The 54,019-nt window shown below is 71.1% G+C and carries 59 protein-coding genes and 1 pseudogene (1 of these 60 cut by a window edge); 28 read left to right on the plus strand and 32 right to left on the minus strand.

The window, feature by feature from the left end:
• Window positions 1–166 precede the first annotated feature (166 nt).
• Window positions 167–1,294 (plus strand): 8-amino-7-oxononanoate synthase, encoded by a 1,128-nt coding sequence (locus BEK98_RS38525; protein WP_094221420.1) that lies wholly within the window; start codon window positions 167–169, stop codon window positions 1,292–1,294.
• A gap of 90 nt (window positions 1,295–1,384) precedes the next feature.
• Here BEK98_RS38525 and BEK98_RS38530 read toward each other — a convergent pair whose 3' ends face one another.
• Window positions 1,385–1,609, minus strand: a complete 225-nt coding sequence (locus BEK98_RS38530) for a DUF397 domain-containing protein (protein WP_094221421.1) — start codon at window positions 1,607–1,609, stop codon at window positions 1,385–1,387.
• A 9-nt stretch (window positions 1,610–1,618) separates the two neighbouring features.
• On the minus strand, window positions 1,619–2,479 hold the full coding sequence (locus BEK98_RS38535; protein WP_094221422.1) for a helix-turn-helix domain-containing protein: 861 nt from the start codon (window positions 2,477–2,479) through the stop codon (window positions 1,619–1,621).
• Window positions 2,480–2,691: 212 nt separating this feature from the next.
• Between BEK98_RS38535 and BEK98_RS38540 the strand changes: the two genes are divergently transcribed.
• Entirely contained in the window at window positions 2,692–3,144 is a 453-nt protein-coding gene (locus tag BEK98_RS38540; RefSeq protein WP_094221423.1) for an ATP-binding protein, read from the plus strand.
• Between the two features lie 186 nt (window positions 3,145–3,330).
• Here the strand turns inward: BEK98_RS38540 and BEK98_RS38545 are convergent, their stop codons facing one another.
• Window positions 3,331–4,269, minus strand: a complete 939-nt coding sequence (locus tag BEK98_RS38545) for a LysR family transcriptional regulator (protein WP_094221424.1) — start codon at window positions 4,267–4,269, stop codon at window positions 3,331–3,333.
• Window positions 4,270–4,352: 83 nt separating this feature from the next.
• Between BEK98_RS38545 and BEK98_RS38550 the strand changes: the two genes are divergently transcribed.
• Window positions 4,353–4,970 carry a LysE family translocator gene (locus BEK98_RS38550; RefSeq protein WP_094221425.1) on the plus strand — a complete coding sequence of 206 codons (618 nt, stop codon included), beginning with the start codon at window positions 4,353–4,355 and terminating at the stop codon, window positions 4,968–4,970.
• 7 nt (window positions 4,971–4,977) lie between these two features.
• Here BEK98_RS38550 and BEK98_RS38555 read toward each other — a convergent pair whose 3' ends face one another.
• The 3 genes from BEK98_RS38555 to BEK98_RS38565 form a co-directional block, all read right to left on the minus strand.
• On the minus strand, window positions 4,978–5,451 hold the full coding sequence (locus tag BEK98_RS38555) for a C40 family peptidase (protein ID WP_094221426.1): 474 nt from the start codon (window positions 5,449–5,451) through the stop codon (window positions 4,978–4,980).
• A gap of 569 nt (window positions 5,452–6,020) precedes the next feature.
• Window positions 6,021–6,329, minus strand: a complete 309-nt coding sequence (locus BEK98_RS38560) for a hypothetical protein (RefSeq protein WP_094221427.1) — start codon at window positions 6,327–6,329, stop codon at window positions 6,021–6,023.
• Window positions 6,330–6,337: 8 nt separating this feature from the next.
• Window positions 6,338–6,973 (minus strand): ATP-dependent Clp protease proteolytic subunit, encoded by a 636-nt coding sequence (locus BEK98_RS38565; protein ID WP_094221428.1) that lies wholly within the window; start codon window positions 6,971–6,973, stop codon window positions 6,338–6,340.
• Between the two features lie 85 nt (window positions 6,974–7,058).
• On the opposite strand from BEK98_RS38565, the gene BEK98_RS38570 reads away from it, so the two are divergent.
• The 8 genes from BEK98_RS38570 to BEK98_RS38605 all read left to right on the plus strand — a co-directional run bounded on the left by BEK98_RS38570 (window position 7,059) and on the right by BEK98_RS38605 (window position 13,836).
• On the plus strand, window positions 7,059–7,346 hold the full coding sequence (locus tag BEK98_RS38570; protein WP_094221429.1) for a type II toxin-antitoxin system Phd/YefM family antitoxin: 288 nt from the start codon (window positions 7,059–7,061) through the stop codon (window positions 7,344–7,346).
• A gap of 221 nt (window positions 7,347–7,567) precedes the next feature.
• Window positions 7,568–7,870 (plus strand): urease subunit gamma, encoded by a 303-nt coding sequence (locus BEK98_RS38575; protein WP_093479411.1) that lies wholly within the window; start codon window positions 7,568–7,570, stop codon window positions 7,868–7,870.
• Window positions 7,871–7,880: 10 nt separating this feature from the next.
• Entirely contained in the window at window positions 7,881–8,192 is a 312-nt protein-coding gene (locus BEK98_RS38580) for an urease subunit beta (RefSeq protein ID WP_094221430.1), read from the plus strand.
• Window positions 8,185–9,906 (plus strand): urease subunit alpha, encoded by a 1,722-nt coding sequence (locus BEK98_RS38585; protein WP_094221431.1) that lies wholly within the window; start codon window positions 8,185–8,187, stop codon window positions 9,904–9,906. The genes BEK98_RS38580 and BEK98_RS38585 overlap by 8 nt, the downstream gene beginning before the upstream one ends.
• Window positions 9,906–10,580, plus strand: a complete 675-nt coding sequence (locus tag BEK98_RS38590) for an urease accessory protein UreF (protein WP_094221432.1) — start codon at window positions 9,906–9,908, stop codon at window positions 10,578–10,580. The genes BEK98_RS38585 and BEK98_RS38590 overlap by 1 nt, the downstream gene beginning before the upstream one ends.
• An 81-nt stretch (window positions 10,581–10,661) precedes the next feature.
• Window positions 10,662–11,339, plus strand: coding sequence for an urease accessory protein UreG (ureG, locus tag BEK98_RS38595; RefSeq protein ID WP_094221502.1), 678 nt, complete (start codon window positions 10,662–10,664; stop codon window positions 11,337–11,339).
• Window positions 11,336–12,094 carry an urease accessory protein UreD gene (locus tag BEK98_RS38600; RefSeq protein ID WP_094221503.1) on the plus strand — a complete coding sequence of 253 codons (759 nt, stop codon included), beginning with the start codon at window positions 11,336–11,338 and terminating at the stop codon, window positions 12,092–12,094. Before ureG ends, BEK98_RS38600 begins: the two co-directional genes overlap by 4 nt.
• A 146-nt stretch (window positions 12,095–12,240) precedes the next feature.
• Window positions 12,241–13,836 (plus strand): alpha/beta hydrolase, encoded by a 1,596-nt coding sequence (locus tag BEK98_RS38605; RefSeq protein WP_208643358.1) that lies wholly within the window; start codon window positions 12,241–12,243, stop codon window positions 13,834–13,836.
• Window positions 13,837–13,887: 51 nt separating this feature from the next.
• Here the strand turns inward: BEK98_RS38605 and BEK98_RS38610 are convergent, their stop codons facing one another.
• Window positions 13,888–14,904 (minus strand): NAD-dependent epimerase/dehydratase family protein, encoded by a 1,017-nt coding sequence (locus BEK98_RS38610; protein WP_094221433.1) that lies wholly within the window; start codon window positions 14,902–14,904, stop codon window positions 13,888–13,890.
• Window positions 14,905–14,972: 68 nt separating this feature from the next.
• Window positions 14,973–15,692 carry a lysophospholipid acyltransferase family protein gene (locus tag BEK98_RS38615; RefSeq protein WP_094221434.1) on the minus strand — a complete coding sequence of 240 codons (720 nt, stop codon included), beginning with the start codon at window positions 15,690–15,692 and terminating at the stop codon, window positions 14,973–14,975.
• Between the two features lie 257 nt (window positions 15,693–15,949).
• Between BEK98_RS38615 and BEK98_RS38620 the strand changes: the two are divergent.
• Window positions 15,950–16,207, plus strand: a pseudogene (locus tag BEK98_RS38620) (SpoIIE family protein phosphatase); the annotation flags it as partial.
• Between the two features lie 54 nt (window positions 16,208–16,261).
• Entirely contained in the window at window positions 16,262–17,776 is a 1,515-nt protein-coding gene (locus BEK98_RS38625; protein ID WP_094221436.1) for an MFS transporter, read from the plus strand.
• Window positions 17,777–17,786: 10 nt separating this feature from the next.
• On the opposite strand, the gene BEK98_RS38630 is transcribed toward BEK98_RS38625, so the two are convergent.
• Window positions 17,787–18,044: a hypothetical protein gene (locus tag BEK98_RS38630; RefSeq protein ID WP_094221437.1), complete on the minus strand. Its 258-nt coding sequence runs from the start codon at window positions 18,042–18,044 to the stop codon at window positions 17,787–17,789.
• Between the two features lie 181 nt (window positions 18,045–18,225).
• Here BEK98_RS38630 and BEK98_RS38635 point away from each other — a divergent pair, with 181 nt between their 5' ends.
• Window positions 18,226–19,317: a right-handed parallel beta-helix repeat-containing protein gene (locus tag BEK98_RS38635; RefSeq protein WP_094221438.1), complete on the plus strand. Its 1,092-nt coding sequence runs from the start codon at window positions 18,226–18,228 to the stop codon at window positions 19,315–19,317.
• 137 nt (window positions 19,318–19,454) lie between these two features.
• Here BEK98_RS38635 and BEK98_RS38640 read toward each other — a convergent pair whose 3' ends face one another.
• Window positions 19,455–20,468, minus strand: coding sequence for an amidohydrolase family protein (locus BEK98_RS38640; protein WP_094221439.1), 1,014 nt, complete (start codon window positions 20,466–20,468; stop codon window positions 19,455–19,457).
• A gap of 48 nt (window positions 20,469–20,516) precedes the next feature.
• A complete protein-coding gene (locus BEK98_RS38645) occupies window positions 20,517–22,145 on the minus strand; it encodes an FAD-dependent oxidoreductase (RefSeq protein ID WP_094221440.1) in 1,629 nt (542 codons plus the stop codon).
• 292 nt (window positions 22,146–22,437) lie between these two features.
• Here BEK98_RS38645 and BEK98_RS38650 point away from each other — a divergent pair, with 292 nt between their 5' ends.
• Window positions 22,438–23,742 (plus strand): cytochrome P450 family protein, encoded by a 1,305-nt coding sequence (locus BEK98_RS38650; RefSeq protein ID WP_094221441.1) that lies wholly within the window; start codon window positions 22,438–22,440, stop codon window positions 23,740–23,742.
• Between the two features lie 115 nt (window positions 23,743–23,857).
• On the opposite strand, the gene BEK98_RS38655 is transcribed toward BEK98_RS38650, so the two are convergent.
• On the minus strand, window positions 23,858–24,214 hold the full coding sequence (locus BEK98_RS38655; RefSeq protein ID WP_094221442.1) for a carboxymuconolactone decarboxylase: 357 nt from the start codon (window positions 24,212–24,214) through the stop codon (window positions 23,858–23,860).
• Between the two features lie 122 nt (window positions 24,215–24,336).
• On the opposite strand from BEK98_RS38655, the gene BEK98_RS38660 reads away from it, so the two are divergent.
• Window positions 24,337–25,293 carry a hypothetical protein gene (locus tag BEK98_RS38660; RefSeq protein WP_094221443.1) on the plus strand — a complete coding sequence of 319 codons (957 nt, stop codon included), beginning with the start codon at window positions 24,337–24,339 and terminating at the stop codon, window positions 25,291–25,293.
• A 5-nt stretch (window positions 25,294–25,298) separates the two neighbouring features.
• A complete protein-coding gene (locus tag BEK98_RS38665; RefSeq protein ID WP_094221505.1) occupies window positions 25,299–25,820 on the plus strand; it encodes an RDD family protein in 522 nt (173 codons plus the stop codon).
• A gap of 17 nt (window positions 25,821–25,837) precedes the next feature.
• Here the strand turns inward: BEK98_RS38665 and BEK98_RS38670 are convergent, their stop codons facing one another.
• Window positions 25,838–27,409, minus strand: coding sequence for a cellulose binding domain-containing protein (locus BEK98_RS38670; protein ID WP_094221444.1), 1,572 nt, complete (start codon window positions 27,407–27,409; stop codon window positions 25,838–25,840).
• A gap of 212 nt (window positions 27,410–27,621) precedes the next feature.
• Between BEK98_RS38670 and BEK98_RS38675 the strand changes: the two genes are divergently transcribed.
• Window positions 27,622–28,023 (plus strand): DUF6153 family protein, encoded by a 402-nt coding sequence (locus BEK98_RS38675; protein WP_208643359.1) that lies wholly within the window; start codon window positions 27,622–27,624, stop codon window positions 28,021–28,023.
• Between the two features lie 79 nt (window positions 28,024–28,102).
• Window positions 28,103–28,756, plus strand: coding sequence for a DUF305 domain-containing protein (locus BEK98_RS38680; protein WP_094221445.1), 654 nt, complete (start codon window positions 28,103–28,105; stop codon window positions 28,754–28,756).
• A gap of 47 nt (window positions 28,757–28,803) precedes the next feature.
• Here the strand turns inward: BEK98_RS38680 and rocD are convergent, their stop codons facing one another.
• The 8 genes from rocD to BEK98_RS38715 all read right to left on the minus strand — a co-directional run bounded on the left by rocD (window position 28,804) and on the right by BEK98_RS38715 (window position 36,058).
• Complete coding sequence (rocD, locus tag BEK98_RS38685; RefSeq protein ID WP_094221446.1) at window positions 28,804–30,030, minus strand: ornithine--oxo-acid transaminase; 1,227 nt, start codon at window positions 30,028–30,030, stop codon at window positions 28,804–28,806.
• Window positions 30,030–30,848, minus strand: a complete 819-nt coding sequence (ddaH, locus tag BEK98_RS38690; protein ID WP_094221447.1) for a dimethylargininase — start codon at window positions 30,846–30,848, stop codon at window positions 30,030–30,032. Before ddaH ends, rocD begins: the two co-directional genes overlap by 1 nt.
• A gap of 164 nt (window positions 30,849–31,012) precedes the next feature.
• Window positions 31,013–31,498 carry an Lrp/AsnC family transcriptional regulator gene (locus BEK98_RS38695; RefSeq protein ID WP_094221448.1) on the minus strand — a complete coding sequence of 162 codons (486 nt, stop codon included), beginning with the start codon at window positions 31,496–31,498 and terminating at the stop codon, window positions 31,013–31,015.
• Between the two features lie 37 nt (window positions 31,499–31,535).
• A complete protein-coding gene (locus tag BEK98_RS48240; protein ID WP_101372805.1) occupies window positions 31,536–31,703 on the minus strand; it encodes a hypothetical protein in 168 nt (55 codons plus the stop codon).
• Between the two features lie 71 nt (window positions 31,704–31,774).
• Window positions 31,775–32,725: a cytochrome c oxidase assembly protein gene (locus BEK98_RS38700; RefSeq protein WP_094221449.1), complete on the minus strand. Its 951-nt coding sequence runs from the start codon at window positions 32,723–32,725 to the stop codon at window positions 31,775–31,777.
• Window positions 32,726–32,843: 118 nt separating this feature from the next.
• Window positions 32,844–33,869 carry a 6-phosphofructokinase gene (locus BEK98_RS38705; protein ID WP_094221450.1) on the minus strand — a complete coding sequence of 342 codons (1,026 nt, stop codon included), beginning with the start codon at window positions 33,867–33,869 and terminating at the stop codon, window positions 32,844–32,846.
• 201 nt (window positions 33,870–34,070) lie between these two features.
• Window positions 34,071–34,799 carry a type 1 glutamine amidotransferase gene (locus BEK98_RS38710; protein WP_094221451.1) on the minus strand — a complete coding sequence of 243 codons (729 nt, stop codon included), beginning with the start codon at window positions 34,797–34,799 and terminating at the stop codon, window positions 34,071–34,073.
• A gap of 20 nt (window positions 34,800–34,819) precedes the next feature.
• Window positions 34,820–36,058 (minus strand): Mur ligase family protein, encoded by a 1,239-nt coding sequence (locus BEK98_RS38715; RefSeq protein WP_094221452.1) that lies wholly within the window; start codon window positions 36,056–36,058, stop codon window positions 34,820–34,822.
• Between the two features lie 151 nt (window positions 36,059–36,209).
• Here BEK98_RS38715 and def point away from each other — a divergent pair, with 151 nt between their 5' ends.
• Window positions 36,210–36,749, plus strand: coding sequence for a peptide deformylase (gene def, locus BEK98_RS38720; RefSeq protein ID WP_094221453.1), 540 nt, complete (start codon window positions 36,210–36,212; stop codon window positions 36,747–36,749).
• 20 nt (window positions 36,750–36,769) lie between these two features.
• Here def and BEK98_RS38725 read toward each other — a convergent pair whose 3' ends face one another.
• Window positions 36,770–37,414 carry a TetR/AcrR family transcriptional regulator gene (locus tag BEK98_RS38725; protein ID WP_094221454.1) on the minus strand — a complete coding sequence of 215 codons (645 nt, stop codon included), beginning with the start codon at window positions 37,412–37,414 and terminating at the stop codon, window positions 36,770–36,772.
• 171 nt (window positions 37,415–37,585) lie between these two features.
• Between BEK98_RS38725 and BEK98_RS38730 the strand changes: the two genes are divergently transcribed.
• Window positions 37,586–38,848: an acyl-CoA dehydrogenase family protein gene (locus BEK98_RS38730; RefSeq protein ID WP_094221455.1), complete on the plus strand. Its 1,263-nt coding sequence runs from the start codon at window positions 37,586–37,588 to the stop codon at window positions 38,846–38,848.
• Here the strand turns inward: BEK98_RS38730 and BEK98_RS38735 are convergent.
• The 3 genes from BEK98_RS38735 to BEK98_RS38745 are packed head-to-tail and all read right to left on the minus strand — an operon-like array spanning window position 38,845 to window position 41,649.
• Window positions 38,845–39,366 carry a cupin domain-containing protein gene (locus tag BEK98_RS38735; protein ID WP_094221456.1) on the minus strand — a complete coding sequence of 174 codons (522 nt, stop codon included), beginning with the start codon at window positions 39,364–39,366 and terminating at the stop codon, window positions 38,845–38,847. The two genes, BEK98_RS38730 and BEK98_RS38735, sit on opposite strands and share 4 nt — an antisense overlap.
• A gap of 7 nt (window positions 39,367–39,373) precedes the next feature.
• A complete protein-coding gene (locus BEK98_RS38740) occupies window positions 39,374–40,588 on the minus strand; it encodes a cytochrome P450 (protein ID WP_094221457.1) in 1,215 nt (404 codons plus the stop codon).
• Window positions 40,585–41,649 (minus strand): type III polyketide synthase, encoded by a 1,065-nt coding sequence (locus BEK98_RS38745; RefSeq protein ID WP_094221458.1) that lies wholly within the window; start codon window positions 41,647–41,649, stop codon window positions 40,585–40,587. Before BEK98_RS38745 ends, BEK98_RS38740 begins: the two co-directional genes overlap by 4 nt.
• Before the next feature lie 164 nt (window positions 41,650–41,813).
• Here BEK98_RS38745 and BEK98_RS38750 point away from each other — a divergent pair, with 164 nt between their 5' ends.
• The gene (locus BEK98_RS38750) at window positions 41,814–42,476 is read left to right on the plus strand and encodes a thiaminase II/PqqC family protein (RefSeq protein WP_094221459.1); all 663 of its coding nucleotides are present in this window, start codon (window positions 41,814–41,816) and stop codon (window positions 42,474–42,476) included.
• A gap of 6 nt (window positions 42,477–42,482) precedes the next feature.
• On the opposite strand, the gene BEK98_RS38755 is transcribed toward BEK98_RS38750, so the two are convergent.
• From BEK98_RS38755 to BEK98_RS38775, 5 genes are all read right to left on the minus strand, one after another.
• Window positions 42,483–42,713 carry a DUF6213 family protein gene (locus tag BEK98_RS38755; RefSeq protein ID WP_094221507.1) on the minus strand — a complete coding sequence of 77 codons (231 nt, stop codon included), beginning with the start codon at window positions 42,711–42,713 and terminating at the stop codon, window positions 42,483–42,485.
• A gap of 25 nt (window positions 42,714–42,738) precedes the next feature.
• A complete protein-coding gene (locus tag BEK98_RS38760) occupies window positions 42,739–44,124 on the minus strand; it encodes an NADP-dependent succinic semialdehyde dehydrogenase (protein ID WP_094221460.1) in 1,386 nt (461 codons plus the stop codon).
• Window positions 44,125–44,199: 75 nt separating this feature from the next.
• On the minus strand, window positions 44,200–44,673 hold the full coding sequence (locus tag BEK98_RS38765; protein ID WP_094221461.1) for an NUDIX hydrolase: 474 nt from the start codon (window positions 44,671–44,673) through the stop codon (window positions 44,200–44,202).
• Window positions 44,670–46,208, minus strand: a complete 1,539-nt coding sequence (locus BEK98_RS38770) for an ATP-dependent DNA ligase (protein WP_094221462.1) — start codon at window positions 46,206–46,208, stop codon at window positions 44,670–44,672. The genes BEK98_RS38765 and BEK98_RS38770 overlap by 4 nt, the downstream gene beginning before the upstream one ends.
• A 30-nt stretch (window positions 46,209–46,238) precedes the next feature.
• A complete protein-coding gene (locus BEK98_RS38775) occupies window positions 46,239–47,168 on the minus strand; it encodes an NAD(P)/FAD-dependent oxidoreductase (protein WP_094221463.1) in 930 nt (309 codons plus the stop codon).
• A gap of 78 nt (window positions 47,169–47,246) precedes the next feature.
• On the opposite strand from BEK98_RS38775, the gene BEK98_RS38780 reads away from it, so the two are divergent.
• The 6 genes from BEK98_RS38780 to BEK98_RS38805 all read left to right on the plus strand — a co-directional run bounded on the left by BEK98_RS38780 (window position 47,247) and on the right by BEK98_RS38805 (window position 52,496).
• Complete coding sequence (locus tag BEK98_RS38780) at window positions 47,247–47,828, plus strand: helix-turn-helix domain-containing protein (RefSeq protein ID WP_094221464.1); 582 nt, start codon at window positions 47,247–47,249, stop codon at window positions 47,826–47,828.
• Between the two features lie 114 nt (window positions 47,829–47,942).
• The gene (locus tag BEK98_RS38785; RefSeq protein WP_094221465.1) at window positions 47,943–48,914 is read left to right on the plus strand and encodes an NADPH:quinone oxidoreductase family protein; all 972 of its coding nucleotides are present in this window, start codon (window positions 47,943–47,945) and stop codon (window positions 48,912–48,914) included.
• Entirely contained in the window at window positions 48,911–50,092 is a 1,182-nt protein-coding gene (locus BEK98_RS38790) for an acyl-CoA dehydrogenase family protein (protein WP_094221466.1), read from the plus strand. Before BEK98_RS38785 ends, BEK98_RS38790 begins: the two co-directional genes overlap by 4 nt.
• Entirely contained in the window at window positions 50,089–51,162 is a 1,074-nt protein-coding gene (locus BEK98_RS38795; RefSeq protein ID WP_094221467.1) for an acyl-CoA dehydrogenase family protein, read from the plus strand. The genes BEK98_RS38790 and BEK98_RS38795 overlap by 4 nt, the downstream gene beginning before the upstream one ends.
• 173 nt (window positions 51,163–51,335) lie before the next feature.
• Complete coding sequence (locus tag BEK98_RS38800) at window positions 51,336–52,199, plus strand: phosphatidylinositol-specific phospholipase C/glycerophosphodiester phosphodiesterase family protein (protein ID WP_094221468.1); 864 nt, start codon at window positions 51,336–51,338, stop codon at window positions 52,197–52,199.
• Between the two features lie 102 nt (window positions 52,200–52,301).
• Window positions 52,302–52,496 carry a hypothetical protein gene (locus BEK98_RS38805; protein ID WP_094221469.1) on the plus strand — a complete coding sequence of 65 codons (195 nt, stop codon included), beginning with the start codon at window positions 52,302–52,304 and terminating at the stop codon, window positions 52,494–52,496.
• Between the two features lie 9 nt (window positions 52,497–52,505).
• On the opposite strand, the gene BEK98_RS38810 is transcribed toward BEK98_RS38805, so the two are convergent.
• Window positions 52,506–53,750 carry a phosphodiester glycosidase family protein gene (locus BEK98_RS38810; RefSeq protein WP_208643360.1) on the minus strand — a complete coding sequence of 415 codons (1,245 nt, stop codon included), beginning with the start codon at window positions 53,748–53,750 and terminating at the stop codon, window positions 52,506–52,508.
• Between the two features lie 74 nt (window positions 53,751–53,824).
• Window positions 53,825–54,019 carry the 3' portion of a DUF779 domain-containing protein gene (locus BEK98_RS38815; RefSeq protein WP_094221470.1) on the minus strand. 165 nt of this gene lie beyond the right edge of the window, so only the last 195 of its 360 coding nucleotides appear in the window; its start codon lies off the right edge, out of view; its stop codon occupies window positions 53,825–53,827.

Consider the following 54,019-nt stretch of genomic DNA (forward strand, 5'->3'; position numbering starts at 1 on the left):
GCGTGTTCAGCAGGTCCATGAGGTCCGATCCTGTCCTACGGGACCGCTCCGGGCCAAGGAGACTTTGCACAACGAAGGCCGATCACCGTGTGGGTATTGCCACACCCTGGGTGACCGGTCGTGCCGCTAGGGTCTGTCCGCTACCTACAAAAGCCCCGGAGGACCCATGGCGTTCGGCTGGATCGACGAGCAGGCCGAGGCGCGCCGCCGCGCCGGACTCGTACGGACCCTGCGCCCGCGCCCCGCCGACTCGCCGCTGCTGGACCTGGCGAGCAACGACTATCTGGGCCTCGCTCACCACCCCGAGGTCATTGAGGGTGCGGCCGGGGCCGCCCGTACCTGGGGCGGCGGCGCCACCGGCTCCCGGCTGGTCACCGGCACCACCGAGCTGCACACGGAGCTGGAGCGCGAACTGGCGGACTTCTGCGGCTTCGAGGCGGCTCTGGTCTTTTCGTCCGGTTATGCCGCGAACCTCGCCGCGGTCACCGCGCTCGGCCCGCACGGCTCGCTGATCGTGTCCGACGCGGGCAACCACGCCTCGCTCATCGACGGCTGCCGGCTCGCCCGGGGCACCACGCAGGTGGTCGGGCACGCCGACCCGGAGGCCGTGGACAAGGCGCTCGGCACGCACGGGGGAGAGGCGATCGTCGTCTCCGACACCGTGTTCTCCGTCGACGGTGACGCGGCGCCGCTGGCCGCGCTGGCCGAGGCGTGCCGGGCGCACGGCGCGGGGCTGGTCGTCGACGACGCCCACGGTCTCGGCGTGTTGGGCGACGGCGGCCGGGGCGCCCCGCACGCGGCCGGCCTCGCGGGCGCCGCGGACGTGGTCGTCACGGCCACGCTGTCCAAGTCGCTGGGCAGCCAGGGCGGGGTGGTGCTGGGTCCGGCCCGGGTGATCGCCCACCTGGTCAACGCGGCCCGGACGTTCATCTTCGACACGGGTCTGGCCCCCGCGGCCGCGGGCGCGGCGCTGGCGGCGCTGCGGCTGCTGCGGCGCGAACCGGCGCGGGCGGAACGGGCCCGCGAGGTCGCCGCCGAACTGCACGCACGCCTGACCGCCGCGGGTCTGGAAGCGGTACGTCCGGACGCCGCGGTGGTCTCGGTGCGGGCTCCGTCCCCGGAGCAGGCCGTGCGCTGGGCGGCCGACTGCCGAACGGCAGGCCTGGCCGTGGGCTGCTTCCGTCCTCCTTCCGTGCCCGACGGCATCTCACGGCTGAGGCTGACCGCCCGCGCGGACCTCTCCGGGGCCGAGATCGAACGCGCTGTACGTGTGATCGGCGAGACGCGACCATGAGTCGGCGTGACACGGCCGGGCATCGCGCGAAAGTGATCGGATCTGATCAGTAGGGATCGGTCGGGTCGATCGGGTCGGGTCCGAACGGGATCATCGGAGCGCGGTCACGAAGCCCGCCCAGCTCCCGGGGGAGAAGAGCAGCGCGGGTCCGGCCGGCTTCTTGGAGTCGCGCACGGCGAGCAGCCCGGCCCAGGGGCCGGAGTGCGGCCGGGCCGTCTCCACGCAGTTGTTGGCTCCCGTGCTGTAGCTGCTGCGCAGCCAGCGCACGTCGTGCAGATCGGTACTGGCAGGGACGTTCCGAGGCAGTGCTGGCATGGTGCCTCCTTACGCGCCGTCGCCTATCCCGGCGATGTAATCCAACGAGTCCTCGGGTGAAAGGGCGTGGATCTGAAGGGTGTTGAAGGCCTCCAGGTAGGCCTTGAGGTCTTCTTTCCGTTCCAGGTAGAGGCTACTCGTCAACTGGTCGAGAACAACCACATCCAGATCAGAAGTGCTCTGAAATGAGAAAATAACGAAAGGTCCGGTGAGGCCGACATGCGCACCGGCGGCGAACGGGAGCACCTGGAGGCGCACTTGGGGCAGGCGGGCGCACTCGACCAGCCGGGCCAGCTGCCGCGCCATCACCTCAGGGCCGCCGATCTCGCGCCGCAGCACCGCCTCGTCCAGTACGGCGCTCAGCTCCAGCGGCGGATCGGCGCGCAGCACGTCCTGCCTGGCCAGCCGCACCTCCACCAGCGCGTCCAGCCGCTCCTCGTCCACCCCGTCCAGGGCCGCCCGGGTGACCGCGCGGGCGTATTCGGGCGTCTGCAGAAGACCGGGAACCACCGTGGTCTCCAGGGTGCGCATCCCGGTCGCCTGTGACTCCAGGCTGATGAAATCGCGATAGGTGGGCGGCAGGATGCCACGGTAGGCGTGCCACCAGCGACTGCGGCCGCCCGCCTCTTCCGACCCTGCCAACATCAGCAGCAACTCACGCAGTTGGCCGTCACGTTCCCCGTAGGCGTCGAGGAGTAACCGCACATCGGCCGGTTTCACCCCGCTGGCGCCGGTCTCGATGCGGCTCACCTTCGACTGGTGCCAGCCCACGAGACGGGCCGCCTCACCGCTGGTGAGCCCCGCCCCGGTGCGCAGTGCACGCAGTTCGGCGCCCAGTTTGCGGCGCCGTACCGCGGGACCGTTCTGCATGGGTTACTCCTTACTCCAACCGGGCCGCCCAAATACGGTCTCGCGTCGTAGAGTTCACCGCTTTGAGCGACAGATATATGCATATCTTGGTGGATCGCTCCCCTGACCGGCCCGGTGATGGCAGTCTGGCGAACAAGCACCAGTCCGGGACCGTACTCGAACCATCCGCTCCTCGTCGGACTCCGGTCCCGTGGGAAAGGGACGACGTCGCCATGGCAGACCATCTGGAAGCATCCGTCACTCTGCCGAGCGATCCCGCCTCGGTCTCCGCGGCCCGCTCCTACGTGGTAGGCACCCTCGCGGAATGGGGCCTGCCGTCGGACACCGAAGTGGCCGACACCGTGCGGCTCATCGTCTCCGAGCTGGCCACCAACGCCGTACAGCACACCTTCGGCCAGTCACCCACCTTCACGGTCGACATCGCGCTGGACCGTGACGAACACCTGCGCATCGGCGTCACGGACAGTCATCCGCGCTTTCCGAAGAGACTGCCCGCCGCCGTCCAGCAGGACAACGGGCGCGGCATGGTCATCATCCGCTGGCTCACCGCCGAGTGCGGCGGCAGACTCCGCGTGCGCCCCACCCGCGAGGGCGGCAAGACGGTCTCCATCGAACTCCCCTGGACCATCCCGGCCGAGCCGGTCACGGCCGGCCAGGAGCCCTGAAACGCAGAAGCGCCCCTGGGCCCAGCATGGGGCGTGCAGCCCGACCAGGCCGACGTGACCACCGCCTTCGGCCCGCCGTCAGTGTTGTTCGGCGGCACCAATCCGCTCTACGGAAAGACGCTCGGTCACCTGACCGAGGACCCCGCGCAGCCGACGGCCGTCGACCCCACTCGGTCGGGGGACGGTTCACACGGACGGTCGCTGACGTACCGGCGTCTGCCGGGCGCGGCCGAACGCCCCGTGCAGCAGGGCCCGGAACGCCTCCGCCGCCGGAGTGGCCTCCTCGGCGCGGAAGGCGACCGAGATCGTACGGCGCAGCCGTCCCGCCTCCAGCGGCCGCACCCCGACCGGAGTGACCGCGGTCCGCGCCACCATCTCCGGTACGACGGCCACCCCGAGCCCGGCGCTGACCAGCGCGCACACCACGGCGTACCCGGGGGTCGGCACCAGCAGCGCGGGAGTGGCGCCCGCCTCGGCGAGCAGGGCCTCCACCTCCCGGCGGGCCGGATGGTGCGGGGCCATGCTGATCAGCGGCTGCCCCGCAAGTTGCTCCAGCGGCAGCCGGGACGAGGCACTGCTCAGCGCGTGCCCCGGAGCCGTCACCAGCACCAGCTCCTCCACCAGGACCGGCTCCAGAGAGACCGAGGCCGGCACCGGAGCGGCCTCGCCCGGGTGGTAGGCGTGGGTCAGTGCCAGATCCACCTCACCGGCCGCCACCGCCGCGACCCCGGCCGGCGGGTCGTAGTCGGCGACCGACAGCTCGACATCCGGGTGTGCCCGGCGGAACGCGCTCAGCGCGGGTGGCAGCAGATGGACGCCCGCGGTCGGGAAGGTGCCGAGCCGCAGCACCCCGCCCGACAGTCCGGTCAGCCGGGCCAGTTCGTGCCGGGCCTGTTCCAGCTCGTCCAGCACCCGCCGGGCCCGCGCCACCAGCACCTCGCCCGCCTCGGTCAGCCGGGCCCCGCGGTGATGCCGTACCAGCAGCGCCGTGCCCGCCTCCCGCTCCAGCTTCGCCAGCTGCTGGGAGAGGGCGGGCGGTGTGTAGCCGAGCCGGTCGGCGGCCCGTGTGATGGAGCCCGCCTCCGCCACGGCGACCAGAGCGGCCAGCCGCGTGGGGTCGTACATGGGACCAGCCTAAAGCATTGCTTAATGCTGGCCATTCTCATTCGAAATACCTGCTGAAGGCCGCACCCGTGCACTCTGGCCGTATGGACGGACAGCTCATCGCCTTCACCGGGATCGCCGCCGGACTCGTCGCCATGCCGGGCGCCGACTTCACGGTGGTCGTACGCAACGCCCTGGTCTCCCGCCGCGCCGGCGCGGTCTGCGGGCTCGGCATCGCGGGCGGCCTCCTCGTGCACACCACGCTGGCGGTGGCCGGAGTCGCGGCCGTGCTGGTCGCCGTACCCGCGCTCTTCCGCGCGCTGCAGCTGCTGGGCGGCGTCTATGTGCTGCAGCTCGGTGTGCGGACCCTGTGGTCGCTGCGCCGGCCGGCCGCCGCCCCCGCCGAGGAGGCGCCGTCGGCCGCGCACCCGCTGCGGCAGGGCTTCGTCACCAACGTCCTCAACCCGAAGGCCTCGCTGACCTTCCTCAGCCTGCTGCCCCAGTTCGTGCCGTCCGGCGGCTCCGCCCTGCCCAGGACGCTGCTGCTCGCGCTGATCGTCTGCACACTGGCGCTGGCGTGGTTCCAGGTGGTGGCCCTGCTGGTGGACCGGCTCGGCAGGTGGCTGCGCCGGCCCCGGGCCGCCCGCATGCTGCAGGCGGGCACCGGGACGGCGCTCACGGCCCTGGGAGCGGCCCTGCTGCTGGAGCCGCTCCTGGCCTGACCCCGGGTCAGCTGACCCGGCCGTACCAGACGCTCTTGCTCCAGATCTTCTCCAGCCGGACCACGGACCCCGTCTTCGGGGCGTGCCAGATCTTGCCCTTCCCGGCGTAGATGCCGACGTGGTAGACGCTCGAACCCGAGTGGAAGAACACCAGGTCTCCGGCCTTGCGACTCTTGGCCGAGATGTGGTGCGTCTTGTTGTACTGCTGGGCGGCCGTACGGGGCAGCTTCTTGCCCGCCTTCTTGAACGAGTACTGCGTCAGCCCCGAGCAGTCGAACCGGCGCGGTCCGGTCGCCCCGTACTGGTACGGGGAGCCCTTCTTGGAGGCCGCGATCTGCAGTGCTTTCGTCGCCGTGCCGGCGGCCGAGGCATCGGTGGCGAGGCCCGGGACCACGATCGAGCCGCCCACGGCGGCGAGGGTGAGGGCCGAGGCCGTACCGGCCCTGGCCATGAGCGACGGGACACGATTGAGCGCAGTCATGCGCAACCCTTCGTCAGCCGCCTGTGAAGGATGACCTGTCGGATTCGGGCTGGCGAAGTTGCCCGGCCGCGTTGCCACGGCTTCACCCCAAGGGCTGCTCGGCCCGACCGTCCGTCAGTGCGACGAACGTCCGTTCCGGCGACCCGTCTTGCCTGGGTCCTCCACTCCTGCCGATCCACTCCGTCGACCGGTCATCCGGGGCGGCGGCAGGACTCGGCGTCCGCCCGGATCGCCCCGCCGCGGTGGCGGGGGCTTGTCGTCAGACAGGGATCTTCCTTCACAGAAGTCGGAAAATCCCAATGGAACCGGGGGTTTGTGGCGTTACTCACCACTCGCCCGTTCGGGTGGACAGTGCTGTGTTCGAGTCACCGTCAGATCCCGCACGTAGCCCCGGACCTGGGACGAAGCGCTTTCCCGCTGACCTTGAACCGGCGTACTGCGCAAGCGGAAAGACCCCGAAAAATCTCTGAAGATACGCCGGCCGGGGGTACGTCGTTCGGGCCGTTTGGAGTCCGGCCCCGACGGGTCCGTCGACACGCGGGTCCCGTCGGGCCGGACGAGCGTCCGGATCAGCCCACGCAGTCCGGCGGGAGCACGACGCGAGCGGTACGGCGCTCGCCGTCGAGCACCCTCAAGGCCCGTGCCAGCGTGTCCCCATGCAGCTCCGTCTCGCCGCGCTGGTGCATGAGGGTCAGCGCGTCGCGCAGCTCGGACGCCTTGCGCACCAGGGCCTGCGCCGCGCGCAGCCCGCGGTAGGTGTCCCCGGACTGCGCCGGGTTGATCCGGCCCAGCAGGTCGACCGCCTCCAGGTAACGGTCGATCAACTCGCCCTCGGCACGCGTCAGCGCGGGCAGCGGCGGAAGCTCCGGTGGCAGCATCGGGCGGCTCACCCCGCGTCCCGTGCGCCGGGGGTGTCCCTGCGGCTCGGGACGATGCCGTCCACCAGGCCGTACGCCAGTGCGCCCGGCGCGTCCAGCACCAGGTCCCGCTCCAGGTCCTGCTGGACCTGCTCCGCGGTGCGCCCGGTGTGCCGTACGAGCATCCCCTCCATCAGGGTGCGCATCCGGGCCAGCTCCTCCGCCTGGATGACGAGGTCGCTCGGCTGACCCTGGGCCGGCTCGGGCAGCGCGGGCTGTTCCAGCACCACGCGCGCGCCCGGCAGCGTGAACCGCTTCCCCGGTGTCCCGGCCGCGAGCAGCACCGCGGCGGCCGCGGCGGCCTGGCCCAGGCAGTAGGTCTCCACGTCGCAACTGACGTACTGCATCGTGTCGTAGACCGCGGTCATGGCGGTGAACGAGCCGCCCGGGCAGTTGAGGTACAGCGTGATGTCCCGGTCCGGCGCCGCGTGTTCGAGCTGCATGAACTGCGTGACCAGGTCCGTCGCCGCCGTGTCGTCGAGCGGTGTCCCGAGGAAGACGACCCGGCTCTCGAACAGCTTCGAGTAGGGATCCAGCGTGCGGTGGCCCGTGCCGGTGCGCTCGGTGAACTCGGGCAGGACGTGACGGGCGGTCGGTCGGCTCATGGGCATACCCCTCCTCGCGACGGGACACCGGCGGCCCCGCTTCTGTAAAAAATGTACAGGACGTACGTGACGTTATGATGGGGACATGGCCTACGAGATTCCGGTGACACAAGCCAGGGCTGAGCTCGCCGACCTGATCAACCGGGTGGTGTACGGCGGTGAGCGCGTCGTCGTGACCCGGCACGGCAAGCCGCTGGTCGCGCTGGTCTCGGCCGCGGATCTGGAGCGGCTCGACGCCCTCGACTCCCTCGACGAGCCGGCCGAGGAGCAGGTGGTCACCTCGGTGTCCCGCGTCCGCGAGGTCACGCCCGCGGCCCAGGAGCGGCAGCGCTTCGGGATCGCGGCCGAGCATCGGGGGCCCGGCGTCTCGTAGCCGGGTATGCGCGCGCCTATCGCGCGGTCATGTGTTGATCAAGGTCCGGTTAACGTCGTTGAAACTCCGGCGAACTAGCCTGCCGATCCACGCCACCAGGGGTTTTTCTGCCCACGTTGATCACGTTCGGGCAAATTTGTCTGTGTGTTACATCTATCCCGTTGTGGTGGCTGCGGCAACCGGACCCCGCACGGTCCGGAGCAAGGACTGTGAGGTGGGACGTGCAACTGACCCCGCACGAGCAAGAGAGGCTGCTGATCCATGTGGCAGCCGATGTGGCCGAGAAGCGCAGGGCCCGTGGCCTCAGGCTCAACCACCCCGAAGCGGTCGCCCTCATCACGTCGCACATCCTCGAGGGAGCGCGTGACGGCCGTACTGTCGCCGAGCTGATGTCCTCCGGTCGCAAGCTCCTCACCAGGGACGACGTCATGGACGGGGTCCCGGAGATGATCCACGACGTACAGGTCGAGGCCACCTTCCCGGACGGCACCAAGCTCGTCACCGTCCACGAACCGATCATCTGAGGGGGCCGCGATGATTCCCGGAGAGGTTCTTTTCGCGGACGGCCCGGTCGTCTACAACGAGGGCCGCGAGGTCACCACGCTGACCGTCCTCAACGCCGCCGACCGGCCCGTCCAGGTCGGCTCCCACTACCACTTCGCCGAGGCCAACCCCGGCCTGGAGTTCGACCGGACCGTCGCGCACGGCAAGCGGCTGAACATCGCCGCCGGCACCGCCGTACGCTTCGAGCCCGGCATCCCCGTCGCCGTCGAACTCGTCCCCCTCGCCGGCGCCCGGATCGTGCCCGGACTGCGCGGCGAGACCGGAGGTGCCCTCGATGCCTGAGATCTCCCGCGCCGCCTACGCCGACCTGTTCGGCCCCACCACCGGCGACCGCATCCGGCTCGCCGACACCGACCTGCTGATCGAGATCGAGGAGGACCGCTCCGGCGGCCCCGGGCTCGCCGGTGACGAGGCGGTCTTCGGCGGTGGCAAGGTCATCCGCGAGTCCATGGGCCAGTCGCGTGCCACGCGCGCGGACGGCACCCCCGACACGGTCATCACCGGTGTCGTCATCGTCGACCACTGGGGGATCGTCAAGGCCGACGTCGGCATCCGCGACGGCCGGATCACCGGCATCGGCAAGGCGGGCAACCCCGACACGATGGACGGGGTCCATCCGGATCTGGTCATCGGTCCGGAGACCGAGGTCATCGCGGGCAACGGGCGCATCCTGACCGCCGGCGCCATCGACGCGCACGTCCACTTCATCTGCCCGCAGATCGCCGACGAGGCGCTCGCCTCCGGCGTCACCACCCTGGTCGGCGGCGGCACCGGACCGGCCGAGGGCTCCAAGGCGACCACCGTGACGCCCGGTCCCTGGCACCTGGCCCGGATGCTGGAGGCGATGGAGCAGTACCCGCTCAACATCGGCTTCCTCGGCAAGGGCAACACCGTCTCGCACGAGGCGATGCTCTCCCAGATCCGCGGCGGCGCCCTGGGCCTCAAGCTGCACGAGGACTGGGGGTCCACCCCGGCCGTCATCGACGCGTCCCTGACCGTCGCCGAGCGCACCGGCATCCAGGTCGCCATCCACACCGACACCCTCAACGAGGCCGGTTTCGTCGGCGACACCCTCGCCGCGATCGCCGGCCGGGGCATCCACGCGTACCACACCGAGGGCGCCGGCGGCGGGCACGCGCCGGACATCATGACCGTGGTCTCCGAGCCGCACGTGCTGCCCAGTTCGACCAACCCGACGCGGCCGTACACCGTCAACACCGCCGAGGAACACCTCGACATGCTGATGGTGTGCCACCACCTCAACCCGGCCGTCCCCGAGGACCTGGCGTTCGCCGAGTCCCGGATCCGGCCGTCCACCATCGGCGCGGAGGACGTCCTCCACGACCTCGGCGCGATCTCGATCATCTCCTCCGACTCCCAGGCCATGGGCCGGGTCGGCGAGGTCATCCTGCGCACCTGGCAGACCGCGCACGTGATGAAGCGGCGGCGGGGCGCGCTGCCCGGCGACGGGCAGGCGGACAACCGGCGGGTACGGCGGTACGTCGCCAAGTACACGATCAACCCGGCGCTCGCCCAGGGCCTGGCCCGCGAGGTCGGTTCCGTCGAGACCGGCAAGCTCGCCGACCTGGTGCTGTGGGAGCCCGCGTTCTTCGGGGTCAAGCCGCACCTCGTCATCAAGGGCGGCCAGATCGCGTACGCGCAGATGGGTGACGCCAACGCCTCCATCCCGACGCCGCAGCCGATCCTGCCGCGGCCGATGTACGGGGCGATCGGCCGGGCACCGGCCGCCAACTCGTTCAACTTCGTGGCACCGCTGGCCATCGAGGACGGGCTGCCGGAGCGCCTTCAGCTGGGCAAGCGCTTCGTCGCCATCGACTCGACGCGCGGGGTGACCAAGGCGGACATGCGGGAGAACGACGCGCGTCCCCAGGTGCGGGTCGACCCCGACAGCTTCGCCGTGCACATCGACGGCGAGCTGGTCGAGGCGGCACCGGCCGCCGAACTGCCCATGGCCCAGCGCTACTTCCTCTTCTGATGTCCAGGGCAGCACTGCTCGTCCTGGCCGACGGCCGCTTCCCCGCCGGAGGGCATGCGCACTCCGGCGGGGCGGAGGCCGCTGTCAAGGCGGGCCGGATCACCTCCGCCGCGAGCCTGGAGGACTTCTGCCGGGGCCGGCTGCACACCGCCGGGCTGGTCGCGGGCGCGCTGGCGGCCGCCGCCGCCCTCGGCGTCGAGCCCCGGGAGCTGGACGCGGCCGCGGACGCCCGTACGCCCTCGCCCGCGCTGCGGGGCGCCGCGCGCAGGCTCGGCCGGCAGCTGATGCGGGCCGCCCGGGCGAGCTGGCCGTCGGCCGAACTCGACGCGCTGGCAGGGGAGTTCCCCAAGGGTGCCCATCAGCCGGTCGTGCTCGGGGTGGCGGCGAGGGCGGCCGGTCTCGGCCCCGCGGATGCCGCGTACTGCGCCGCGTACGAGAGCGTGAGCGGGCCGGCGACTGCCACCGTGCGGTTGCTGAGCCTCGACCCGTTCGACGCGACGGGGGTTCTGGCCCGGTTGGCTCCGGAGCTGGATCGCGTCGCGGATGCGGCGGTGGAGGCGGCGCGAAGGGTGCTCGACGAGGGTGTCGATGCGCTGCCTGCGGCTTCGGGGCCCGTGCTGGAGATCGGCGCGGAGTGGCATGCCGCCTGGCCCGTGCGCCTGTTCGCGTCATAGATCTTCCCACCCACCCGCCCGACTCGGTTGGGCAACGAGTGGCCGTCCCCAGACTCAGCCTCTCAACCATTGGAGCCGTACATGCACCTCGACCACACCCACCACGGCCCCGCCGCCGTCAGCGCGGACGCTCATCGACCCGACGGAACCCGCCGTGCGCTGCGCATCGGGCTCGGCGGGCCCGTCGGGTCCGGTAAGACCGCGACCGTCGCCGCCCTGTGCCGGGCCCTGCGCGACGAGCTGTCCCTCGCCGTCGTCACGAACGACATCTACACGCGCGAAGACGCCGAGTTCCTGCTCCGCGAGGCCGTGCTGCCGCCCGAGCGGATCACGGCCGTGGAGACCGGCGCGTGCCCGCACACCGCGATCCGCGACGACATCTCCGCCAACCTCGAGGCCGTGGAGGACCTGGAGGACGAGGTCGGGCCGCTGGACCTGATCCTCGTGGAGTCCGGCGGGGACAATCTCACCGCCACCTTCTCCAAGGGGCTCGTGGACGCGCAGATCTTCGTGATCGACGTCGCCGGCGGCGACGACATCCCGCGCAAGGGCGGACCCGGCGTCACCACCGCCGACCTGCTCGTCGTCAACAAGACCGACCTCGCGCCGTACGTCGGCTCCGACCTCGCCCGGATGGCCGCCGACGCCAAGGCGCAGCGGGCCGAACTCCCGGTCGTCTTCCAGTCGTTGCGCGCGGAGCCCGGAGTCACGGACGTGGCGGCGTGGGTGCGGGGGCGGCTCACCGCGTGGGCGGCATGACGGCGACCGGCGTCCGGGCGCAGGCGCGGATCGTCGCCCGTGCCGACGGACGCGGCGGCACGGCGCTGCCCGTGCTGGACGGCGAGGGTCCGCTGGCGCTGCGCCGCACCCGGGCCGGCGGCGACGAGGCGCGGGTGATGGTCGTCGGCGCGATGAGCGGCCCGCTCGGCGGCGACCGCTTCTCGCTGGACACGCGGGTGGAGGAGGGCGCCCGGTTGCACGTCGGGTCGGCCGCCGCCACCATCGCGCTCCCGGGGCAGGCGAAGGGCGAGGCGCACTACGACGTACGGCTCGACGTGGCCGACGGCGGCGAGCTGCGCTGGCTGCCCGAGCAGCTGATCTCGGCCGGCGGCAGCGACCTGTACGTCACCACCCGGGCCGAACTCGCCGCCGGGGCACGGCTCGTGCTGCGCGAGGAGCAGGTGCTCGGGCGGGTCGGGGAGGAACCCGGGCGGCTCACCAGCCGGCTCACGGTGCGGGTCGCGGGCCGGACCGTGCTGGACCAGCAGCTGTCCTGCGGGCCCGGGGCGCCGGGCGGCTGGGACGGGCCCGCCGTGCTCGCCGGACACCGGTCGGTGGGCCAACTGGTCGTCGTACGGCCCGAGTTCGCCGAGCAGCCGGTGGCGGCGCGGATGCTGGGGGAGTGCGCCGCGCTGGTTCCGCTCGCGGGACCCGCCGTACTCGTCAGCGCCGTGGCCCCCGACGCGCTCGCGCTGCGGCGGCTGCTGGACGACGCGCTGACCCGGTTGGCCTGAAATGGCGCATGCCCCGCTCAGCGGGACGTGATCGTCCGTTTATCGGATTGGTAAAGAAACGTCTGCGACCCCTGTTCTCAGACGGCTCACAGCCGAGAGGATCCCCGCCTGACCACTTGTAGAACTGTGTTGGGGGAGGGGCCCACTTGAGGGACAACAGACCGAAGAGCCGCCTGCTGGCGCTCGGCTCGGCCGGAGCACTCGTCACCGCGACCCTGATAGCCGGCGCGGTGTCGGCACCCGCGGCCAGCGCCGACAGCCGCCACGGACAGGATCGCGAGGCCAGGGGCGCCGCGATCGCCGCCGCCCGCGCCGCCAAGGCCGGCATCGACTGGCAGGACTGCCCCGCCGACTGGGGCCTGGAGAAGCCCATCAAGTGCGGCTGGGTCTCCGTACCGCTCGACTACGCCAAGCCGTACGGCAAGCAGATCAAGCTCGCCGTCGACCGCATCGGCAACACGGGGACCGCCGAGGAGCGCCAGGGCGCCCTCGTCTACAACCCGGGCGGTCCCGGCGGCTCCGGGCTGCGCTTCCCGCGCCGGGTCGTCACCAAGAACGCCATCTGGGCGAACGTGGCGAAGGCCTACGACTTCGTGGGCTTCGACCCGCGCGGCGTCGGCCACTCCGCGCCCATCTCCTGCGTCGACCCGCAGGAGTTCGTCAAGGCACCCAAGGTCGACCCGGTCCCGGACACCGAGGCCGACAAGACCGCGCAGCGCAAGCTGGCCCGCGAGTACGCCGAGGGCTGCGCCGAGCGCAGCGGCGCCATGCTGCCCCACATGACCACGCCGAACACCGCCCGCGACCTGGACGTCATCCGTGCCGCGCTGGGCGAGAAGAAGCTCAACTACCTCGGCGTCTCCTACGGCACCTACCTCGGCGCCGTCTACGGCACCCTCTTCCCGGGTCACCTGCGCCGCATGATCGTGGACAGCGTGGTCAACCCCTCCCGCGAGAACATCTGGTACCAGGCCAACCTGGAGCAGGACATCGCCTTCGAGGGCCGCTGGAAGGACTGGGAGGACTGGGTCGCCGCGAACGACGCCGCCTTCCACCTCGGCACCACCCGCGCCGACGTCCAGGCGAAGTGGCTCGAACTGCGCGCCACGGCGAAGAAGAACCCCCTCGGCGGGGTCGTCGGCCCGGCCGAGCTGATCTCCTTCTTCCAGAGCGCCCCGTACTACGACTCCTCGTGGGTGCCGGTGGCGACGGCCTTCAGCAAGTACGTCGCCGGTGACACCCAGGCGCTCGTCGACGCGGCCGCCCCCGACCTGTCGGACACGGCGGGCAACATCAGCGCCGAGAACGGCAACGCCGTCTACACCGCCGTCGAGTGCGCCGACGCCAAGTGGCCCACCAGTTGGCGCAAGTGGGACCGGGACAACACCCGGCTCAACAAGGACTACCCGTTCATGACCTGGGCCAACGCCTGGATGAACCTGCCCTGCGCCACCTGGCCGACGAAGCAGCTGACCCCGGTGGACGTCAAGACCCACCGAGGCCTGCCGCAGGTGCTGATCGTGCAGTCCACGCGTGACGCGGCGACCCCGTACCCGGGCGCCGTCGAGCTGCACCAGCGCTTCAAGGGCTCCCGCCTGATCACCGAGAAGGACGCGGGCTCCCACGGCGTCACCAGCCTGGTCAACCCCTGCATCAACGAGCGGGTCGACAACTACCTGATCAACGGCAAGCTGGACACCGCCGACGTGACCTGCGCGCCGCACGCGACGCCCAAGCCGTAACCCCTCCGGTACGGCGACGAGGGGCGGCCGGACACTCCGGCCGCCCCTTCGTCATGCCCCCGCCAGCCAGGCGTCCTCGGCCGCGTAGTCGAAGAGGTCGGGATACACCCGCGCCAGCAGCGGGAAGCACTCCCGCCAGTCGCCCTCGGCGAGGCGACGACGCAGCCACTCGACCGTCTCCGGCAGGCTGTCCTGGTACGACACCACCGGCCGGTAGCCCAGTTCCTGCTCGGCGGCGGACATGTCGCAGACCATCGGCAGTGGCACCGACCAGGGAGTTTGGCCGACCGCTCCGCCGGGCGGCGGGCCGTCCACGAGCGTGGTCTCCGGCTCCACACCCATGACCGCGTCGACCGCCGCCCCGATCCCGGCCACCGTCGGCGCCTGCGGATCACAGGCGTTGAGTACCCGGGACCCCGGCCGGCCCGCCGCCAGCCGGACCAGTTCGGCGATGTTCCGGGCGCTCGCCGGATGGAAACGGCTCTCCCCGCCGTACGCGAGCACCCGCCCGCCCCGCCCGTCCAGATGCCGCTTCACGAAGTACAGCTCGCGGGGGAGCGGACTGTACGGCCCGTGCACCGCACCGGCCCGCAGCACGGTCGTCGGCAACTCCTCGCCCTTCGCGAGCAGTTCACGCTCCAGGGCCGCCTTGCGGGTGCTGTAGGTCGCCTCGCCCGGCGCCACCGTCGGCTGCGTCTCCGCGACCGGCACCGGGTAGGCCGGGAAGCCGTCGGGCTCGCCCTGGGTGTCGAAGCCACGCCCCTTGTCGTCCTCGTACACCGACACGCTGGAGATCACGACCGCCGAGCCGATCCGGTCGGCGAGGGCCGTCAGCTGACGTGCGTGCCCGGCGCCGTACGCGACCAGGTCGACCACCAGATCGCAGCCGTCGCCCACCACGGCCGCGAGCGCCCCGTCGTCGGAACGGTCCAGCCGGACCGCCCGCACCCCCTCGCCCCACGACTCGTCCCGGCCACCGCCCCGCGAGGCGGCCGTCACCTCCCAGCCGTCCCGTGCCAGTGCCGCCACCGCCGGACGGCCGATCTGTCCGCTCGCCCCGATCACCACAGCCCGTTTCATGGGGCGAGCCTAGGCACGCGGCACGCCCGGCACGGAGCCGTTCTGCCGACGGCAGATCAGCTGAGCGGCGCCCGCGGGAACTTGCGCTCCTTCTTCTCGGCCGCCTGCTCCGCCTTGACGACGGCCGCGTACCGGTCGACGTACTCCTGCTCGGACAGCGAGAGGATCGCGTACATGATCTCGTCGGTGATGGCCCGCAGGATGGCCTTCTCGTGCTCCATGCCGGCGTAGCGGGAGAAGTCGAGCGGCTTGCCGAAGCGGATGACGACCGGGTGGATGTTCGGAATGACCTTGCCGGGCGGCTGCGCCTCGAAGGTGCCGATCATCGCACAGGGCACGACTGGCACCCCCGCCCTGAGCGCCATGACCGCGACCCCGACCTTGCCCTTGTACAGCCGGCCGTCGTGCGAGCGGGTGCCCTCCGGGTAGATGCCCAGCAGCTCGCCCTTGCTCAGCACCCCGAGCCCCTCGCGGATCGCGGCCTGTCCCGCGTCCTTGCCGGAGCGGTCCACCGGGATCTGACCGGCGCTGCGGAAGAAGAAGGCGGTGAGGCGGCCCTTGAGGCCGGGCCCGGTGAAGTACTCCGCCTTGGCGAGGAAGGTGATGCGCCGCTTCAGGATCGCCGGCATCAGGAAGTGGTCGGAGAAGGACAGATGGTTCCCCGCGACGATCGCCGGCCCCGACGCCGGCACGTTCTCCAGCCCCTCGATCCGGGGGCGGAAGACCAGTCTGAGCAGGGGGCCCAGCAGCACGTACTTGAGCAGGTAGTAGAACACGGCTCACTCCTCTGCACCCGTGGTCATCTGCAGCCACGATCAGGCGGGCTCATGCTGACCCATTGCCGAGTTTACTGATGATCAGTCAGGTTGGATCGTTACTGGGAGATCGTTGAGGGAAGCACGGCCGCCCCGCTCCTCTCGTTGGTGGAGGGCGTTGTGCACGACGCCGATGCCGCTCTGCACGTCCCCGGCGCCGGTCCAGGCGTTCAACGCGACCGTGCCGTGGCGGAGTCCGGCGAGGACCGGGGCGAAGTACTCGGTGCTTCACCGACGGAGTGGTCAAGGCGCGCAGCCGGGACGTGGACGAGGGAGTGGCGGACCTGTGCGGCGCGCTGGACGCCTCGACCAGGTCTCTGCAGAAAGCGTGCGACGAGGTCGTCTCCCGGAGTGCCCAGGGATCCACCGACGACGATGCCGCACTGCTGCTGGTGCGCATGCACGCCTTCCCCGAGGACAGCGTGGCAGCCTGGCACACCACTGGACCTGCTTCTGGAGCTGTGGGTTCCAGGTGAGCGCCGCCCCGTTCTCCGCTGGTGCGACCGGTCACGCCTGCATAGCGTGATCACATGACCACAGAAACGGCCCGGCCCGCACTCGACGACCGGCGGTGGAAAGCGCTCGGGGTCTGTCTGACCGCGGGCTTCATCTCGCTGCTCGACGTCTCGATCGTGAACGTGGCTCTGCCTTCCATGGAGCGCGGGCTCGGTGCCTCCGAAGCCACCCAGTCCTGGGTGGTGTCCGGGTACGCCCTCGCCTTCGGCCTCGCGCTGGCGCCGGCGGGGCGACTGGGTGACCTGCGTGGGCGCCGCCAGGCGCTGTTGTTCGGCCTCGGCCTGTTCACGGCCGCGTCGGTGGGGTGCGGGCTGGCTGCCGGCCCCACCTGGTTGGTGGTGTTCCGGCTGGTCCAGGGTGCGGCCGCCGGTGTGGTCGCACCGCAGACCTCGGGGTTGATCCAGCAGATGTTCCAGGGCGCCGAGCGGGCTCGGGCGTTCGGTTTCCACGGCAGCGTCGTCGCCGTGTCCACCGCGGTGGGCCCGCTCGCGGGCGGACTGCTGATCCAGGCGTTCGGCACGGACGACGGCTGGCGCTGGGTGTTCTTCGTCAATGTGCCCATCGGGGTGGCCGCCCTCATCGCGGGGCACCGGCTGCTGCCCCGCCTCCCGGTGCCGAGCGACAGACGGGAGAAGTTCGATCCGTTGGGCGTACTGCTCCTCGGCACGGGCGTGCTGGCGTTGCTGCTTCCCCTGGTCCAGGAACAGCAGTGGCAGGGGCGGGCGAAGTGGGTGCTGCTCCCGGTGGGCGCACTGTTGCTGGGGGTTTTCTGGCTGTGGGAAAGGATCCGGGGCAGCCAGGGCGAGGCGCCGCTGGTCGACCTCGGGCTCTTCTCCCTGCGCTCCTTCACGCTCGGCACCCTGATCAGCCTCACGTTCTTCGGCGGGCTCACCACCATCTTCTTCGTCCTGTCCCTGTTCCTGCAGAACTCCGTGGCCTACAGCGCCCTTGCCGCTGGTGTGACGATCCTGCCGTTCGCGGTCGCCTCGGCGGTCGGCGCGGCCTTCGGGGGACGTCTGGTGATGCGTTACGGCCGCGGCCTGGTCGTCATCGGCCTGAGTGCGGTGGTTCTCGGGCTGCTCGGCGTCGTGTTGGCCGTTCAGCTGGTACCCGGCGAGGGCGTGGGCTGGGCCATGGCGCTGCCGCTGGTCATCGGCGGGATCGGGTCCGGTCTCACGGTCTCACCCAACACGACCCTCACCCTCATGCTCGTGCCGGTACGACGGGCCGGTGCGGCCGGCGGGGTGATGCAGACCGGCCAGCGCATCGGCTCGGCCATGGGTATCGCCGTGGTCGGCGCTGTGTACTTCGCGCACCTCTCCAACCACGGCCGTGCCACGAAGGCCCTTCAGCTCGGGCTGCTCACCGCCATGGCCATCATCCTCGTCGCCCTCGTCCTGGCCGTGGCCGATCTGCGGGAGCGCCGGGCGCATCCGGGCAGCGACGACCTCACGGCGACGCCGCGGCGGGGCGTGGGGGAGAGCGGGGCCGGTGGGCCGGGTGGTCCTCAGCCATCAGCACAGAGATGATCGCCGTGCGTCAGCTCTTCGAGTCGGAAGGCAGCCGACGCGCCGCGAAAAGAACCATCGAGATCTTCACCGCGGTCGAAATGGTCAAGGCCTGCAGGAAGGGCATTCCCATGAGCCACAGTGCCATCATCATGGCCGTGAGGACCAGGAAAACCGGGAGCAGGTTGGTCTGTTTGACCGCGGAACGCAGAACACCCGTGCGTGTTCGAGGCTGAGTCACTGTATCGATCGCACCAACGCGGATCTCTTCTTCGTCGACTTGCGGCATTCTCTTTCCTTCCCGCGGGCTCGTTTCCGCTAGCGAGCCTAGGTAGGGCCCGATGGAGTTGCCACCGCTGCTACTCCGACGTCGTCCGTACGCGGCCGGTGATGTGAACCTTTACGCCCGTTGGGAGGCATGCGGCCGAGTGTCGCGCGGGCATCCGCAGATTCGGTCCTACGTTCCGGACATGAAAAGCAATCATGTTCGGTACGCCGCGTTCGTCGCCGTACTTCTCGGTGTGGGCCCAGGTGCTTTCCCGGTCTCGGCGGTCTCCTTCCCGGCCGCGCGGACCTTGACGGTGCACCCGGGTGAGTCGATCCAGAAGGCCGTGGATGCCGCCCGCGCCGGTGACACGGTCCTGGTGCAGGCCGGCACCTACCACGAGAGCGTCACGGTCAAAACCTCCGGACTGACCCTCCGCGGCGTCGGTCCGCGCACGGTGATCGTGCCTCCCGCGAAGAAGGCCGTCCCCAGCCCCAAGGCAGCGGTCGGCTGCGTGGAGGGCGGCAAGGGCATCTGTGTGGTCGGGCTCAGGAACAAGCCCGTCGCGGACGTGACCGTCTCCGACCTGAAGGTGACGGGCTTCTCCAGCGTCGGTGTATGGTCCCTGGCCACCGACCGCCTGACCGTGCAGCGGGTGCGGGCCGAGAAGAACGGCAAGTGGGGCATCTCGCAGGAGCACTCCACGCGCGGTGTGTTCAGGAACAACGTCGCCCGCGACAACGGTGACGCCGGCCTGTACCTCGCCAACACGACGATGTCGGAGAAGGGGGCCACGGACAGCCGGGGCCTGGTCGTGGAGGGGAACACCCTGGAGGGCAACCGGAACGGCCTCACGGTCCTGCGTCTGCGCAACCTCACGGTCCAGCGGAACTACCTGACCGGGAACTGCACCGGGATGATCGTGATCGGAGACGAGAACAAGCCCCAGGCCGGCGCGCTCACCGTCAGCGAGAACCACGTGCTGCGCAACAACAAGTACTGCGCCAAGACGGCCCGGCTGCCGTTCGTGCAGGGCTCCGGGATCGTACTGTCCGGTGCGGAGAGCGTTCTGCTGACGCACAACGTGGTCGAGGGCAACAGCGGCCGGTCGCCCCTGTCGGGCGGTGTCGTGCTGTTCAAGAGCATGGTCGGCGCGGTCAACGCCAAGAACCGCGTCGACGAGAACTGGCTCAGCGGCAACGCCCCGGCCGACCTGGTCAATCAGAACGCCTCGAAGAGCGGCAACCTCTTCCGCGGCAACTTCTGCCGGGTCTCGATCCCGGCCGGACTGTGCTGAGCTGAGCCGGCCCGTGGGCCGTTCGGCTCCGTGAGCAGGGCAGTGTCCCTTCGCGTCGCTCCCCCGCGAGCGGTGCGAAGGGACACTGCTGTCACACCGGTTGGTGAGGGTGGCCCGCGTGACGGTCCCGGGCGCGCTCAGGCAGGAGCGAGCGCGGGCAGCAGACGCAGGGCGTTCCCGCGGTTGATGTGGCCGCGTTCCCGGTCGCCGAGCGCGGGATCCCCGTCCAGAGCGGGGGTGGTCATCTCGGTGACCACGCGCGTGGGGGTGGGGGGCCAGTCGCTTCCGTAGAGGATCCGGGAGGAACCCGCGGCGGCCAGCAGAGTGGGGGTGGCCGACGGGGACATGGGCGCTGCCGTGTCGTAGTAGAAGCGGTGCAGGTAGTCGCGGACGCGGCCGGGGTCGACGGCGGGGACGAGCTGGCGGCCGAAGACCTCGATCCGGCTCGCGATGTAGGGGAGGTACCCGCCGCCGTGCGGGAGGATGAAAGTGAGCCGCGGGAAGCGGTCCAGAGTGCCGTTCATGATCAGGCTCAGGGCGGCGCGCGTGGTGTCCATGAGGAAGTCGCACACGAACGGCGGTACGCCCCGGGGGGCGCCGGAGGTGTTCACCTGCATGGGGTGCGTGCTGATCACGGCGGCGCGTTCGTCCAGTTCCGCCATGATCGGGTCGAGTGCGGGGTCGCCCAGGAACGTGTCGCCCGTGCTGGTGCGCGCGCTGACGCCTACGGCCCCGAGCTGGTCCATTCCGTGGGAGACGGACCAGCGGGAGAGTTCGGGGTCGTCGAGGAAGACGGGCGTGAAGAAGGCGAAGCGGCCGGAGTGCCGGGTGGCCAGGGCGCCGGCGGCGTCGAGGGCGACACGCGTGCTCTCCTTGCGTGCCGCCGCCTCCTTGAAGCGTCCCAGCATGGCGACGGTCAGGACGCTGGTCCGCGTGCCGGTCCGATCCATCAGATCCAGGGCGGCCGTTTCGTCCCACCGGGTCCACGGCGGCAGGCTGTCACGGTCCGCGATCCCGTTCTTCTCGGCCCACCGCACCCATTCGGGGGCGGTGTAGTGGTGGTGGACGTCTATTCGTTCGTGTCGGGCGTCGTCGCCGCTCGGTGCGGTGCGGTGGCCTATGTCGCCCGGAGCTTGCAGGTCGGTCGGCATGGATGGGGCTCCCTACGGTGGAAGGGTCCGGGGGCGTCTGAGAGCGGATCAGCGGCTGAGGAGGCCTTCGAGGACGTGCGTCAACTCGTGCGCGGGGTTCGCGGGGAGGTCCGCGGAGCGCCAGGCGACGATTCCGTCGGGGCGGACGAGCACCGCGCCCTGAGGGGTGACGCCGTGGACGGCGGCCCAGTCCGCGCCACCGCCATCGGTGCCGTCGGCGGCCGTGGTGTCGAGGTCGAAGTCCGGGCCGGCGCCGATGCGGTAGGACACCAGGGGGACGCCGAGCTTGGCCGCCGCGGCCTGGACGGCCGACGGCCACGGCCCGTCCGGAAGACCGGAGAGCAGGACGAAGCACCGCTCGTACAGATCGACGGTCGACTTGGTGTCCCCGTTGTGCACGACGGTCATGTGCGGGGCCCGGGTACCGGGGTCCGCCTGCAGGCGGAGTGTGTCCGGGATGGTCGGCGCTCCGGTGTCCGCGCCGGACACGGCCGTGGAGAGGTAGCGGTAGCCGAGGGACACGGTCATCAGGTCCGTGCTCTGGCCCGGGCCCTGCGCGGCGGCGTAGCCGGGGTGCTCCTCGCGTGCCGCTTGCTCGATGGCCCGGGCGATCGTGGCCAGGGCGACCGGGCGCCGTTCGTCCTCGTAGGTGTCCAGCAGGCCCTCTCCCGCCCAGCCGTGCAGCACCGCGGTGATCTTCCAGGCCAGGTTGTGGGCGTCCTGGATGCCGGTGTTGGATCCGAACGCGCCGGTGGGGGGCATCTCGTGGGCCGAGTCACCGATGAGGAAGACGCGTCCCTGCCGGTAGCGGTCGGCGACCCGGTCCGCCGCGTGCCACGGGGCACGCCCGGTGACCTCGACGTCCAGGTCCCGTACGCCGGCGGCGGCCCTGACGTGGTCCGCGATGCGCGTGTCGGTGAAGTGGTCGAGCGTCTGGCCGCGCTCGGGGAACCACGGGATGTGGAAGACCCACTTCTCCTCGTTGTCGACGGGCAGCAGAACCCCGTCGCCCTCGGTTCCGTTCAGGTAGCAGACGAGGAACCGCTGATCGCCCACCACTTCGCGGAGGAGCTTGCTGCGGAAGGTGACGCTGACGTTGTGGAACAGGTCGCCCCCTCCGCTCTGTCCGATGCCCAGGCGCTCGCGCACCGGGCTGCGCGGCCCGTCGGCCGCCAGGAGGTAGGCCGTGCGCATCGTGTACGTCCGGCCGCTCTCCCGTTCGCGCAGTTCGCACGTCACGCCGTCCCGGTCCTCGGTGAAGGAGACCAGCTCCGTACCGAAGCGCATGTCCCCGCCCAGCCGACGGGCGTGGTCCAGCAGGACCGGCTCCAGGTCGTTCTGGCTGCACGCGCACCGCAGGGTGGAGCACACGTCCTTCTCGGGGGGCTTCCCGCCGGTGAGCCGGGCCGAGAGCCATCTGCTCTGACCGCCCGACAGTCTGTCCGTCTGCATGATGCCGTGATTGCCGGACAGGTTGGCCGCGGCCTTTCTGATGTCCGGTTCCACACCGGCGGTGCGGAACAACTCCATGGTCCGCATGTTGTTCCCCCGGCCCCGGGGGTGTTCGGAAGTGGCGGCCCGGCGTTCCGCGACCATATGGCTGACGCCCAGTCTTCCCAGAAACACCGACGCGGACAGTCCGACAAGCGAACCGCCCACGATCAATACCGGCACCATTTCTTCGTCGCGCCTGTCCACGGCCCGTCCTCCTCCAGTGACCCAGCGGTAGTTCGGGCAGCAATTCGAACTCATGGCGGCCCTGGGTTCGAACCTGTCATACGGCCGCCGGGTCGGCAATCGAGCCTTCCCTCGGACGGCGCACTCGTCGTTTCCGCGACCGCACCGTGCCGAAGAAGTCGGGAAGCGTCAGGGTGAATCGCGTTTTCCCGTTACGAGTGGCGTCAATGCATTCCTGCGTTCCAGCGTTCAGCCGACTCGTGCCACTGCGGGAAGAGAAGAAGGGCCGTCGATGACTCAGACGCAAGAGCAGGAGACCGCGGACGAGACAGCCCGGGCAGTGGATGCGGCATCCCGCGGCTGCCCCGAATACCGGTCCAACCCGCACCCTCTCTATCAGCATCTGCGTGAGAACGCGCCCGTGTGCCGTATCACCCCGCCGCACGGTGTGGACTCGTACCTCATCACGCGGTTCGAGGACGCGAAGGCGGCCCTGGCCGACCCGCGGATCAGCAAGGACATGTACGCGGCCATCGACGCCTACCGTTCCATCTTCGGCGACTCCTCCATCGCCCTGGACGACAACATGCTGTTCGCCGACCCGCCGAAGCACACGCGGCTGCGCCGGATCGTCAGCCGTGCGTTCGTCCCCCGCCGTATCGAGGCCCTGCGCCCGCGGATCCAGGAGATCACCGACGCGCTGCTCGACCAGTGCTCCACCCTGCAGTCCGTCGATCTCCTGTCGGCCTTCGCCTTCCCGCTGCCCCTCCAGGTGATCTGCGAGCTGATCGGCGTCCCCGAGGAGGAGAGGGAGGAGGTCCAGCAGCGGTGCAGCGTCGTCGCGCGGACCGGTTTCAGCAAGAAGGACAAGGACCGGCTGGCCGAGGCCGAGACCGCGCTCCGGGAGTACTTCGAGGTCCTGATCGCCCGTAAGCGGAAGGCTCCCGAGGACGACCTGCTGAGCGTCCTCATCCAGACGAGCGACGAGCAGGAGTCGCTGACGGACGGCGAGTTGCTGTCCACGCTGTGGGTGCTGCTGTTCGCCGGCCACAAGACGACCGCCTACCTCATCGGCAACGCCGTCTTCACCCTGCTCACGCACCCCGAGCAGCTCAAGCAGGTGATCGACTCGCCCGAACTCCTCCCGAACGCCATCGAGGAGATCATCCGCTTCGAGGGCTCGGTCGAGAACGCGACCTTCCGTCACGCGCTCGAGGACGTCACCATCGCGGGGACGCTCATCCCCAAGGGCTCGCTGGTGCAGATCGCGGTCACCTCGGCCAACCGGGACGCCGCCGCGTTCGAGAGCCCCGACGCCTTCGACATCGCCCGGCCGGGCGTGCAGAGCAATCACCTGGGATTCGGTACGGGCCCGCACTACTGCCTCGGCGCACCGCTGGCCAGGATGGAGATGCAGATCGCCCTGGACTCGCTCTTCCGCCGCTTCCCGAAGCTCTCCCTGACCATGCCGGCCGACGAGGCCAAGTGGCTGACCGTGCCCTTCCCCGCGTTCCGCGGCCTGACCGAGCTGCCCGTCGCGCTGGACCCCTCCAGGGTTCTGGACGACTGGGCATCCGGGATGCCCGACATCGCGTGAGCCCCGGGCGTCGGTACCGGCATCCGGTTGAGCATTCGCCTTCCAGATGGCCTGGTCGGTTGAGTCGTACCTGACGTCACCTCACATGCTCGGGGACGAGCGGTTGTCGCCTGCCTCAGGAGCTGTCCCGGCTTCGGGTCTCGGCCTCGGCGATGGACTGGGCGTCGGCCTCGGCCAGCGCGATGGCCACGCCGAAGGCCTGGGCGATGTGGGTCCCGGCCGACATGACGCGCGCGGTGCCGACGACGGGGGCGATCGCCACGAGGACGTCCTGCAGTTGCTCCACGGTCAGTTCGGCCTTGACCGCCGGGTCGACGTGGGCGAGGTAGGAGATCGCCGGTGCGTCCATGGCCACGAGCGCGGCGATGCGGGTCAGGATGAGGGTGTGCTCGTCCATGCCGCAGCGTTCGATCGAGTCGATCGTCATGGCGGCCAGCGTGTCGAGTACGGGAGCGTCTGATCGGGTGGACATGGCGGTTCCGCCTTCCGGAGTCTGCCGTCTGGGCTCTCCTCACCGTAGGCGGCTGCCTGTCGCCCCTTCCTCACCCGATGCGGGTGAGGGCGGGCCGCGGCCCGGGATGGTCCGATGGCGGCATGAGCAGGTCCGCGGGCGACTCGCCCTCCTCCGCGCCGACGGGCGGGGGCGGCGCCGACGGTCTCGTGCGGCCCGTACCCCAGGGGGTGACGCGGCTGGTCCTGGGCCTGGCCGACCTGGCGTCGCAGGCCGTGTCCGCGGCGCGTCCCGGGACTCCGCGCCCGGTGGGTACACCGGCGCCCCTGGGCGACGCCCTGCTCGGATTCGCGCTGGAGGTGGAGCGGCGGTCGGTGTCCAGGGTCGTGGGCACGGCCGACCGGGCCGGGCGCTGGGCCCGCGCCGCGACCCGGCTGCTCGTGCCGTCGGCCGTGCTGGGTGCGGTGGACGGCCGTATCGCGTACTGGAGCGCGCGGGGAGCGGCGGAACGGGTGCGGTCGCGCAATCAGGCGGAGGACCTGGCGCGGGCGCTCGTCCGGGCGATGACGGCGGCCGTCGTGGACGAGCTCGACCTCGACGCCGTGGCCGACCGCCTCGACGTGGACCGCGTGGCCCGGCGCATCGACCTCGACGCCCTGCTGTCCCGGATCGACCTCGACGGGGTCCTCGCCCGCGTCGACCTGGACGCCGTACTGGCCCGTGTCGACGTCGACACGCTGCTGTCCCGGATCGACCTCGACGCCGTCGTCGACCGGATCGACGTGGATGCGGTGGCGGAGCGGCTGGACGTGGACCGTGTCGCACGGCGCATCGACCTGGACGCGGTGCTGGCCCGGGTGGACCTGGTGACGTACACCGAACAGGTGCTGGAGGAGCTGGACGTCGGGCGGATCGTCCGGGACACCGGGGGCAGCATGACGGCGGAGACGCTGGACGCGTTCCGTGAGCAGAACGCCCGCGCCGACCGGTTCGTGGACCGGTTCACCGAACGGCTGCTGCATCGTGCCGGATCCCCTCCGGGGCCGTCGGCCGGTGAGCCGCCGTCGGGGGCGCGACGCGAGGGGCCTGAGGCGCCGTGACCGCGATGGCCCGTGCGCCCGGTCCGGCGGTCGTCCAAGGACTGCCGGCCGGGCTCGTCACGCGAATGGTGGCCGCCGTCGTGGACGTCCTCGTCGTGCTCGGCGCGGTCGCGGTCGTTCAGTTCGGTTACGCGGCGCTGCGGTATCTGCTGGTGGGGCCCCCGTTCTCGGCGCCGCAGCTCGGCCTGTGGGGGGCCACGGGATTCGGCACCGCGGTCGCGGTCGCCTATCTCGTGGGCAGCTGGTGCACGGTCGGGCGCACCGCCGGTGACCAGATGATGGGCCTGCGGGTGACCGGCCGGTCCGGCGCCCGCCTCACCCTCGTGCCCGCCGTGCTGCGGGCCGTCCTGTACCTCCTCTTTCCGCTGGGACTGCTGTGGATCCCGGCCAGCAGGCGCCGGGCCTCCGTCCAGGACCTCCTGGTGGGCAGTGCCGTGGTGCACGACTGGTACGGCCGGTCGCGGCCCCACCTCGGTCCGGCCGGCTCGCCCGGTCCACCGGGTCATGGCGCGGGCGAGCGGCCGTAGGCGGCACCGAGGGCGTGTCAGCCCGTGTACGCCGCGAAGATCTTCGCGAACTCGTAGGGGGACTGCGGGACGTTGGTGCACTGGTACAGGGCGCCGGTGCAGGCGTTGCGGTCCCGGGTGGCCTCCCAGAAGGCCAGCTCCCCGAGGTGCTTGCCCTGGGCGAAGGAGACCAGTTGGCGGGCGTCGGACTGGTCGTAGACGTGGCCGTCGTCGTTCTGGCCGAGCATCGGCGTCACGCCGGTCATCGCCCAGATCTGGGCGTCGCTCCTTCCCGGATAGAGCGATTTCAGCTGGGTGAAGGTGCTCTGCGCGGCCTGGAGGGCGGCGTCGCCGTAGTCGACGCTCCGGTAGTAGTCCATGGCCATGATGTTCACGAGGTCGAGGTCGACGCCGGCGTCCCGCGCCGCCTTGACCACGTTCAGGCCGTCCGAGGTCAGGCCCTCCGGGAGCACGGGGAGCGTGAGGGAGATCCGCAGCCCGGGGTGGGCCTGCTGCAGACGGGCCAGGGCCTGGGAACGGCGGCTGATCGAGGCCGGGTCGGCGACGGCCGCGCCCTCGATGTCGAAGTCGACGTAGGTCAGGTTGTACGCGTTCACGACCGCGTTGTACTCGGCGTAGAGGGAGTCCACCGAGTCGCAGGCCTGGGCCAGTTCGATGCCGGACGCGCCGCCGAAGGAGACCTTCACATCGCCGCCGTTCGCCCGGATCGCGTCGATCTGGTCCTTGGCCCAGCCGTCGCGCGGGTCATAGGCGTTGAACCACATGGCCTTGCAGCCGGAGGCGGTGATGAACGCCATGGTGTAGCTCTTGAGCCCGCTCGCCGAGGCCATGTCGGGCATGCTCGGGGTGGGCCACGCGCCCATGTCGAGGTAGGGAGCGGTGTGCACGCCGCCGCCCGGCTGGGTGCCTCCGGAAGCGGTCGTACCGCTGACCGCCGCGCTGTAGGCGGAGACGTTGCCCGCGGCGTCCCGGGCCCGCACGCGGAACGAGTAACTGGTGCTCGCCTGCAGTCCGGTGGCGGTGTACGAGGTTCCGGTCACCGTGACGGGCGTGCCGCCGTCGCGCGATACCTCGTAGCCCGCGACGGATCCGGAGTCGTCCGTGGCGGCCGTCCACCGCACGGTCAGCGACGAGCTGGACGCGGAGCCCACGGTCACCCCGCCGGGCACGCCGGGCGGGGTCGTGTCGCCGCCCCCCGAACCACCCGTGCAGGGCGCGCCGTTGAGCCGGCAGTTGGCGGGCGTACCGGTGCCGCTCGACACCCACCCGAAGGTGGTGCTCGCGCCGGGCGCCAACGAGCCGTTGTACTCACGGTTCTTGAAGGTGTAGTGGCTGCCGCTCTGGGTGAGCAGCGCGTCCCAGTACGAGCCGACCGTGGTGCCGGAGGGCAGGTCGAACTCGACGGTCCAGGCGGACACGGTCGTAGTGCCGCCGTTGGTGAGGGTGTAGGCGCCCTGGTAACCGCCGTCCCAGGTCGAGGTCTTGGCGAAAGACGCCGTGGGCGAGCCCGCGGCGAGTGCGGGCGGTGGGGACAGGAGCAGGAGGAGTGCGCCGAGGAACAGGGCGACGAGTGCGGATGGTCTTCGCATGTTGCTGCCTCCACAAGGGGGGTGAGCGCCGGGGCGACGCGCGAGGCTGCACGGGATTGGTCCATACCAAGTGATGGCATGTACATATCGATCGGATGGACCCTCGTCAAGAGGCCGACGCCGTCCGGGACCGGCCTGGGGGACCGAGGTGCGCGCCCGCATCGGCGGGGGCCCCGGCTCGCTCACCGCCCGCGACCCCTACGATGTCCCCGATGCACAGCACCGGACAGCACACCCAGCGACCGCCCCGGCGGCGGCTTCGCGCGCTGTTCGTGCTGGCGGTGCTGACCGGGCTGTTGGGGATGCATGCCCTTGGGCCCGGTGGCGGCACGGGGCACGCGGAGCATGCCCGGGCCGCGCACACGATGGTCACGGTCATCGCCCACGACGACTGTCCCGAGGGTGCCGGGCACTGTGGCGGCCACCGGATGCACCACGCCGATCCCACCTGCGCGTCGGGCGCCGTGAACGGCGGTCCGCACCTGCCCGCGCTCGTACCCGACCCCGTGACCGCCCCCGCACCGGCCACCGACCCGCGCGCGTGCGCGGTCACGGCGCCGGACGGGGCCCGTGCGCCACCCTCCCTGGCGGAACTCCAACTCCTGCGGATCTAGAGGCCGCGACGACCGCATGCCCTGCGGTCGTCCTCCCACGCGTGCCCGAAGACAGCTTTCGAACAGCAGGAGTTCCCGCATGACCACCCATAACCTGACACGCCGTGCCGCACTCGTCGCGGTGACCGGTGTCGCCTCTGTCCTCCTCGCCGCCTGCGGCGGTGGCGCGGGCGGCGCCCACGCGGGCCACGGCACCTCGGCGAGCCTGAGCCCGAGCGCGTCCAGCACCGGCACGCCCCACAACGCCCAGGACGTCGCCTTCGCGCAGGGCATGATCCCGCACCACCAGCAGGCCCTGGAGATGGCGCGGCTCGCCGACGGCCGGGCCTCGTCGGCCCGGGTGAAGGACCTCGCCGCCCGCATCGAGAAGGCGCAGGACCCGGAGATCCGCACCATGACCGGCTGGCTGAAGGCCTGGGGCGAGCAGGTGCCGATGGCCGGCATGGACCACTCGGGTCACACCGGCATGTCCGGGATGTCCGGGATGTCCGGGATGTCCGGGATGATGAGCGACGACGACATGGCCGCCCTCAAGAAGGCCACCGGCAAGGACTTCGACACGAAGTTCCTGTCCCTGATGGTCGAGCACCACCAGGGCGCCGTCGAGATGGCCACCACGGAGAAGAACAAGGGCCGGTACGGCCCCGCCCAGGGCATGGCCGACGACATCGTCGGCGCCCAGAACGCCGAGATCAAGGAAATGAAGCAGCTCCTCGGCAAGAGCGGGAGCTGACCGAGCGGGCAGGGGGCCGGACGCGTGCCCGGCCCCCTGCCCCCGTCTCAGCCGGCCGCGCCGAGCACGTTCTCCAGCGCGCCCAGCGCGGAGCGCAGCTCCTCGGCCGTGATGGTCAGCGGAGGCGCCAGCCGGATCGTGGAGCCGTGCGTGTCCTTGACCAGGACGCCCTCCCGCATGAGGCGCTCGCTGATCTCCCGGCCGGTGCCGATGGCCGGGTCGACGTCGACGCCCGCCCACAGCCCGCGCGCACGGAAGCCGGTGACGCCCCGGCCGACCAGCTCGGCCAGGCCGTCGTGCAGGACCTGCCCCAGCTCGGCCGCCCGGCGCTGGAACTCGCCGGTCTCCAGCAGCTCGACCACCGCCGTGCCGACCGCGGCCGCCAGCGGGTTGCCGCCGAACGTGGAGCCGTGCTCACCCGGGTGCAGCACGCCCAGCACCTCGCGCCGGGCCACCACCGCCGACACCGGCACGATGCCGCCGCCCAGCGCCTTGCCGAGCAGCAGCACGTCCGGGACGACGCCCTCGTGCTCGACGGCGAGGGTACGACCGGTGCGGCCGAGGCCGGACTGGATCTCGTCCGCGATGAACAGGCAGCCCTTGCGGCGGGTCAGTTCACGGACGCCGGCCAGGTAGCCCTCGTCCGGGATGACGACCCCGGCCTCGCCCTGGATGGGCTCGAGCAGCACCGCCGCCGTCGTCTCGTCGACGGCCTCCTCCAGCGCGGCCAGGTCGTTGTACGGCACGATCCGGAAGCCGGGCGTGAAGGGGCCGAAGCCGGCGCGGGCCGTCTCGTCCGTGGAGAAGCTGACGATCGTCGTCGTACGGCCGTGGAAGTTCTCCGCCGCGACGACGATCGTGGCCTGGTCGGCGGGGACGCCCTTCACGTCGTACGCCCACTTGCGGGCCACCTTGATGCCGCTCTCCACCGCCTCCGCGCCGGTGTTCATCGGCAGCACCATGTCCAGGCCGGTCAGCTCGGCGAGCCGCTCGGCGAACTCGGCGAGCCGGTCGTTGTGGAAGGCGCGGGAGGTGAGGGTGAGCCGGTCGAGCTGGCGGTGCGCGGCCTCGATGAGCGCCGGGTGCCGGTGGCCGAAGTTGAGCGCCGAGTAGCCGGCCAGCATGTCGAGGTACCTGCGGCCCTCGACGTCCTCCACCCAGGTGCCCTCGGCCCGGGCGACGACCACGGGCAGGGGGTGGTAGTTGTGCGCGAGGACCGGCTCCTCCGCCTTGATCAGGTCGTCGGACGTGCGCTCGTGCGCGGGTGCGGTCATCAGCGGATCTCCTGGGTGCAGCACTTGATGCCACCGCCGGCCTTGTGGAACTCCGACAGGTCGACGGGGACGGGGACGTAACCGTGGTCGGCCAGGCGCTCGGCCAGTGCCTCGGCCTTGGGGGCGATGAAGACGTGCCGGCCGTCGGACACGGAGTTCAGACCGAACGCCATCGCGTCGTCGCGGGTGGCGAGCACCGCGTCCGGGTAGAGGCGCTTGAGCACCTCCCGGCTCCCCGGGGAGAAGGCCTCCGGGTAGTACACGATGTTTTCTTCGTGCCCGCCGTCGAGGACGAACAGCGCCGTGTCCAGGTGGTAGAAGTACGGGTCCACCAGCGTCAGACCGATCACCGGGTGGCCGAGGAACTCCTGCGCCTCGCGGTGGGCCTCACGGGTGGTGCGGAACCCGGTGCCGGCCAGCACGTACCGGCCCGTCCACACCAGGTCGCCCTCGCCCTCGGTCACCGACTCGGGGCGGTAGACGTCGTAGCCGGCCGACTTGAACCAGGTGTCGTAGTGGACCGACTCGGGGCGCCGCTCCGGCGCGTGGAACAGCGAGCCGAAGACCCGGCCGCCGACCACGAACGCCGCGTTGGCGGCGAACACCATGTCGGGCAGGCCCGGGACCGGTTCGACCGCCTCGACGGCGTGGCCGTGGGAACGGTAGGCGCGGATCAGCTCCTGCCACTGCTCCTGGGCCAGATCCACGTCGACGGGCGTGTCGGGATGCATCCAGGGATTGATCGCGTACTGCACGGCGAAGTGTCTGGGTTCGCAGACAAGGAAGCGCCGGGCGCGCGGCACACGACTTTCGGCCACAGAGGGTTTCCTCCGCTTTCCTGTGTGTCACTGAGGGGTGGCACCACGGTAGAAAGCGAGGGAGGCGCGCGACAAGAAACGAAAGCTGCGTGCATGCGCAGCATCGCTGCGTTCTCACCAGGGAGAACGCACGAGAACTGCGCGTGTCGGGGTTTACGGCGCGATCACTCGGGTGCGGCGTGGGTGGCGCCCGCTTCCGGGCTTTCCGGGAGGAGGTGGGACAGCACCATCACGCTGATCGTCTTCCGGATGAACGGTTCAGCACGGATCCGCTCCAGCACCTCCTCGAAGTGCTCCACGTCCCGCGCCCGTACGTGCAGCAGCGCGTCCGCGCCGCCGGTCACCGTCATGGCCGCGGTGATCTCCGGGTGGTTGCGCACCACCTCCGCCAGGCGCCGCGGCGGGGCCGCTCCCTCGCAGTACACCTCGACGTACGCCTCGGTCCGCCAGCCGAGCGCGGTGGGCTGCACGGTCGCCGTGAACCCGGTGATCACACCGGTCTCCCGCAGCCGGTCCACGCGCCGTTTGACCGCGGTGGACGACAGACCGATCGCCGCGCCGATCTCGGCGAAGCTGGTCCTGGCGTTCGTCATCAGCGCGGTGATGATCTTCCGGTCGAGGTCGTCGAAGGAGGCAGTCCTGCTGTTCATGCGGGCACTGTAATCAGCCACGCCCGCGACGAGCGTCCTACGACTGGGTGACGACCATGGCGAGCGTCAGCAGCCCCAGCACCACCCATCCGAACCACAGCCAGCCGTTGCTGCCGAGCGCGACCGTGTAGGCCGTCACGACGACGAGCCCGCCGACGGTCATCGCCCCCATCGCCTTGGTGGAACCGTTCGTGGAACCGGGCATCGCGACACCCTCCTCATGGTCCGTTCCTGACCATGGTGCCCCGAACACCGCCCGAACGGCATACCGCGGACTCAGCTCTCCCGCGCGTTGAGCGAGGCCAGATAGGCGTTGTACGCCTCCAGCTCCTTGTCGCCGTCCCGGTCGGCGGCCCGGTCCTTGCGCTTCGCCTGCCGCTGCTCGGAGCCGTACCACTGGAACAGCAGCGCGATCAGCACCAGCACGGACGGGACCTCGCTGAACGCCCAGGCGATGCCGCCGGCCGCGTTCTGATCGGAGAGCGCGTCGATGCCGAGCGAGGCGGGCGGGATCTTGAACGTCTCCACCATCGGCTCCGACGCCATCATCAGCGCGATGCCGAAGAACGCGTGGAACGGCATGCCGGCGAACAGCTCCAGCATCCGCATCAGGTGGTTCGGCCGGTGGGGCCCGGGGTCCACGCCGATGATAGGCCAGAAGAACACCACACCCACGGCGAGGAAGTGCACCATCATCGCGATGTGCCCGGCCCTCGACCCCATCAGGAAGTCGAAGATCGGCGTGAAGTACAGCGCGTACAGGCTCGCGATGAACAGCGGGATCGTGAACACCGGGTGGGTGATGACCTGCATGTACCGGCTGTGCAGCAGCGCCAGCAGCAGCTCACGCGGCCCCTTGCGGCCCTTGCCGGCCACCGGCAGCGCGCGCAGCGCCAGCGTGACCGGGGCGCCCAGCAGGATCAGGATCGGCGACAGCATGCTGATCACCATGTGCTGCACCATGTGCACGCTGAACATGACCATGCCGTAGTCGTTCAGCTTGGTGCACATCACCAGCGCGATGGTCAGCACACCGACGACGTACGACACCGTACGGGCGACGGGCCACGTGTCCCCACGCCGCCGCAGCCGCACCACACCCCAGCCGTACAGAGCCAACCCGGCCAGACAGGCGACCAGAAAGAACGGATCCGCCGACCACTGGAGGCCCCGCCCCAGCGTGAACGGCGGCAAGTCCATCATCATGCCGTGCCCGCTGTGATCCATCCGGCGGCTCCTGATTCGTGGGGGTTGTACGCGTCTGTCCGCCCTCAAGACTAGAACCGCCCCCGGTCACGGCTGTGACCGGGGGCGGGTTGTTCTCAGGTGAACCGCAGCGGGTGAACTACAGCACGCACTCCGCCTCGTCGTACCGCTCCGCGGGAACCGTCTTCAGCGTCTCCACGGCCTCGGCCAGCGACACCATCACGATGTCGGTCCCGCGCAGCGCGGTCATCATCCCGAACTCCCCGCGGTGCACGGCCTCCACCGCGTGCCAGCCGAACCGCGTGGCCAGCACCCGGTCGTAGGCCGTGGGCGTGCCGCCTCGCTGCACATGCCCCAGGATCACCGGCCGCGCCTCCTTGCCGAGCCGCTGCTCCAGCTCGATCGAGAGCTGCCGGGCGATCCCCGCGAAGCGCTCGTGACCGTAGATGTCCTTGCCGCCCTCGTCGAACTCCATGGAGCCGGGCCGCGGCTTGGCCCCTTCCGCGGCGACCACGATGGCGAACCGCTTGCCCGCCTCGAACCGCTCACCGACGCGCGCGGCCAACTCCTCGATGTCGAAGGGCCGTTCCGGTACGACGACGGCGTGGGCGCCGGCCGCCATGCCGGAGTGCAGCGCGATCCAGCCGGTGTGCCGGCCCATGACCTCCACGACCAGCACGCGCTGGTGGGACTCGGCGGTGGTCTTCAGCCGGTCCAGGGCCTCCGTCGCCACGCCGACGGCCGTGTCGAAGCCGAACGTGACGTCCGTGACGGCGATGTCGTTGTCGATGGTCTTCGGGACACCGACGACGGGCAGGCCGTTGTCCGACATCAGCCGGGCCGCCTTCAGCGTGCCCTCACCGCCGATCGGGATGATCGCGTCGAGGCCCAGTTCCTCGACATGGCCCTTGGCCCGCTCCACACCGTCCCGCAGATGCGAGGGCTGGACCCGGGAGGAGCCGAGGATGGTGCCGCCGCGGGCCAGGATGCCGCCCACGGCGTCGAGGTCGAGCTTCATGTAGTCGCATTCCAGGAGGCCTTTCCAGCCGTCCCGGAAACCGATGACCTCGTCGCCGTGGTCGGCGACGGCACGGTGCACGACGGACCGGATGACGGCGTTCAGGCCGGGGCAGTCGCCGCCGGACGTGAGGACACCAATGCGCATAGCCCGAAATACCTTCTCAACGTGGGCCGGGAAACCGGACCACGTCGTCCGGCGGATTCCCGGCCACCCTACCGGCGTGAGGGGGTGGCTCCGTAGCGGGCGTCCGCCTGCTGGACGCCCCCGCACATGTGAGCGGACGGCCCGTCAGGCGGGCCCACTACGAGCCTGCCGGAACCCGCTGAAAAGTCCCTGACGTGACGCTTACGCCGGCTGCTGCGCAGCAGCGATGCGCTCGTTGCGGAGCGCGTCGTACCAGCGGTCGTCGATCGGCGGCAGCGCGTTGACGTCGAGCGCCAGCTTCAGCAGCAGGTCGGCGATGAGCGGGTTGCGGGCCAGCACCGGGCCGTGCATGTACGTACCGAAGACCGTCCCGTTGTACGCGCCCTCCGTGCCGTCCCCGGTGCCGTTGCCCCGGCCCAGGCGGACCTGGGCGAAGGGGCGGGCGGTGGGGCCGAGGTGGGTGACGCCCTGGTGGTTCTCGAAGCCGGTCAGCTGGGGCAGGCCGAGCTGCGGGTCGATGTCCGCGAGGACGTCGCCGACGCACCGCTCGCCCTCGCCGCGCACCGAGACCACGTCGAGTAGGCCGAGGCCCGGCTCGCGCTGGCCGAGGTCGTTGATGAACTCGTGGCCGAGGATCTGGTAGCCGGCGCAGACGGAGAAGACGATCGCGCCGTTCTGCACCGCCCGCTGCAGGTGGCCGTCGCGCCGAAGCCGCTCGGCCGCGAGCCGCTGCGGCCGGTCCTCGCCGCCGCCGATCAGGTAGATGTCGCCGGAGGTCGGGATCGGCTGGTCGCTGCGCACGTCCAGCCGGGCCACGTCCAGGCCGCGCTGCCGGGCCCGCCGCTCCACGACGAGCGCGTTGCCCTGGTCGCCGTAGGTGCTCAGCAGGTCCGGGTAGATCCACACCAGCCGCAGTTGGTTGTCGCTCATGAGGTGATCGCCCTTCCTGATCAGTTGCCGACGCGGCGGCGCAGGTCCTGGAACGCGGTGTAGTTCGCGATGACCTCGATGCGTCCCGGCGGCGCCATCTGGACGGCCTGGTCGAGGTTGTCGCAGACCTGGAAGTGCTGGTTGGCGACCTCCAGACGGACGGCGAGGTCCAGCTTCCGGTCGCCGATGACGAAGATCGGGTGGCCGGTCAGCCGCGTGTAGTCGACGTCCCACAGCCACGAGGTGTCCGTGCCGTCGGCGCCGCGCGCGTTCACGGACAGGATCACCGGGGTGGGCGGCGGGTCGATCAGGGAGAACGTCTCCAGCCAGCCGGCCGGGTTCTTCGCCAGCAGCAGCCGCAGGTCGCGGCCCTCGAACTGGACGACGTCGTACCGTCCGGCGACCGCCTGCACCTGGTACATCCGCTCCAGGGCGACCTGGGGCGGCACCCCGAAGACGGCGGCGACGGCCGCGGAGCTGGCCGCGTTCGCCTTGTTGGCGCGTCCCGGCAGCTGGAGGTGGATCGGCCAGGCGGACCCGTGCGGATCCAGCACATGGTCCCCGGACAGCGCCCAGGTGGGCGTCGGCCGGCGGAAGCCGCACTCGCCGCAGAACCAGTCGTCACCGGGGCGCTGCATCACGCCACCGCACGAGGGGCAGGACCAGGCGTCGTCCTTCCACATCTGCCCGGCTGCGACCCAGATCACATTCGGGGACGAGGAGGCGGCCCACACGACCAGCGGGTCGTCGCAGTTGGCGACGACGACGGCCTTGGACCCGGCCAGACCCTCGCGCCAGTTCTCGGCGAGCATCCGGGTCTCGGCCGCGCGGTCCAGCTGGTCGCGGGAGAGGTTGAGCAGTGCGATGCACTTCGGGTCGGTGTCGCGGGCGACCCCGGCCAGGTACTTCTCGTCGACCTCGATGACGCCGAACTTGGCTTCCGAGCCTCCGGCCAGCGCCGAGGTGATGCCGGCCGGCATGTTCGCGCCGAGCGCGTTCGAGACGACCTCACCCGCGGCCCGCAGGGCCTCCGCGATCAGCCGGGTGGTCGTGGTCTTGCCGTTGGTCGCCGAGACCAGGACGACGTCCAGGTTCTGGGCGAGCCGGGCGAGGAGGTCGGGGTCGAGTTTGAGCGCGACCCGGCCACCGATCACCGATCCGCTGCCGCGTCCCGCGGCCCGGGACGCCGCTGCGACCGCCTTGCCCGCGGTCACGGCCAGCTTGGCCCGCGGCGTGAGCGGGTCCGAGTTGCCTGCCATCAGTTCTCGATCCTCCTTGCGTACGCGCCGCGCCTGGGGCCATCCGGCAACGTGGTGTGGACCTCAGCCTATCGAGATCCATTCGCACACCCGAATCCCGGCCCATGCCAGTGCGGCGGGCATGAGCTGAAGGAACCGTACCCTTGCCGCCATGCGACACGGCTCGATCCCGGGCGCCCGCGGGCGCGTCCGGCCTCTTTCCCTCCTCCACGACCCCGTCCTGCACGCACCCTGCGGGGACGTCACGGACTTCGGCCCCGAACTGGCCGCACTCGTGGAGGACTTGTTCGCGACCATGTACGCGGCCCAGGGGGTGGGCCTGGCCGCGAACCAGATCGGGGTGCCGCTACGGGTGTTCGTGTACGACTGCCCCGACGACGAGGACGTACGACATCTCGGACATATCGTGAACCCGCGCCTGGTGGAGGCGGACGGTGTGGTGATCCGGGGCCCGGAGGGTTGCCTGTCCCTGCCGGGCCTGGAGGCAGGGACGGAGCGTTACGACCACGCGGTGGTCGAGGGCTTCACGGTGACGGGGGAGCCGGTCACCGTGCATGGCACAGGATTCTTCGCCAGGTGCTTGCAGCACGAGTGCGATCACCTGGAGGGCACGGTGTACGCCGACCACTTGACGGGTTGGCGCCACCGCAGACTGATGAGACAAATCTCGCGATCTTCATGGCACCGCTGAGCTGCGTATGTCAGGGGCGGTCAGAACCCCGGACCGCCGATTTTGTCCCCCGCTGCGGCAAGGCGCCCCCACAAAAGATCCGCAAGCGACCGCACCAATTCAGCCCGGGAGCACGGCCGCTCACCCAGCCACCAGTCCCCAGCCGCGTGCATCATCCCGACGATCCCATGCCCCCACACCCGAGCCAGCTGCTGACTCCCGGGCCCGAGATCCAGCCGGTCCTCGATGACCTGAGCCAGCTCCTCACCCATGCGCCGAAGCAGCGGGGCCGAATGCTTGCCGACATCGAAGCCCTGGTCGGCGCCGGTGCTTCCCTCCGCCGGATGCATGAGGAAGCGATACACCTGAGGTCGTGCCTCGATCGCCGCGAGGTAGGTGTCCAACGTGGACTCCACGCGCTCCCGCCGCTCGGCCGGGGCGTCCAGCGCGGCCCGCAGTGAATCCAGCAGAGCGTCCGTGTGCCGCTTGGCCAAGGCCGCGTAAAGCCCGCCCTTGTCGCCGAAGTGGCGATAAAGGATCGGCTTGGTGATGCCGGCCTCCGCGGCGATGGCGTTCATCGAGGCCTGCGGGCCATCACGCAGGACCACTCTGTCCGCGGCCTCCAGCAGCTCGCGCCGTCGGCGGTCGGCGGACCGTTGCTGATCGGTCCGCTGCGTGGTGTCCATGTGCTCTCCCCACCCGTGCTGATTCGGTGACGCCTGCGCAAACTAACACTGTCCGCGCCCCTGACATCGAACGGGATACCGACGCGTCATCGGGAGTTGACTTTTCCTACCGGTCAGTAACACACTCGTGTTACCGCTAGTAACACCAAATGCGCCGCCGCTGGAGGGGACATGGCCGAGTTCACCATGGAGCTCAACGACGAACAGAAGGAGGTCCGGGACTGGCTGCACGGCTTCGCCGCCGACGTGATCCGCCCCGCGGCCGCCGAATGGGACGAGCGTGAGGAGACTCCCTGGCCGGTCATCCAGGAGGCCGCGAAGGTCGGCATCTACTCCCTCGACTTCTACGCGCAGCAGTACTTCGACCCCACCGGCCTCGGTATCCCGATGGCCATGGAGGAGCTGTTCTGGGGCGACGCGGGCATCGCCCTCTCCATTGTGGGCACGGGCCTCGCCGCCGTGGGCGTTCTCGCCAACGGAACCGAGGAGCAGATCGGCACCTGGATCCCCCAGATGTACGGCGACGCGAACGACGTCAAGGTCGCCGCGTTCTGCTCCTCCGAACCCGACGCCGGCTCCGACGTCGCCTCCCTGCGCACGCGTGCCGTGTACGACGAGGCCAAGGACGAGTGGGTGATCAACGGCACGAAGACCTGGGCGACCAACGGCGGCATCGCCAACGTCCACGTCGTCGTCGCGGTCGTCGACCCGGAGCTGGGCTCCAAGGGCCACGCCTCCTTCATCGTCCCGCCGGGCACGCCGGGGCTGTCCCAGGGGCAGAAGTTCAAGAAGCACGGCATCCGCGCCTCGCACACCGCCGAGGTCGTCCTGGAGAACGTGCGCGTTCCCGGGTCCTGCCTGCTCGGCGGCAAGGAGAAGCTGGACGAGCGGCTGGCGCGGGCCCGGGAGCGGGCGAAGAAGGGCGGCATGGGGGTCCCCCCGCTCGAGCGAAGCCGAGAGTGGGGGAGGGTGAAGAACGCGGCGATGGCCACGTTCGAGGCGAGCCGCCCCGCGGTGGGGGCCATGGCGGTGGGCACCGCCCGGGCCGCCTACGAGGTGGCTCTCGACTACGCCACGACCCGTGAGCAGTTCGGGCGGCCGATCATCGACAACCAGGGCGTCGCCTTCCAGCTCGCGGACATGCGCACGCAGATCGACGCGGCCCGGCTGCTGGTGTGGCGGGCCTCGTGGATGGCGATCAACGGGAAGCCGTTCACCGCGGCCGAGGGGTCGATGTCCAAGCTGTTCGCCAGCGAGACGGCGAAGAAGGTCACGGCGCAGGCGATCCAGATCCTCGGCGGCAACGGGTACACCAGGGAGTACCCGGTGGAGCGGATGCACCGGGACAGCGCGATCTACACGATCTTCGAGGGTACGAGCGAGATCCAGCGTCTGGTGATCGCCCGCACGCTGTCGGGCATGCCCATCCGCTAACGATGCCTGAGCGGCGTCAGCTGCTCGATGTCGTACCGCTTCCGGAGTTCCTCGATCGCCGCGTGGTCCGGTGGGCCGCCGCTGCCGAGGATCTCCAGCAGCTCCTCGAAATAGTGCTCGTGATCGGGGGGCGGGGACGCCTGGAAGAACATCTTGGTCGGGGAGTCCGTCGGGTTGGCGAAGGCGTGGGGGCAGCCGGGAGGTACGACGATCACCGTGCCCGGGGTTGCCCGTACCACCCGGTTGCCCGAACTCGACTCCCACTTCTGCCAGTTGTCGGGGGTGCGGATGCGGGGCTCGAAGGCGAGCACGTCCAGCTCGCCTTCGAGGACGTAGAACAACTCCTCGCTGCGCGTGTGCACATGGGCACCGACGTCGAAGCCCGGCGGGACCTCCACCTCGAAGGTGGAGGCCGTCCGTGAATGGGTGCCGGTGACCTTGAACGTCACGCGCTGGGCGGACGTCTCGACCACGCGGCCGTGGCCCGGAGGCACGAGCAGTCCCTCGGTCGTGGTCATCAGCCGCTCACCACGTCACGGGCAGGGCCGCGGGCCCGCGGATCAACGCGCCCTTCCGGAAAGGCACCTGCCCGGGCGGTACGGCGAGCCGCAGGCCCGGCACCCGGTCCAGCAGGGCGTCCACCAGCAGCTCCGACTCCAGCCTCGCCAGCATGCCGCCGGGGCAGTGGTGCGGGCCGAAGCCGAACGCCACGTGCGGGTTGGGGCTGCGGGAGAAGTCGATCGCCTCCGGGTCCGGGAAGACGTCCGGGTCGCGGTTGGCGGCCAGGTAGGAGACGTGGACCGGGTCGCCCGCGCGGATCCGTACGCCCCCGATCTCCACGTCCTCCAGGGCGATCCGGGGGAGGCCGACGGCGTTGCGGTGCGGGATGTAGCGCAGCAGTTCGTCGATCGCCCGCGGGCGGATCGCGGGGTCGGAGCGCAGCCGTTCGACCAGGTCGCGTCGGGTCAGCAGCAGGTGGAACATCTGCCCGCTGTTGTTGGTGACCGCCTCGCCGCCGATCTGGAGGAGGACGGCGAGGCCGACGGCCTCCTCCAGGGTGACCTCGCCCCGGCCCACGGCGGCGCCGAGCAGCGAGGTGACGTCCTCGGCCGGGCTGCCCTCGCGCAGCCCGATGAGGTCGGAGAAGTAGGCGCTCATCTCGCGCCTGGCCTTCTCGCCGGCCTCCTTTCCGTGCGCGGAGGACCGGATCAGCAGGGTCCAGGTGTGCATGGCATGCCGGTCGGCCGCCGGGACGCCCATCAGCTCGCAGATCACCGCGATCGGGAAGGGGCTGAGGATCGTCGCCGTCAGGTCGGCGGGCGGGCCGTCCTGGAGGAGTTCGTCGACCAGCTCGTCCAGCATGCCGCGCGCCTGCTCGCGGATCCGCTCCACACCCTTCGCGGTGAACGCGGCGGCGACCGAGCGGCGCAGCCGGGTGTGGTCGGGCGGGTCCAGGACGCCGACCGCGCCCCGGTCCGGGATGTGGTGCGGGGCGAGCCGGGTCACCTGTCTGCCCATGACCGCCTCGCGGCTGAAGCGGGGGTCGTCGGTCACCATGCGCACGTCGTCGTACCGGGTGACCAGCCACGCCCAGCCCTCGCCGTTGGCCAGCTGGACGCGGGTGACCGGACCCTCGCGCATCAGGTCGGCCAGCACCGGGTCGAAGTCCGTCCCGGTCGGATCGACGGCCGGCCAGTGCCGGACCGGGGGCAGGGTCTCGGTGACGGTCTCCTCGCTCATCGCGTGATCCCGCCGTCCTGGACCCAGCGGCCCACGGTCATCTCGGCGGTGATGCCGGGACCGAACCCGGCCAGCAGCCCGCGCGCCCGGTGCTCGGCACCGCCCTCGTCGAACAGCCGGCGCAGCGCGTCCAAAACGACGGCGCTGGCGATGTTGCCGTACTCGGTGAGCGTGGACCGGCTGAACCGGAAGGCGTGCGGGTCGACCTGCAGGAACTTGCTGAGGTCGTCGAGGATTCGGGGCCCGCCCGCGTGGATGATGTAGAAGTCCAGGTCGGCGGCGTCCCAGCCGTGCGTGCCCGCGAGGTCCTGGAGCGCCGGGGCGAGCGGCTCCATGGTGGTCGGCACCCGCTTGTCCAGCAGGAAGTGGAAGCCGGTCGCCCGGACGTCGTACGCGATCCAGTCCTCGGTCTTGGGGATCAGGTACGAGCCGTTGCGCTCCAGCTGGACGCCCGTGCCGCCCCGGCCGCGCACCACGGCCGCGGCGATGCCGTCGCCGAACAGGCCGTTGGACAGCAGCGATCCGACGCCGAGGTCGGTGGGCTGGTAGCACAGCGAGCAGAACTCGCAGGCCACGATGAGCGCGTTGCCTTCCGGATAGGCCGAGCAGAAGTCGTGGGCCCGGTTGATGGCCGCGCCGCCGGCCGCGCAGCCCAACTGGGCTATGGGGAGCTGGCGGGTGGTGGACGAGAAGTCCATCTCGTTGATCAGCCACGCGGTCAGCGACGGCATCATGAAGCCCGTGCACGACACGTAGATGATGACATCGATGTCGGAGGTCAGGACCTCCGCGTCGTCCAGGGCCCGCTGGATCACCGCGGGGACACGGGCTTTCGCCTCGGCCTCGTAGAGCTTGTTGCGCTCCTCGAACCCGGGGTGCTTCAGGGTTTCCTCGATGGGCTGCACGATGTGCCGGGTGCGGACGCCCGTGTTCTCGATCAGCCGGAGGGCCAGCGGCAGCTGGGGGTGGTCCGCGTGGTGCGTACGTGCCAGCTCCAGCGTCTCCTCCATCGTGATCACGTGTTCGGGTACGGACACCGAGGGTCTGCACAAAGTCGCCATGAGCCGTCCCTGCTTTCGCCGTCCGGCGGGCCTGCGCCCACCGGTCAGAAGGTGGTCCACCCAGGTTCACCCGAGGGGGCGACTATCTCTCGTCGGGTTACTCCGAATCGGGGACAACGGGTAGGGATCGGACCTGGAGCCCGTACGACCCCTCGGAGGACCCGATGACGCTCACGGCCGCTGAACTACTGGCCGCCACGACCGCCCGACTCGCCCCCGACCCCCAGACCAACTCCCTGGTCCCGCTGATCGCCAGGGGCGAGGCGAGCCGCGAGACCCTCGCCGCCCTGGCCCTGGAACAGCGGTGGGTGATCGCCGCCGACCACCGCTCCTTCCTGCACCTGGCCGAACGCGCGGCCGACAGCCCCGCGGCCACCGCCTTCTTCACCTCGCTCGCCGAGGGCGAGGCACTGGCGGGGGAGCATCTGGCGGCGTTCGCCGAGGAGAGCGGCGTGACCGAGGAGCGGACCCGCTCCCACCCACCCCGCCCCGGCTGCCAGGCCTACCCCGCCTACGTGGCCTGGCTGGCCCTCAACGGCTCACCGGCCGACGTGATCCTGGCCCTCACCGCCAACTTCTCGGCGTGGGGTGGCTATTGCGCCCGCATCGCCGAAGGCCTCCGCCGCCACTACGGCTTCTCGGACGAGGCCAGCGCCTTCTTCGACTTCTTCGCGCAACCTGCCCCCGACCTGGACGCGCAGGCGACGGCGGCGGTACAGACGGCCCTGGACACCGGCCGTCTGAACACCGACATGGCGCACACCTACGGAAGTCTGCTTCAGTCCTACGAGGCGATGTTCTGGGACTCGCTGAGGGAAACCCCCTAGGACGACCTACGGCGCCCCACTGCTGTGCGCGATACACGCCACGTCGATACGATCCGCCAGCTTCGCCAACTCAATGGTCAGCGCAGCCACCGTGTCCTCATCAAGCTGCTCCCCGGCCTCGACAAGATGCAGCCACCGCCCACCCACGGTCCGCAACAACTTACTCACGTCGGCCGCAGCCACCTGCAAGGACCCGCGGTCGTCGACGATCAGAGGCAGAGTCACTTCGCGGTTCACAAACGGGATGGTAGCCGCGCAGCGCTCACGCACCCTGCCAAACCGTGGTGATGTTGCAGAACTCCCGGATTCCGTGCCCGGACAGCTCACGTCCGTACCCGGACCGCTTCACACCGCCGAACGGGAACGCCGGGTGGGAGGCGGTCATCCCGTTGACGTACACGCCACCCGCCTCCAGATCCCGCGCGAACCGCTCCACCTCGTTCTCGTCCCGCGTCCACACGTTCGAACTCAGCCCGAAGAAGGAGTCGTTCGCGATCAGGATCGCCTCGTCCAGGTCGCCGGCCCGGTACAGCGTGGCGACCGGCCCGAACGCCTCCTCGCGGTGGATGCGCATCTCCCGGGTGATGCCCGCCAGGACGGTCGGCGGGTAGTACCAGCCCGGCCAGTTGGGGCGTTCCCCGCCGCACAGCACCTGGGCACCGCTGCGCTTCGCGTCGTCGACCAGCTCCTCCAGGTCGGCCCGCCCCTGCTCGGAGGAGAGCGGCCCGATCTCGGTGCTCTCCTCCAGCGGGTCGCCGATCTTCAGCGCCTTCATGCCCGCGACGAACTTCTCGGCGAAGGCGTCGTACGCGTCGGTGTGCACGATGAACCGCTTGGCCGCGATGCACGACTGTCCGTTGTTCTGCACCCGCGCGGTCACGGCGACCTGCGCCGCCCGGTCGAGGTCGGCGGAGGGCATGACGACGAACGGGTCGCTGCCGCCCAGCTCCAGCACCGTTTTCTTGATCATCTCGCCGGAGGTGGCGGCGACGGCCCGCCCGGCCGGCTCGCTGCCCGTGAGCGTCGCTGCCTTCACCCGCTCGTCGCGCAGGATGGCGTCGACCGCTCCCGAGCCGACCAGCAGCGTCTGGAAACAGCCCTCCTTGAAGCCCGCCCGGTGGAACAGGTCCTCCAGGTACAGGGCTGTCTGGGGGACGTTCGAGGCGTGCTTGAGCAGGCCCACGTTGCCGGCCATCAGCGCGGGCGCGGCGAAGCGGATCACCTGCCACAGGGGGAAGTTCCACGGCATCACCGCGAGGACGGGCCCGATCGGCCGGTAGTGGACCCGGACCCGGGAGGCGCCGGAGTCCCGCACGTCCGACTCGGCCGGTACCTCGTCGGCGAGCAGTCCCTCGGCGCGTTCGGCGTACCAGCGCATCGCCTTGGCGCACTTCGCGGCCTCCGCGCGGGCCTGCTTGACCGGCTTGCCCATCTCGGTGGTCATGACCCGGCCGATCTCCTGCTGGTCCTCGTCCAGCAGGTCGGCGGCCTTGTTCAGCAGTCGGGAGCGTTCGGCGAACGTGGTAGTCCGGTACGTGCGGAACGTCGCCTCGGCGAGCTGGAGCCGGCGTTCCAGCTCTTCCTCGCCCATGGCCTCGTACGTCTTGAGCGTCTCGCCGTTCGCCGGGTTCACCGTCGCGATGGGCATGGCTGACCTCCCTGGGAGCGGTCTTGCTTCGACCTTCGCGCGCGGCGCTGCCGACCGCAACGCGTAGCACCCCCTTCAGCCCGAGTGCTCCGCCAGCCGGTCGAGAAACGCGGCCTGAGCCGTGACGACCAGCTCACGGGCCCGGTCCAGCCCGAACCACGCCACCCGGTCCAGCTCCGGGAACTCCTGGGTCCGCCCGGACCTCGGCGGCCACTCCATGGTGAAGGTGCCGGGCTCGATCGCCTCCGGGTCCAGGTCCGCCTCGATCGCCCATACGGTCACGATCTTGCCGTTGGCCTGCGCGACCTCGCCCAGCGGTACGGCCTCCCCGTCGGGCGGGGCAAGGCCCAGCTCCTCCCGGAACTCGCGCCGGGCCGCCTCCCAGGCGGGCTCGTCCGGCTCGTACTCGCCCTTGGGCACGGTCCACGCTCCCGCGTCCTTCTTCGCGAAGAAGGGACCGCCCATATGGCCGAGCAACACCTCCAGCCCCTCGTCGCTGTGCCGGAACAACAGCAGTCCCGCGCTGCGCTTCGTCGTCCGCACCGTCACGGCTTGACCTCCGGATGGGCCGCCAGCAGGGCCTCCACCGTATCGGCCTCCTCGGCCCTCTTGTCCTCGCGGTAGCGGACCACGCGGGCGAAGCGCAGGGTGACGCCGGCCGGGTAGCGGGAGGAGCGCTGCAGGCCGTCGTAGGCGATCTCCACGACGAGTTCCGGGCGTACGGTGACCAACCGGCCGTCGTCCGCGACGGCCAGCTCCCGCAGCCGCTCGGTCTGCCAGGCGAGCATCGCGTCGGTCATGCCCTTGAAGGTCTTGCCGAGCATCGCGAAGGTGCCGTCCGGGTTGCGGGCGCCGAGGTGCAGGTTGGAGAGCTTGCCGGTGCGGCGGCCGTGGCCCCACTCGGCGGCCAGCACGACGAGGTCGAGCGTGTGCACGGGCTTGACCTTCAGCCAGGACGCACCGCGCCGGCCCGCGCTGTAGGGGGCGTCCAGCGCCTTGACGACCACGCCCTCGTGGCCACGGGCGAGGGTGTCGGCGAGGAACCGTTCCGCCTCGGGGATGTGCTGCGGCCCCGACGCCACGGCCCGGCGGACCCGCATCGGCCCGGGCACCAGATCGACCAGCAGCGCGTGCCGTTCGGCGAACGGGAGGTCGAGCACGTCCAGGCCGCCGACCAGCAGCACGTCGAAGAAGACCGGCGAGACCGGCACCTCCTCGGCGGCCTTCGCCACGTCGGTACGGGAGCCCACCCGGCCGGCGATCTCCTGGAAGGAGCGGGGCCGGCCGTCCGCGCCGAAGGAGATCACCTCCCCGTCGAGGATGAACCGGTCGCTCGACAACCCCAGGGCCGCCCGGGTCACTTCGGGCAGCCGGTCGGTGATGTCGTCCAGCGTGCGGGTGTGGATCCGTACCGCGCTGCCCTCCCGGTGGACCTGGACCCGGATGCCGTCCAGCTTCTCCTCCACCGCGCACGAGCCCAGCTTCTCGACCGCCTCGGCCACCGAGGAGGCGCTCTGCGCCAGCATCGGCAGCACCGGGCGGCCGACCGTGAGCCGGAACCGGTCCAGCGCCCCGGGCCCCTCGGCGAGCAGGGCCTGCGCCACCGTCTGCAGCGACCCGGCGAGCATCACCGCCCGTCGCACGTCCGCCGGATCCGCGCCGGTCGCCCGGGCCAGACCCTCCACGGCGACCGCGTCCAGCGCGCCCTGCCGGACCTCGCCGGTGAGCAGGCCGTGCAGGAAGCGCTGCTCCGCCTCGGTGGCCGCGCCCATCAGCTCGCCGACGATCCGGGCCCGCTCCGCCTGGGAACCGGCCCCGGACACCTTGCCCAGCTCGCCGAGCCGGGCGTCGACCTCCCGCACGGTCAGGGAGGGCTCGGCGGCCGGCGGGACCGCGCGGCTCAGCACCTTCCAGCCGACGCCGAGCCGTCCCTGGGGGAGCCGTCCGGCCAGGTAGGGGATGACGATCGGCACGTCGTCCGCCTCCGCGTCCCGGAACAGCTCCGCGAGCAGCGCGGTCTTACGGGACCGGGCCGCCGTCGCGGCGACCTCCCGGGACACCTCGGCGAGCCGGGCCAGCAGCATGCAGTCATGGTTGCACCGCAGGCGCGGGCTCTACACCCGCACGGCCGCGTCGAGGTCGGCGAAGAGCAGCTCGCCGTTGATCGCCGCACCGGCCCGGTACCCCCGGCTCGCCGCGTTCACCACCTGCTCGGCGAAGCCGCTCACGTTGCCCGCCGCCCACAGACCCGGCACCGTCGTCAGGCCCCGCTCGTCGATCACCGGGAAACTGCCGAACGGCGTCTCGCGCAGCTCCGCACCCAGCCGCACCAGCAGGTCGTTCTGTGGAACGGCCCGTGGTGCGACGTACAGCACCTCGCGCTCGTGGACCGTGCCGTCCGCGAGCCGGACGCCGGTGAGCCGGTCCGCCTCGGCGAGCACCTCCGCGACCTCACCGGGTACGACGGTCACCCGGGCGGCGGCCAGCCTGCGCCGGTCCTCGTCCGTCAGCTCCGTCTCCCGCACCTCGTGCAGGAAGAACCGCACATCCTTCGACCACTGGGTCACCATCAGCGCCTGGTGCACGCTCATCGGGCCGCTCGCGAGCACGCCGGTCGCCCGGTCCCGGACCTCCCAGCCGTGGCAGTACGGGCAGTGGACCACGTCCCGGCCGAACCGCTCGGCGATCCCCGGGACCGGCGGCAGCTCGTCCTTCAGGCCGGTGGCGACGACCAGCTGACGCGCCCGTACGGTCCGGCCGCTCGCTAGCACCACGGTGAAGTCCTCGCCCCTGGTCGCGTCCACGACCCGGTCCCGGACCAGTTCCACGCCGTACCGGGCGATCTCCTCGCGCCCGACGGCCAGGAACTCGGCGGGCGACATGCCGTCCCGGGTCAGATAGCCCTGCAGGTGTGCGGACGGCGCGTTGCGCGGCTCGCCCGCGTCGACCACCAGGGTGCGCCGCCGGGCCCGGCCCAGCACCAGCGCGGCGGACAGACCGGCCGCGCCGCCTCCGACCACCACCACTTCACAGTTCTCGGTCATGGTGACCACCTCCGCGCCCGACGGTCGCCCACACCCTGCCGTGTTGACAAACGTCTTTGCCGAATCTGCAATACGGGCATGAGCACCGAGAGCACCGACGGCGTGCTGGCGGGCGTGGGCCCGAGGCTCCGGCGGATCCGCAAGGAGCGGGAGGTGACGCTTGCGGCGCTGTCCGAGGCGACCGGCATCTCCGTCAGCACCCTGTCCCGGCTGGAGTCCGGCCTGCGCAAACCCAGCCTGGAGCTGCTGCTGCCCATCGCGCAGGCCCACCAGGTACCGCTGGACGAGCTGGTCGGCGCCCCGCCGGTCGGCGACCCCCGGGTGCGCGCGAAGCCCCTCGAACGGCACGGCCGCACCTTCTGGCCGCTGACCCGCCAGCCCGGCGGCCTCCAGGCCTTCAAGGTCCGCGAACCCCAACGCAGCCAGGAGCCGGAGCCGCGCACCCACGAGGGCTACGAGTGGCTGTACGTGCTCTCGGGCAGGCTCCGGCTGGTGCTCGGCGAACACGACGTGGTGCTGTCGGCGGGGGAGGCGGCGGAGTTCGACACCCGGGTGCCGCACTGGTTCGGGTCGACCGGAGAGGGGCCGGTGGAGTTCCTGAGCCTGTTCGGGCCGCAGGGCGAGCGGATGCACGTACGGGCACGGCCGGCTCGTAAGTGACGTGTCCGAAGTGACGCGCGCGAAGTGACGCGTCCGACTGTTTCGCGAATGGCAAGCGACCGCTTAGTATGCGGTCGGACCCGGTCAGACGAAGCAGTCCCGTGGAGGCCCCGCATGCAGGCATGGCAAGTGCACGAGAACGGCGAGCCGAGCGAGGTGATGCGCCTGGCGGAGGTGGAGCGGCCCACGCCCGGCGAGGGTCAGGTGCTGCTGCGGGTGCGCGCCGCCAACATCAACTTCCCGGACGCCCTGCTGTGCCGGGGCCAGTACCAGGTACGGCCGCCGCTGCCCTTCACGCCCGGGGTGGAGATCTGCGCCGAGACCGAGGACGGCCGCCGGGTGATCGCCAACCCCGTGCTGCCGCACGGCGGCTTCGCCGAGTACGCGCTCGCCGACGCCCGCGCCCTGCTGCCCGCGCCCGAGTCGCTGGACGACGCCGAGGCCGCCGCGCTGCACATCGGCTACCAGACGGGCTGGTTCGGCCTGCACCGCCGCGCCCACCTGGAGGCGGGGGAGACCCTGCTCGTGCATGCCGCCGCAGGAGGCGTCGGCAGCGCGGCCGTGCAGCTCGGCAAGGCGGCCGGGGCCACCGTGATCGGCGTGGTCGGCGGCGCCGACAAGGCCGCCGTCGCCCGGGAGCTGGGCTGTGACGTGGTCGTCGACCGCCGCACCGAGGACGTCGTCGCGGCCGTGAAGGAGGCCACCGGCGGCCGGGGCGCCGACGTGATCTACGACCCCGTCGGCGGCGCGGCCTACGCCCAGTCCGCCAAGCTCGTCGCCTTCGAGGGCCGGATCGTCGTCGTCGGCTTCGCCAGCGGCACCATCCCGAGCCCCGCGCTCAACCACGCCCTGGTGAAGAACTACTCGATCCTCGGCCTCCACTGGGGCCTGTACAACACCAAGAACCCGAAGCTGATCCTGCACTGCCACGAGCGGCTCACCGAGCTGGCCGCCCAGGGCGCGATCAAGCCGCTGGTGAGCGAGCGGGTGCCGCTGGCGGAGGCCGCGGCCGCCGTGCAGCGGGTCGCCGACGGGGTGACCACCGGCCGGGTGGCCGTGGTCATGGACAAGGGAGCCGCCGCATGATCGACGCCGAAGAACTGCGCCGCCGCACACGGGAGTTGCTGGCCGCGCATCCGCCCGCCGCCACCGACCCCCTCGACTTCCTCAAGGCCCGCTTCGACGCGGGGCTGGCCTGGGTGCACTACCCAACGGGCCTCGGCGGACTCGATGTCCCGCGCTCCCTGCAGGTCGTCGTGGACGCCGAGCTGGAGGCGGCCGGCGCTCCCGACAACGACTCGCGCCGCAACGGCATCGGGCTCGGCATGGCCGCCCCGACGATCCTCAAATACGGCACCGAGGAGCAGAAGCAGCGCTATCTGCGACCGCTGTGGATCGGTGAGGAGGTGTGGTGCCAGCTGTTCAGCGAGCCCGGCGCCGGCTCTGACCTCGCCGCGCTCGGCACCCGGGCCGTGCGAGAGGGCGACGAGTGGGTGGTCAACGGGCAGAAGGTGTGGACGTCCGGCGCGCACAACTCCCGTTGGGCCATCCTCATCGCCCGCACCGACCCGGACGTGCCCAAGCACGCGGGCATCACGTACTTCATCTGCGACATGACCGACCCGGGCGTCGACGTCCGTCCGCTGCGGCAGATCACGGGTGAGGCCGAGTTCAACGAGGTCTTCCTCACCGACGTCCGCATCCCCGACTCCCGCCGCCTCGGCGAGGTCGGCGACGGCTGGCGGGTCGCGCAGACCACGCTCAACAACGAGCGCGTCGCCATCGGCGGCATGCGGCTGCCCCGCGAGGGCGGCATGATCGGCCCGGTCGCGAAGACCTGGCGGGAACGCCCCGAACTGCGCACCCACGACCTGCACCAGCGGCTGCTGAAGCTCTGGGTCGAGTCCGAGGTCGCCCGGTTCACCGCCGAGCGCCTGCGCCAGCAGCTCGTCGCCGGCCAGCCCGGCCCCGAGGGCGCCGGCATGAAGCTCGCCTTCGCCCGCCTCAACCAGGAGATCAGCGGCCTGGAGGTCGAACTCCGCGGCGAGGAAGGGCTGTTGTACGACGACTGGACCATGCGGCGGCCCGAGCTGGTGGACTTCGTCGGCCGCGACGCCGGCTACCGCTACCTCCGCTCCAAGGGCAACAGCATCGAGGGCGGGACCAGCGAGGTCCTGCTGAACATCGTCGCCGAGCGCGTCCTGGGCCTGCCCGCCGAGCCGCGCACCGACAAGGACGTCGCCTGGAAGGACCTCGCCCGATGACCGACCTGCTGTACTCGGAGGAGGAAGAGGCGCTGCGCGCCGCCGTCCGCGACCTGCTCACGGACCACTGCGACGCGGCCGGCGTGATCGCCCGCACCGAGTCGGACGCCCCGCACGACCTCGCCCTGTGGAAGTTGCTCGCCGACGGCATGGGGCTCGCCGGGCTGCTGGTGCCCGAGGCGCAGGGCGGCCAGGGTGCCACCCACCGTGAAGTCGCCGTCGTTCTGGAGGAGCTGGGCCGGGCCGTCGCGCCCGTCCCGTACCTCACCAGCGCCGTCGTGGCCACCGAGGCCCTGCTGGCCTGCGGGGACGAGGAGCTGCTGGGCCGCCTGGCCGCCGGGCGCACCATCGGCGCCCTCGCGGTCGGGCTGCACTCGGCACCGGGCGCCGCCCTCAAGGCCGTACGCCTGGAGAACGGCACCCTGCACGGGGAGCTGACCGGCATCGCCGACGCGGCCGCCGCCGACGTCCTGCTCGTCCCGGCCGACGACGGCGGGCTGTACGCGGTGGCCGCCGACGCGGTGACCGTCACCCCGCAGACCTCGCTGGACCTGACCCGCCCGCTCGCCACCGTCACCCTCGACGGCGCGCCCGGCCGCCGCATCGGCGACGCGGAACCCGCCGTACGACGGGCCCTGCGCGCCGCCGCCGGACTGCTCGCCTCCGAGCAACTCGGCGTCGCCGACTGGGCGTTGACCGAGACCGTCCGGTACCTGAAGGAGCGCAAGCAGTTCAACCGGCCGGTCGGCGGCTTCCAGGCGCTCAAGCACCGGCTCGCCCAGCTGTGGCTGGAGGTCGTCAACCTCCGGGCCGCCGCCCGCGCCGCCGCCGACGCGCTGGCCTCCGGCGAGGACACCGACGTCACCGTGGCCGTCGCCCAGGCCTACGCCGCCCCGGTCGCCGTACACGCCGCCGAGGAGGCGCTCCAGCTCCACGCCGGCATCGGGATGACCTGGGAGCACCCGATCCACCTGTACCTGAAGCGGGCCAAGGCCGACTCGATCGCCTACGGCACGGCAGGCGCCCACCGGGAGGCCCTGGCCGAACTGGTCGACCTCCAGGCGCCCTGACGCACAGCCAGTGAAGCCCGCCCCACCCGGGGCGGGCTTCTTCGTGTGCGCACCCGTCACGAAGTGAACGGAGGGCAGCAGTCCGGCCAACTCCCTGTAGGCCAGGGGCTTTTGAGTGGAGAGCGCACGCATACTCTCCCCGGTCCCATCCGGCCCCTCAAGGGAGGCAGCGCATGGCCCTCACCACCCGTCGCAGAGCCCTCACCACCCTCGGCGCCGCCCTCGCGGGTGCGGTCGCCCTGCCCGCCGGCCAGGCCTGGGCGGGCGGCGGCCACCCTGGCCCGCGCCCGCTGTGGCACGCGCACGCCCACAACGACTACGAGCACCCGCGGCCCCTGTTCGACGCCCTCGACCACCGCTTCGGCAGCGTCGAGGCCGACATCTTCCTCGTCGGCGACCAGCTGCTCATCGGCCACGACACCTCCGAGCTGGACCCGACCCGCACCCTCGAATCCCTCTACCTCGACCCGCTCGCCGCCCTCGTCAAGGCCAACCACGGCTCCGTGTACCGGGGCCGGCGGCAGCCGGTGCAACTCCTCATCGACATCAAGACCGAGGGCTCCTCGACGTACGTCGAACTCGACCGGCACCTCAGGCGCTACCCGCACCTGCTCACCCGCTACGCGCACGGCCGCGTCCACCCCGGCCCGGTCACCGCCGTCGTCTCCGGCGACCGCGCGGCCCGTGTCCCGATGGAGGCCCAGACCGAGCGCCGCGCCTTCTACGACGGCCGGCTCGCCGACCTCGGCGGCGCGGCCCCCGCCTCCTTCATCCCGCTGATCAGCGACAACTGGACGCTGAACTTCACCTGGCAGGGCGAGGGCCCCTTCCCGGACGCCGAGCGCCAGAAGCTGCGCGGTATCACCGGCGCTGCCCACGCGCGCGTGCAGCAGATCCGGTTCTGGGCCACCCCGGACACGGCGGGTGCGGCCCGGGACGCCCTGTGGACGGAACTCCTCGCGGGCGGCGTCGACTACCTCAACACCGACGACCTCGCCAGCCTGGAGGCCTTCCTGGACGCACACCCGTTTGTGTAACACCACACGATCGGAGGACATGTCAGCCGCCCGGACGAACCCCCCGCTACGCCACACTTACGGCCGAACGCCGCTCATGGGGCGTGGCGGAGGAGGTTCCCGATGGCCGTTTCCATCTCTGTGGTGCTGCTGCTCCTGATCATTGTCGTGATCTTCATGCGCAACGGCGCGCTGAAGATCTCGCACGGCCTGGTCTGCATGCTGCTCGGCTTCTACATGGCCAGCACCACCATGGCGCCCACTATCCAGAGCGGGCTCACCGCGACCGCCGATCTGGTGGGCAGCCTGCGCCCCTGAGCCGCGAGGTCAGGACGAGAAGACCCCGATGCCGTTCGGGACCGGGCGTTCGGCCCCGCCGCTCGGGTGGTTGCGGATCGTCACACTGCTGGCGCCCGCATTCCGGGTGACCATCTCGGTCGAGCCGCCGCCGTCGAGGTTGAACGCGTCGGACGCGCCCAGCTCGTTCATGAGCTGGGCCTCTTCGGCGATGGTCATGCCCGTCCGATAGGCCGCGGCTCCGTCCAGCGCGAGGAGCAGCATCCGGTGCCCGCCGTCGGCGAAGCCCACGACGGTGCGCACGGCCGAGGCGTTGTCGTCCAGGCCGGACAGCGGCTTGCCGTTCCGCAGCACCGGGTAGCCGCCGATCGCGAACGTGTACGGCACCTTGGCCGTGGCCGCCACCAGGGCGTGCGTGACGGTCACCTGGTCGCCCACCGACAGCTTGCGCAGCCGCTGCGCGCCCTCCTCGCGGCCCACCAGGACCGTGGTGCCCGTGGGGATCGAGCCGCCGCCCGGGGTGCCGGAGGCGGAGACCACCTCACCGTCCCGCACCTTCACCTCGTAGGTGTCCGTGCTGCACGCCGCCGCCCGGTCGGTGTCCGTGCCGCAGGTGGCACGCACCCGTGAGGCGCTGCCCCACCGTGAGGTGAAGGCGCCGACGGAGTTCTGCGGCAGCGCGTACTGGTTGAGGCCCTTGAGCGGGAACTGCCCCTCCGGCGTGCCGACGGAGCCGGTGAGCGTGAGGCGGTCCAGCCGGGCCCGCCCGTCGGTACCCACGCCGAGGACGTCCGTCGTGGTCGTCCCGGGCGGCAGCGAGGGCCCGAACCGCTGGCCCTTCGGCACCGCCGCCTTGAGTACCTTCCCGTCCGCGATCGCCGGTCCCACGGTCGCGCCCGTCGCCTCCACGCCCGGGTGCTGGGTCTCGGAGATGTTGAAGAAGTCGCCGTTGACGCCGGCGACCGCGCCGGCCGAGTCGGCGAGCTTCGACACGGTCGCGCGGGCGGCCACCGTCCCCGGGTACAGCAGGTCCAGGCGGACGTGCGGATTGTTCAGGTCGACGGTGAGCAGATGGGCGTGGGCCTCGCCCGCCGCCGCCGAGATGTCGAACTGCCGGTAGGTGACACCCGGCGCGATCCGTCTGCCCATCTTGCCCAGCGGTACGGCATCGGCCGGTGCCGCCCCCGCCAGGGCCGCACCGGCCAGTACACCGAACGCCGTGAGAACCGTGAGAACCGATCTGCCCGCTGCCGTCTGCCGCCGATCGTGCGCCACCGCGCCCCCTGATGTCTCGTCAACTGTCCCAGAACTCAGGGAAGTGCAGCAGACGGCGGTGGCCCGCGGGGGTGCTAGGCGTCGACTACGCGAGAACGGGTGAGAAAACGCACCCCCTCGGGTGCCTCCAGCGAGAATCCGCTCCCTCTTCCGGGTACCACGTCGACGATCAGCCGGGTGTGGCTCCACACCTCGTACTGGCTCCTCGACATCCAGAAGGTCACCGGCTCCTCGACGCCCTCCACCGCCAGTTCCGCCAGCAGCACGTC

Origin of the sequence: Streptomyces diastatochromogenes (genome assembly GCF_002242805.1) — a bacterium.
GTDB classification, from domain to species: Bacteria; Actinomycetota; Actinomycetes; order Streptomycetales; family Streptomycetaceae; genus Streptomyces; species Streptomyces diastatochromogenes.

Bases quoted from the DNA above. Each gene is read 5' to 3' on its own strand.
- BEK98_RS38525 (WP_094221420.1), top strand. From the start codon at position 167: ATGGCGTTCGGCTGGATCGACGAGCAGGCCGAGGCGCGCCGCCGCGCC.
- BEK98_RS38530 (WP_094221421.1), bottom strand. From the start codon at position 1,609: ATGCCAGCACTGCCTCGGAACGTCCCTGCCAGTACCGATCTGCACGAC.
- BEK98_RS38535 (WP_094221422.1), bottom strand. From the start codon at position 2,479: ATGCAGAACGGTCCCGCGGTACGGCGCCGCAAACTGGGCGCCGAACTG.
- BEK98_RS38540 (WP_094221423.1), top strand. From the start codon at position 2,692: ATGGCAGACCATCTGGAAGCATCCGTCACTCTGCCGAGCGATCCCGCC.
- BEK98_RS38545 (WP_094221424.1), bottom strand. From the start codon at position 4,269: ATGTACGACCCCACGCGGCTGGCCGCTCTGGTCGCCGTGGCGGAGGCG.
- BEK98_RS38550 (WP_094221425.1), top strand. From the start codon at position 4,353: ATGGACGGACAGCTCATCGCCTTCACCGGGATCGCCGCCGGACTCGTC.
- BEK98_RS38555 (WP_094221426.1), bottom strand. From the start codon at position 5,451: ATGACTGCGCTCAATCGTGTCCCGTCGCTCATGGCCAGGGCCGGTACG.
- BEK98_RS38560 (WP_094221427.1), bottom strand. From the start codon at position 6,329: ATGCTGCCACCGGAGCTTCCGCCGCTGCCCGCGCTGACGCGTGCCGAG.
- BEK98_RS38565 (WP_094221428.1), bottom strand. From the start codon at position 6,973: ATGAGCCGACCGACCGCCCGTCACGTCCTGCCCGAGTTCACCGAGCGC.
- BEK98_RS38570 (WP_094221429.1), top strand. From the start codon at position 7,059: ATGGCCTACGAGATTCCGGTGACACAAGCCAGGGCTGAGCTCGCCGAC.
- BEK98_RS38580 (WP_094221430.1), top strand. From the start codon at position 7,881: ATGATTCCCGGAGAGGTTCTTTTCGCGGACGGCCCGGTCGTCTACAAC.
- BEK98_RS38585 (WP_094221431.1), top strand. From the start codon at position 8,185: ATGCCTGAGATCTCCCGCGCCGCCTACGCCGACCTGTTCGGCCCCACC.
- BEK98_RS38590 (WP_094221432.1), top strand. From the start codon at position 9,906: ATGTCCAGGGCAGCACTGCTCGTCCTGGCCGACGGCCGCTTCCCCGCC.
- ureG (WP_094221502.1), top strand. From the start codon at position 10,662: ATGCACCTCGACCACACCCACCACGGCCCCGCCGCCGTCAGCGCGGAC.
- BEK98_RS38600 (WP_094221503.1), top strand. From the start codon at position 11,336: ATGACGGCGACCGGCGTCCGGGCGCAGGCGCGGATCGTCGCCCGTGCC.
- BEK98_RS38625 (WP_094221436.1), top strand. From the start codon at position 16,262: ATGACCACAGAAACGGCCCGGCCCGCACTCGACGACCGGCGGTGGAAA.
- BEK98_RS38630 (WP_094221437.1), bottom strand. From the start codon at position 18,044: ATGCCGCAAGTCGACGAAGAAGAGATCCGCGTTGGTGCGATCGATACA.
- BEK98_RS38635 (WP_094221438.1), top strand. From the start codon at position 18,226: ATGAAAAGCAATCATGTTCGGTACGCCGCGTTCGTCGCCGTACTTCTC.
- BEK98_RS38640 (WP_094221439.1), bottom strand. From the start codon at position 20,468: ATGCCGACCGACCTGCAAGCTCCGGGCGACATAGGCCACCGCACCGCA.
- BEK98_RS38645 (WP_094221440.1), bottom strand. From the start codon at position 22,145: ATGGTGCCGGTATTGATCGTGGGCGGTTCGCTTGTCGGACTGTCCGCG.
- BEK98_RS38650 (WP_094221441.1), top strand. From the start codon at position 22,438: ATGACTCAGACGCAAGAGCAGGAGACCGCGGACGAGACAGCCCGGGCA.
- BEK98_RS38655 (WP_094221442.1), bottom strand. From the start codon at position 24,214: ATGTCCACCCGATCAGACGCTCCCGTACTCGACACGCTGGCCGCCATG.
- BEK98_RS38660 (WP_094221443.1), top strand. From the start codon at position 24,337: ATGAGCAGGTCCGCGGGCGACTCGCCCTCCTCCGCGCCGACGGGCGGG.
- BEK98_RS38665 (WP_094221505.1), top strand. From the start codon at position 25,299: ATGGCCCGTGCGCCCGGTCCGGCGGTCGTCCAAGGACTGCCGGCCGGG.
- BEK98_RS38670 (WP_094221444.1), bottom strand. From the start codon at position 27,409: ATGCGAAGACCATCCGCACTCGTCGCCCTGTTCCTCGGCGCACTCCTC.
- BEK98_RS38675 (WP_208643359.1), top strand. From the start codon at position 27,622: ATGCACAGCACCGGACAGCACACCCAGCGACCGCCCCGGCGGCGGCTT.
- BEK98_RS38680 (WP_094221445.1), top strand. From the start codon at position 28,103: ATGACCACCCATAACCTGACACGCCGTGCCGCACTCGTCGCGGTGACC.
- rocD (WP_094221446.1), bottom strand. From the start codon at position 30,030: ATGACCGCACCCGCGCACGAGCGCACGTCCGACGACCTGATCAAGGCG.
- BEK98_RS38695 (WP_094221448.1), bottom strand. From the start codon at position 31,498: ATGAACAGCAGGACTGCCTCCTTCGACGACCTCGACCGGAAGATCATC.
- BEK98_RS48240 (WP_101372805.1), bottom strand. From the start codon at position 31,703: ATGCCCGGTTCCACGAACGGTTCCACCAAGGCGATGGGGGCGATGACC.
- BEK98_RS38700 (WP_094221449.1), bottom strand. From the start codon at position 32,725: ATGGATCACAGCGGGCACGGCATGATGATGGACTTGCCGCCGTTCACG.
- BEK98_RS38705 (WP_094221450.1), bottom strand. From the start codon at position 33,869: ATGCGCATTGGTGTCCTCACGTCCGGCGGCGACTGCCCCGGCCTGAAC.
- BEK98_RS38710 (WP_094221451.1), bottom strand. From the start codon at position 34,799: ATGAGCGACAACCAACTGCGGCTGGTGTGGATCTACCCGGACCTGCTG.
- BEK98_RS38715 (WP_094221452.1), bottom strand. From the start codon at position 36,058: ATGGCAGGCAACTCGGACCCGCTCACGCCGCGGGCCAAGCTGGCCGTG.
- def (WP_094221453.1), top strand. From the start codon at position 36,210: ATGCGACACGGCTCGATCCCGGGCGCCCGCGGGCGCGTCCGGCCTCTT.
- BEK98_RS38725 (WP_094221454.1), bottom strand. From the start codon at position 37,414: ATGGACACCACGCAGCGGACCGATCAGCAACGGTCCGCCGACCGCCGA.
- BEK98_RS38730 (WP_094221455.1), top strand. From the start codon at position 37,586: ATGGCCGAGTTCACCATGGAGCTCAACGACGAACAGAAGGAGGTCCGG.
- BEK98_RS38735 (WP_094221456.1), bottom strand. From the start codon at position 39,366: ATGACCACGACCGAGGGACTGCTCGTGCCTCCGGGCCACGGCCGCGTG.
- BEK98_RS38740 (WP_094221457.1), bottom strand. From the start codon at position 40,588: ATGAGCGAGGAGACCGTCACCGAGACCCTGCCCCCGGTCCGGCACTGG.
- BEK98_RS38745 (WP_094221458.1), bottom strand. From the start codon at position 41,649: ATGGCGACTTTGTGCAGACCCTCGGTGTCCGTACCCGAACACGTGATC.
- BEK98_RS38750 (WP_094221459.1), top strand. From the start codon at position 41,814: ATGACGCTCACGGCCGCTGAACTACTGGCCGCCACGACCGCCCGACTC.
- BEK98_RS38760 (WP_094221460.1), bottom strand. From the start codon at position 44,124: ATGCCCATCGCGACGGTGAACCCGGCGAACGGCGAGACGCTCAAGACG.
- BEK98_RS38770 (WP_094221462.1), bottom strand. From the start codon at position 46,208: ATGCTGCTGGCCCGGCTCGCCGAGGTGTCCCGGGAGGTCGCCGCGACG.
- BEK98_RS38775 (WP_094221463.1), bottom strand. From the start codon at position 47,168: ATGACCGAGAACTGTGAAGTGGTGGTGGTCGGAGGCGGCGCGGCCGGT.
- BEK98_RS38780 (WP_094221464.1), top strand. From the start codon at position 47,247: ATGAGCACCGAGAGCACCGACGGCGTGCTGGCGGGCGTGGGCCCGAGG.
- BEK98_RS38785 (WP_094221465.1), top strand. From the start codon at position 47,943: ATGCAGGCATGGCAAGTGCACGAGAACGGCGAGCCGAGCGAGGTGATG.
- BEK98_RS38790 (WP_094221466.1), top strand. From the start codon at position 48,911: ATGATCGACGCCGAAGAACTGCGCCGCCGCACACGGGAGTTGCTGGCC.
- BEK98_RS38795 (WP_094221467.1), top strand. From the start codon at position 50,089: ATGACCGACCTGCTGTACTCGGAGGAGGAAGAGGCGCTGCGCGCCGCC.
- BEK98_RS38800 (WP_094221468.1), top strand. From the start codon at position 51,336: ATGGCCCTCACCACCCGTCGCAGAGCCCTCACCACCCTCGGCGCCGCC.
- BEK98_RS38805 (WP_094221469.1), top strand. From the start codon at position 52,302: ATGGCCGTTTCCATCTCTGTGGTGCTGCTGCTCCTGATCATTGTCGTG.